This is a genomic window from Mucilaginibacter sp. UYNi724 (genome assembly GCF_054057495.1).
The window spans coordinates 171781-229451 of sequence record NZ_JBSRZI010000005.1 but is presented as its reverse complement, the minus strand read 5'-3'; the positions used below and the strand labels follow the sequence as shown (position 1 = coordinate 229451).

Sequence of the window (57671 nt, the reverse complement as noted above, 5' to 3'; positions counted from 1 at the left end):
GCCAAAAGATCTTTGTTGATTGTCGCTGCTTCCGTTGTAGGCATACCATGGGGGAAACCCGGATAAGTGATCAGCGTACCATCTTTTACAAGCTTTGCTGCTTTTACGCCGGTAAGTTGGTAAGGTACTATCTGGTCGTCTTCGCCGTGCAAAACAAGTACGGGTACATCAACACTTTTCAGGTCTTCGGTAAAATCCGTTTCCGAAAATGCCTTGATACAATCGTAATGCGCTTTAATGCCACCCATCATTCCCTGGCGCCACCAATTGTCCCTTACCCCTTGCGATACCTTAGCACCAGCACGGTTATAACCATAAAACGGCACAGTAAAATCCTGGAAGTATTGCGGCCTGTTATAAGCCGTACCCTGGCGGATCTCATCAAATATAGCCATCGGGATGCCATCCGGGTTACCCTCGGTTTGTGCCATAATTGGGGTAACAGCGCTGATCAAAACAGCCTTTGCTACACGCCCTTTACCGTATTTGGCAACGTAACGGATAACCTCGCCCCCACCTGTAGAATGCCCAATGTGTATGGCGTCTTTCAGATCAAGTGCTGCCGTAAGTTCAGCAACATCGGCCGCGTAGGTGTCCATATCATGGCCTATTGCTGTTTGGCTTGAACGGCCGTGCCCGCGGCGGTCATGCGCTATAACCCGGTAACCCTGCTCCAGGAAAAACATCATTTGCCCGTCCCAATCATCGCCGGTTAATGGCCAGCCATGGTGGAAAACTATCGGTTGCCCGGTACCCCAGTCTTTATAATAAATTTCGGTCCCGTCTTTTACTTTGATTGTACTCATTGTGGTTTTTTTTAAAGGTGATTGTTGTGATAAATTTTTGTTCGATATATTCCTAACCGGGATATCGTACTTCCCAATATTGCTTAGTGTATATTGAACACCTAAATATACTATACATAGCACAATGTGCATAGTATCATTGGCCACAAATGCCAAAATCATATCATTATTTGCAAAAAACGCTTAATGTATAGGTTAGCGGAGGTGCAAGAAAGCAATGGCCTTTCTATTTATAAAGCAATATCTTTGCAGCTGTAACACAATATTTATGAAACACGAAGAAGTGGTTGCCGCGTTAAAAGTTATTGCCGAAAAAGGCCTGGCTATTAACATAACCAAACCCGACTTGCAAGAACTGAAAAAATTCAACCTGATAGATATTGGCAAAGGCGAAGAAGCTAAACGTTCGCCTGCCTGTACCCTAACTAAAAAAGGCCGTGTAATGCTGAAAGCTAACCTGCCTAAACCTGAGAAACCCGATGATGCGGAAGCAGACGACGAGGAAACTACCGATTAACCCACTCAACTGTTGCGCTACTTTTTCCATATAGGTTACCATGGCACCAACTACAGCGGCTGGCAGATCCATCCGGATGGGATAGGCGTGCAGCAAGTTTTAGAAAAAAGCCTGAGCCAGGTTTTTAAGAAGCCCCTTCAGATAATAGGTTGTGGCCGTACCGACGCGCAGGTGCATGCCAGCCAATTCTTTTTCCACCTGGATATAGCGGATACCTGGGATTTTGACCTGGCGTTCAGGCTTAATAATTTGTTGCCCGATGATATCGCGGTGTTTGATATCATTCCTGTGGATGCAAAGCAACACGCCCGTTTTGATGCCGTACAACGGAGCTATGATTACTTTATCCATACCTACAAAGACCCTTTTCTTAGTGGTTTCAGTTCTATGTATCCCATCAAAAACTGGGACGTGGACAGTATGAACCGAGCGGCAAAATTGTTATTACAATATACAGATTACCGCGCTTTTTGTAAAATGCCCGGCCGCAACCAACATACTATTTGCAACATTGGCGCGGCTGAGGTTTTTACAGACACCTCGGGCGACAGGCTCCGTGTCCACATCTCTGCTAATCGTTTCTTGGGCAAAATGGTGCGGATAATTACCGGCAAATTGATTGATGTCGGCAGCGGTAAACTTAGTGTTGATGAGTTTGAAGCGCATCTGATAGACCCACAGCTCCCCCAGTTAATTAAACCAGCCTACCCACAGGGTTTGTACCTTAGTAAGGTTACCTACCCTTATCTGGATTTACCGTTACGCGGCAATTTTATACAGATGCTTGCAGGCGATACGACCTTGAAAACGGTCTGATTGTAACGAACGCAATAGTCGATTTTCTTTCTATATTGCAATCATATCAACCCGCATGGCCCCAAATCATAAAGGCAACATAATCAATACCGTATGGATAAATATATCGTTATTTTAACGGCATTTTTTTTAATAAGTATCAACAATACTACATATAGCCAAGCAAGTGCTGCAAACTTTACATCAATAACCTTGCAACCAACCATTGCTTATATAAAATATAACGGCGAAACCCGCCGTATGGCAAGGTTATTTTTCAAAAACGGCAAAAGCTACGCTGCTGCTGATGTAAGTGTAACTTTTAATGACCGTACCGAACACATTACTATACCAGCAAATAAAGACGGCTTAGATGTATTTGAACTTGCCCTGCCGGGCGATGCCATTAAAGTATCAACTCAGGCAAGCGTTACTGTAAAAACAGATAATCAAACATATAAAGCCCGCTGTATTGTAGAACCCGCACGCAGTAACTGGAATGTTTATGTGTTGCCACATTCGCACGTGGATATCGGCTACACCAACACGCAGGCCAAGGTGTTAAAACTGCACATGGAGAACATTGACGAAAGCATTGCCCTTGCTGAAAAAACACAAAACTACCCAGCCGAAGCACGCTTTAAATGGACTACTGAAGCGATCTGGGTGGTTGATAACTACCTTAAACTATCCTCACCAGAGAAAAAGGCGCGCTTTTGGAAAGCCGTAAAAAAAGGCTGGATAAACCTTGATGGTGCTTACGGCAACATCAATACCAGCTTAACCGATTCGAGGCAGTTGATGCAGATGTTCGCCGAATCGCAAAGGCTGGCACGCCAACAGGGGATCGAGATCCATACGATGTTCCAGGGGGACGTACCGGGGGCATCATGGGGGCTGGCCGCGCAGGCGGAGCAAACAGGGATCAAATACTTTTTATCGGGCCCAAATGCATCCGACAGGATAGGCAACCTGGCTAAGTGGCAAGATAAGCCGTTCTATTGGGTATCGCCATCGGGAAAAGAAAAATTGTTGTTTTGGCAGTGCCAGCCCTACTCCATTGGCTACGCTTTAAAAGGCACCAAGATCCCCAACTTTTTTACTATTGATGAGCCAAAGCCATTTTACACGGGTAAACCAACAGAGAATTTCCTGAACCCTTACATTTTCCAATACCTTGGCGACCTTGAGCAAAAGGGTTTTCCGTATGATATGAGCATCCTTACCTGGGCCATGAGCGATAACGCGCCGATAGACCCGGAGCTACCGGATGCTGTTAAAGCATGGAACGAACATTACGAATCGCCAAAGCTCATCATCACCTCAACAAAACAATTCTTCACCGATCTGGAGAAAAAATACAAAGACAAGCTACCGTCCTATCAGGGCGATTATACCGAATACTGGACGGATGGTGTATCGTCAGCCGCCAAAGAAACTGCAATCAACCGCAACGCGTCAGACATTTTAAAGCAAAGTGATGCTATCTGGGCTATCCGCAATAAAGCTGCCTACCCGGCAAGTGCCTTCAACGATACATGGAAAAACCTGTTGCTATTTAATGAACATACCTGGGGCGCTTACAACAGTACCGATGAACCCGATGATGCCAAGGTTAAAGGCGAGTGGGCGGTGAAACGGTCGTTCGCGTTAAGGGCTCAAAAAATGGCCGATTCGTTGATGGTACAAGCCTCCAAAGCGTCATCCGCTACAGCAAATACCATTGATGTTTACAATACCCAAATGTGGGCTCGTACAGATGTGGTTTATGTGCCTGCCGCACTCAGCAAAGCAGGCGACGCGGTTAAAGATGCAACAGGCAAGCGCATAGCATCGCAACGCTTAAGTACCGGCGAACTGGCTATTTTGGCCGAGGCTGTTCCGCAAATGGGCAAAAGCACCTACACAATTAGCGCGGGCAAAGCCTATAACAAAACAAAAGCTATCGCAACGCCGAATACCTTAAATAATGGGGTGTATAGCATAGTGCTTGATAAGGCTAACGGGAATATTCAAACGCTAATTAAAGGCACACATAATTATGTATCAGACACCGCATCGCTTAACCAATATATTTACCTGCCCGGAGATACCTTGAAGAACCTGCAAAGCAGCAGCAACGCACGCATCAGTATAAAAGAAAAAGGACCGTTGGTGGTTAGTTTGCTTGTAACATCTGATGCCCCAGGGACCAATGGTTTAAAAAGAGAAGTACGGTTAGTAAGTAGTTTAGATAAGATAGAATTAATAAATACCATCTATAAAAAAGCCATCCGCAGGAAAGAAAGCGTACACTTCGCTTTTCCTTTTAATGTTCCAAACGCGCAGGTACGCTACAGCATCCCTTGGGGAAGTATTGCAGCCGAAGCCGACCAACTGCCCAACTCCAACCATAATTGGTACACCCAACAACGGTGGGTAGATGTTTCAAACGCCGACTATGGCGTTACCTGGAGCAGCCCGGACGCGCCACTGTTTGAGATTGGTAAAATCACAACAGATAACTTGCTTGGCGGATTGCATTTTGCGCCGCAATGGCTGTCTTTCACCCCGCAATCATCTGGCATTTATTCATGGGTGATGAACAACCTTTGGCATACCAACTTCAAAGCCGACCAGGACGGCACAGCTACATTCCGTTACTTTATACAGGCGCATGAGCAAGGCTACAATAGTTTAAAGGCAAACCAGGCAGGGCTTGATAATCATCAACCATTAATAGTGGCGGCCGCATCATCTAACGAACAAGGCCTTTCTTTTAAAATTACAGGTGATAATATCTATACCGAAATTTTAAACCCGGCAGATGATGCTAACGGTACAATTGTGATGATCGTGAATGGCGGAGATTCCGAAAGCACTGTGAAATTTACTCCGCAACAACCCATAGGCATTAAACTTTGGGACAGCAATTTGGCCGAAGACAAAAAGTCGGTATTAGATAATAGCTTTACCATCCCCGCTAAGGGAATAAAAACCATAAGGGTAGAGAGCAAGTAGTATAAAAGCGAAAAGCCACTTTACGCGGCTTTTCGCTTTTATTGGTTTATTTAACCTTTCGGATACGGTTATTATCAAAGTCGGCTACGTATATATTGCCGTTACTGTCTGATGTAAGCCCCTGCGGGTGGTTGAATAAGGCAGTGCTGCCATCACCATCGGTTGTGCCGGTAGCGGTTTTACCGGCCATTATGGTTAACACCTTATCCTTGCTAATTTTAATGATGCGGCCGTTGCCATCTGCAACATACATATTATCGTTGGCAATTGTAATGGCTTGCGGTTTGCCAAGTTTTAAGGCAGCGGTATCTATGCCACCGGCAAAGGTGGTAACCACATAATCTTTAGTAATCTTGCGGATCACGTTGTTCACTGGTTCGGTAACATACATCATACCTGCGGCATCAAAAGCAATGCTACTTGGTTTATTTAGGATAGCAGTGCTACCTGTACCATTTACATAACCTGCGCCCCGGCTGCCAACAACTGTGGTAACAACCCCTGCCGGCGTGATCATCCTGATGAGGTTGTTGCCGCTATCGGCAACATATAAGTTACCGGTTGCATCAAAGGCAAGGCCTGCCGGGGCATTAAAAAGTGCCGCTGTACCCGTGCCATTGCTGTAACCGGCATAGCCACTACCTGCAAATGTGCTAACAACACCTGCGGGGGTAATTTTACGGATGGTATTATTGCCCATATCGGCAACAAAAACATTTCCAGCAGCATCAACAACCAAGCCGGCCGGTGCATAAAACTGCGCGCTTTCCGCAGGGCCATCGGCGTAACCTAAAGTGCCGTTACCAGCTAAAGTGGTAACGCCTGCCGCGTTCACCTTACGGATAACGGAGTTATATGAATCTGATACATACATATTACCCGCGGGATCTAAGGCTACAGCTGTGGGCCTGTTAAATAACGCCGCCGTACCTGTACCGTTTTGGTAGCCTTCGGCAGATCCTGCAATGGTGCTTACTGTGCCATAAGCAGAAGACTGATCGGTAGCGGCCGTTTTAAATTGCACAACATCGCCATAGCCTGTTCCTGCAGTATTAACGGCGTACGTCCTTACATAATAAGTGGTGTTTAAAGCAAGGCCCTTTATTTTGGCACTAAAAGAAAATACATTTACAGTTACCGCTATTTTACTATCAGAAACAGTTGGTGTAGGGTTGGTACTGCTGTAACAGATCCCATAGTCGGACACTGCAGCGCTGTTGGTAATTACCCCGCCCGTGTATGCGATGGTTGATGTTGGGTCGATAATAACGTTGTTGGTAAGCAAAACAGGCAGGTCGCCTGTAACGGATGTGCCTTTACCGCAGGCGGCAAGTGTGGCAATAAAAACAAAAAGCAATAGCTTAAGCAGCGTAAAATTTTTCATAAAAAATTAGGGAAAAGTTAATTTGTGTGATGTGATAATACAGGGCTAATGTCCCCATAAATTGGGGTAGCAGTTGTTAAAGATTGTTAACGCATGTGTTAAAGTTTGTTAAGGAAAAAGCCCTTTAAAGCATCTATACGCGTAAAACAAGCGTTTTGAAACAGACAAAAACACGAGGTATCGATAAACACTGGGAATGTGTCGATTAAACTAACCGCCTGGTAAAAAAACGCAAAAAAAAGCCGGTCGCTAATTAGCGACCGGCTTAGATATTTAGAAGGGGGATGGTATTAGTTTGCTGTAAAAGTAAAGCTGTGGATCACTATCTCTACGCTTTGTCCGTTTGATGGGGCAAGGCCGTTGTAGCACCAAAGGTTTAACAATACCGGCATGCTTTTATTACTGATAGACGTGCCCGGGCTGTTAAAGGTTTTGGTAAGGAACAGGTTTGTATCGCCGCTTTGGAAACCATAAAGGCTTTTAAACACCACGCTGGTAGCTGTTCTTTTAAAACGGTGAGTAGTGTAGGTACCACCCGGTGTAGAAAACTCTTGCGAGTAACTTGCCGGTGCAGGTGCATCGCCCACTTTAGGGAAGATGGTGTAGTTTAGGTTTGGCCAGGCCGCGTTGCCCCATCTTGCAAATTCGATGTCTATTTCGTCGCGGCCATCGATGCCCGAGTAATCGAACAAGCCTAAAACGATATTCTTATCAAGATTGGCTATTGGGCCGTCAATTTGCCACTGGTACGTACCGTAGCCAAAACTTGCGGTGCTCGAGATTTCGGCACACTCCCAATGGTTGTTAGATGCATTTTTAGAAACGCGTAAGTGAAGCCAGCCATTTGCATCAACCCATACGTTGTTGCCTGTCCAATAATTGGGGCCGGGGCCTGCTGTACCTGCGGGTGCCTTCACGTTCCAGGTGTAGCCGCTCCAGGAAATGGTTGCCTGGTCACGCTTGGTGTCGGTTACCGATGTAGTGTTTTCAGGGGCTTTAGCGCTTTGCGGGGCTACCGTTGCCGTTTTTTCTTTAGTACATGCGGCCGCAAATAGCGCTACAAATACAATGCAATAGATTTTTTTCATGGTTATGAATGATTTAAAGGGTGAAAAATTCAAATACAAAAAAATCAGAATAGATAAACCAATATCGCTTACCCCGGCACATTGCGTTATTTATAAGTTTAATACATCGCCTTTAGGGCAAATAATATTTATTACAATTAACTTATATTTAATACATTTTCTAAACAAGTGCATTTAAGCAATCATTTTTACCAATAGTTTTTAAAATATTTTTTAATGTTTAAATACTTATTCTCCCTATTTAATAAGTGTATTGTGTACACCAAAACATAAGATCATAGGCAAAGTCTTACAAATAGCTGACCCAATAAATTTTGCCCGTTGCCGCTTAAAGTTATTTTTGTACTATTAACTGAAATTAATTCTTGCTGATAAACACCTATGGCTGAAATTTCCCTGGTACGCCGACTTGGCCTTTCACACGCTACCGCCATAAACATGACCGATATGGTTGGCATAGGGCCATTTATTACCCTGCCTATGGTGATTAGTACCATGAACGGCCCTTGGTTTCTATATGCCTGGCTGGCGGGTGCATTGCTCTCGTTTATAGATGCTATGGTATGGAGCGAACTTGGCGCGGCCTTCCCCATGGCGGGTGGTTCATACAATTTCCTGAAAGAAACCTACGGCAAAAATGGCCCCGGGAAACTCATGAGTTTCCTGTTCGTTTGGCAAACCATGATACAGGCGCCATTGGTTATTGCTTCTGCAGCTATTGGGTTTGCCAAATACTTTTCCTATTTATTCCCGCTGTCTGATATGGAAGCTAAAATGATGAGCGGCGGGGTCGTGATATGTATCGTGGCGTTGCTATACCGAAAAATAGAATCGATAGGGAAAATTAGTGTGGTACTTTGGGTGGGCGTATTACTTACCATGATCTGGATAATAGCCGGCGGGCTGGCGCATGGCAATTTTTTATCACCTATTAAACATATTAATGATGGCTTCAGCTTCAATTATGTATTTGTTGCAGCCATAGGTTCGGCCAGTGTAAAAAGCGTTTACAGCTATTTAGGATACTATAATGTGTGCCATTTGGGTGGCGAAATCGTAAACCCTTCTAAAAACATACCAAAGAGTATGTTTATTTCTATAGCCGGCATTGCTGTATTATATATGCTAATGAATGTTAGTGTTGTTAGCGTAATACCCTGGAACCAGGCTAAAGACAGCCAATTTGTGGTGAGCGAATTTATGGAGAAATTATCGGGCCATACAGCGGCACAAATTGTTACCTGTTTGATACTGCTCGTAGCTTTTTCATCGGTGTTCTCGGCTACTTTGGGTTACAGCCGCATCCCCTATGCCGCCGCTGCGGATGGCGCCTTCTTTAAGATCTTTGCCCGGTTGCACCCCACCGGAAATTTCCCTTATGTATCTCTGCTATTTTTAGGTGGTATCGCGTTTGTATTCAGTTTGCTTTTCAAACTAACGGATGTTATCAGCGCTATTTTAGCCATGCGGATACTGATTCAGTTTATCTCGCAGGCATTAGGGCTTTATTTGCTGCGCAGGAAAAAAAGCGAAACCAACTTCCCCTACAAAATGCCGCTGTTCCCCTTACCTATTTTCCTGGCGATAGCCATATGGATAGGAATACTTGTATCAACCGGTTTCCACATGGTGCTGGGTGGCTTTAGCGCAATTGCATTAGGCACGGTTGTGTATTTCATAAAAGCCAATATGAATAAGGAATGGCCGTTTAAGCCGGCTAATTATAAGGCGTAAAATTCCATCGCATTCTTGCCCCAAAACAGTTCTTGTTCATTTATGGTTAACCGGTTGACATAGCTTTCTACAATACTCAAAACGCCCTCATATCCGCCTGCCAAGTTACATACCGGCCAGTCGGAGCCAAACATTACGCGGGCAGGGCCAAATGCATTGAATACTATATCGAAATAAGGTGTAAAATCTTCCGGTTTCCAATTTACCCAGTCGGCTTCTGTTACCATGCCGGATACTTTGCAGGATACATTGGGTTGGGCTGCTATTGCTTCTATGTCCTCTTTCCAGCCGTATATCCCGCCATCTTTAATATATGGTTTAGCCAGGTGGTCAATCACAAACCGCTGATCAGGGAAGGCAGCTACCAGAGTTTTAGCGTATGGTAGGTGATTCGGTTTTATGAGGATATCATACGTGAAATTGTAATTACTTAACAAACTAATGCCATGCATAAAATCTTTGCACAGCATAAATTGCTCATCAGGTTCGGCTTGTAGTATGTGGCGAAAACCTTTCATCAGTTTAAAGCTACTATAGTATGCCAAGCGTTCTTCAATGTTGGCGGCTTTAAGTTCTATCCAGCCAACAATACCTTTTATAAAGCTATGCTTATCTGCAAGTCCTAACAAAAATCCATTTTCCGCTTCCGATTGGTCTGCCTGTATAGCCACGCATCCGGCAATACCGATCTCTCTTAATAACGGTTCAACATCCCCAGGCAGCAGGTCGCATTGAATTACCTTAAGGTCGTCGGTTATCCAGGCATCTTTTACGGGATGGTAATGCCAAAAGTGCTGATGTGCGTCGATCTTTAACATAGGCTACGTTGGTTGTACGGCCATACAATATCGAAATAATAAGGCAAAAAAAATCCCCCAATATAGCCTCACCTAAATCCGCTCCAAAGGGGAGGACTTGTTTTTATTTCCTTTATTTGGTGATCAGGTTATACAACTCATCCAGTTTCGGCGTAAGCACGATCTCTATGCGCCTGTTTTTAGACAGCGCTTCGGGTGTATTGGCCGTATCTATCGGCTGGAACTCGCCCTTGCCAGTCGCGGTTACACGCTTAGGGTCGATGTTTTCCGTTTCGGTAAGGTAACGGGTTACCGATGTGGCGCGCAATACGCTTAGGTCCCAGTTATCTTTTACCTGCCCAAGGTTCTTGATCTTCTTACTATCAGTATGGCCTTCAACGGCAATGTTTATGTCTGCTTCTTTATTTAATACGGCAGCTAATTGTTTAAGCGCTTGCTTGCCCTTATCGTCAATAACAATACTACCCGATGGGAACAGCAATTTATCAGTTAACGATACATACACCTTACCGTTGCGGATATCAACCGTTAAACCATTTTGCTGAAAGCCGAGCAGGGCTTTTTGCAACTTATCTTTAAGGGCGGTGGTAGCTTCATCACGCTTGCGCAAAATCTCTTCCACTTCTTTTAAGCGTGCTTCGCGTTTCTGCAAGTCGGTAGATAGCTGGTTTACTTTTGATGAGCTTGCATTATAGCTTTTATCCAGCGCGGTATATTTGTCATTAAGGCCGCTGTAGTTGCCTTTAATTGTAGCCAATTCCTGATGAATGCGCGAGGTATCGGCAATTAGTTTTGATACCTGTTCTTCTAATGTAGTGGTACGCGTGGCTAAAGAGTCGCGCTCGGCCAACAGGGCTTTATGTTTTTTTGGCGACATTACCACGCATGATTGCAGTGCGGAAACAAGCAGAACGGCTAAGATCAGGTGTTTAAATCTCATGTTTATATAGGGTTTAAGTGTATTAAGCAATTGCATTTTTTAGAAACACAGTCAACGGATATAGCTTGCTGCATATATCCACAATATCCTGCGCGGCGCTGGCTGCCATTACTTCTTTATCTTTAAGCGGATGTGCAACTATAAAACTTTTCAACTTTAAAAGGTCAATATTTTCGTTATCGGCATCGTAACCTTTAGGGGTTGTTTTGAGCTGGTCTTGCGCGCGAAAATCGCCGAATAGTTTTACAAACTCCTTGTCGTCAATAATCTTTTTAAGATCGGCGGCGTTATAATCAATCTCCTGGCGGATGGCTTTCAGGTGTTCGGCTTCGGGCATCCAGTAACCACCCGCTATGAATGATTTACCGGGCTGGATCTGCAGGTAATATTCTACCCCACCCAGTTTAGAGCCCAAGGTTGGCAAACTGATACCGAAGTTGTTTTTGTAAGGCGTTTTATTTTTGCTAAAACGTATATCGCGGTAAATGCGCATTACACATTTCTTAGGGTCAAGATCGGCACTAACAGTTGGGTCTACCTGGTGCAGTTTTTCAATTACGCTGGCAGCAAACTCAATAAGGTTTTCGCGGGACTTGTCGTAGCGCTCTTTATTAGCCTGGAACCACTCCCTATTATTATTATCAACAAGCTCTTTTAAAAAAACAAGCGTTTGGGATTGTATCATCCAAAAAATCTCTTTTATTATGATCGGCTATGGTTCGCTATAACTATGAACCATTATCTATGAATTAAAACCTAATTGAGATTAAGCTTTTGCCTTGGCACGTTTAGGTCAACATCTTTACGGCGGTATTTTTTGTACCAAATGTAACCCACTATTGCAACGGCAAGGTATGGCGCACCAAGCAAGTACATTATGCCATTGTTTAAACCATTGGTTTTATTGTCGCCACTTTTAGCATTGGTTTCCACATTGGCGCTACACATGGCACATTGCGCCTTAACCGGCACAACGTTTATCACCAATAAACCCAAAACCAATGCAAGATATAAAAACTTCAATTTTTTCATTTTAGCATGTATTAAAAATGGTAGTACGGCTTGATCATCAAATATACAACAACGCCCGATATTGTAACGAATAACCATATAGGAAACGCCCATCTTACCAGTTTCTTATGTTTTGCAACCTGCATTTGTAAGCCACGGTAAAAACTTAACAATATCAATGGTAAAACACCAGCCGCAAGGATAATGTGTGGCACTAATAGCGAAAGATAAATTGTTCGCAAACTACCTGCAGTTGCGCGCTCATCGGCAGATAATATGCCATCGCTGTTAGTATCGCCGTACATCGTATCGTGCTGCATAAGGTAGTGGAACAGGATGTACGATACCAGGAATAACGATGAGAGGCAAAACGTAAGTATATTCAATCGTTTATGAACGGTAATATTACCCTGTTTAATGAAGTATAACGACGTTAAAAGCAAAACACTGCATGTACCATTCAATATCGCGTTAAGCAATGGCAAATAGGGCGTAAAGGCAGGTGGTGTTGCCGGCCCGGGTATTAAATGGCGGTTAAGCACAATTACCACGGCTATAACAAATATGGTTACACCGGCAACAAATCGGAATATGAATTTATCGGTCATCTTGTTTGAGAGTCAAGAATCAAGACGCAAGAGTCAGGATCCTGTTTATTGTGTATTGCGAGGCAAGGCTTTTACCCTGTCTCTTTATTCTTATATCTTGTTTCTAATAAAGTGCTTTATCAACCTTGCGCAGTTCTTCGGCTATCAGCACTTTAATCTCATCGTTCAGCTTGGTAAGATCCGCGGCTGATGTGCCGGAGTAATATCCCCTGATGCGTTTTTCCGCATCTATCAGTATCAGCTTATCGCTATAAATAAAATCGTCTTTACCGGCCTGTACCGAGTTCACTAAAAAGCCGTTACGGGCAAGGTTGTAGGTGGTGCTGGTATCGCCGGAAAGGAATAACCATTTCCTTGTTTCCTCGAACTTAGCCGAGTACTTCTTTAAAGCCTGCGGCGTATCGCGTCTTGGATCAACTGTCAACGATGTAAAATACACCATCGGATTTTTGCGGTAGGCATATACCAACTCGCTGATATTCTTATTTACCTCGTTGCAAACTGTTGGGCAATTGGTGTAAAAAAAGCTTGCCAGAAAGATCTTCTTATCGAAGTTTTTAAACGATACCGCTTTGCCGTTCTGGTCTACAAGCTTAAAATCGCTTAGCTTATGATAGATGGTATCGGGGATAAAATCGCCGTGAAACTTATGGCCGGTTTTAGCTACTTGCTTGGGGCCAAAAAAAGAAAGAGGTTTATACCTGTTCTTCCCCTTGGCGGTAAGTAAATAATATAAAAATCCCGGTAAAGCTAATATCATTACCAGGACAATTATTTTTTTCGGGAAGGAAGCTTTACGCATTATTTTCGCAAATCTACCCAGTAGTGGCTTTCATTTGTGAGCACCAATATTAAACCGATGATGAATAGTATCGGTACAATGACACACAGCGCCAAACCTATCTTTTCGAACTTTAAGTGCATAAAATATGCTACTATGTAAAACGCTTTAAACAGGGTTAATACAATGTATATAGGGTTAGCATAATGCAAAGGAATGTAGTTTGCAGGCACTAACCAAAGTGCAATAATAAATTCAACTACAGTTATCCCTAATAATACCAGGAAGATCTGTACTATCTTCTTTTTGGTCATTCCTTCACCGTGGCCGTGATCATCGTGGTGAATTTCAGTTGTTTCTGATGACATATATTTATCAGTTAAATTTTTAAACTAAGTAAAAGAAAGTAAATACGAATACCCATACCAGATCTACAAAGTGCCAGTAAAGGCCAACTTTTTCGATCATTAAATAGCTACCTCGTTTTTGGTAGGTACCGGCCAACACATTTATAGTAATAATGATATTAATGATAACGCCGCTAAATACGTGGAAACCGTGGAAACCGGTAATGGTGAAAAATAAGTTTGCAAACTGCTGCGCGTAGGTGCCATATGTAGCCTCGTTTCCGCCCTTAAACAGGTGCTTCAATTCTTCCATATCCGGGATATGTCCCCACCAAAAACCTTCGTGGTGTAAGTGGCTCCATTCTAACGCCTGGCAACCCAAAAATGTAAAACCACCAATAATGGTTGCAAACATCCACCACATAACTTCCTTTTTAGCTAAACGGTGGCCTGCTTCTACAGCCAATACCATTGTAACCGAACTAAGGATCAGGATAAATGTCATTAAACCCACAAATACAAGTGGTTTACCGCTATCATACAAACCAGGTACTGATTGGAAAACCAGGTCTGGTGCCGGCCAGCTGCTCGAGCTGAAACGCAACGTGCCGTAGGCTATTAATAACGATGAAAAGGTAAACGCATCCGAAAGGAGGAAAAACCACATCATCATTTTACCATACTCAACATTAAACGGCGATCTGCCACCAGACCACGGCGTTGTCTTTACTTCATCAATAGGTGATACTTGTGCACTCATGAGTTTTTGTTATTGGTTCAAAAGTAAAAAAACATACAGATAAATCCATATAATATCGACAAAATGCCAAAAAATAGAGGACATCTGCACACTGTATAAATTTTTAACCTGCTCTATACTGCGGGTACTACGCCAAAGCGTATTAGCCAACAGCAATAAGCCGGCAAAAATGTGTAGTAAATGCATCCCGGTGAATACATATATAAAAGATTGCGATGCATTTGGGTTACTAAAGTAAACGCCATTTTTTATCAGGTACGACCATGACGATAACTGGATAATAAAAAAGGCCACACCTAAAACAATGGTAAAAGCTAAATAAAATTGCTGTTTACCCCGCTCAAGCGTTTTAGCGGCTTGCGACGCTAAGAACATTGTGATGCTGCTTAATATAATTACGCCGGTACTGTACATAAAAGCATCGGGTAACTTAATGTTGATACCATGCGCTTTACTGCCACCCACGTATACGATAAAACCGCTGGTTAACGCCGCAAAAAACATAAACGAAGTGAATATGAAGATCCACATGTTGAATTTTTTGGGTGCCAGGTTATATCTGTCTTCTTTCTGTATCTGGGCCATCATTTTCCTATAAAATCAAATAAAAACACTAATTGCACTACCGGCAAATAGTAAAAAGAGCCAAACATTAATTTCCTGGCGCTGCTAATTTCCAGCGTACGCATTAAATTAAAAGCCTGGTATATAAATATCAGGCTCATTACCAATGACACTACGGCAAGAACAATGCCGCCATTATGGTTAAAATATGGTAACAAGCTTACCGGCAATAATATAACAGTAGCTGCAAAAGTAATTACGGCACTTATTAAGTTACGTTTGCCGGTTGGTAATAAACGAAAACCGGCCAGCTTGTAGTCATCATCCAACACCCAGGCAATAGCCCAAAAATGAGGGAACTGCCAAACAAACTGTATGGAGAATAAAATCAAAGCTATCTCGTCTATCCTGCCGTGTGGCTGGCCTGCAACATAACCAATTAAAGCAGGTAACGCACCTGGTATAGCGCCAACAAAAACCGCTATGGGCGATTTACGCTTTAACGGCGTGTACGCAAATGCATATAATATAATAGAGAATACGGATAACAAACCTGTAAGGACATTTAAACTACCCAACAAATAAGTGCCGGCCATCCCCATTCCTAATCCTAAAACCAACCCCTGGCCGTTTGTCATCCTACCTGCGGGCATGGGGCGGTCCATGGTGCGCTTCATCAATTTATCCAAGTCAACCTCTATTACTTCGTTAAAGCAATTAGCTGCAGATGTAACTAAAAAACCACCTATAACCAGTTTGGCCCAATTAATCCACATAGTTGTACTATAGAGCGACCCCCACGTGTTACCGCCGTTGGCCTTAACTGCTATAATAAATGAAATAGACGCTGAAAACACTACCAACAATGTTAGTCGCAATTTAATCAGCTTTGAAAAATCACTCCATTTCATTTCCCTGCCCCCTGCACGTTTACCGAACTAAATAAATTCAACAATAAATAAAATTGGGCACCAAATACTAAACTCGCCAATATAATATGTGCTGCCTGTGCAAACGGCGGTAAAGCCCAGTACGATAATAATATCCCGGTAACTATTTGCAGCATTATCATCAAAAAAGTAAAACTCATTAATTGCTGCTGTACCGAATGCTTGTTAAAGCCCTTGCGGATCAGCGCGTATAAAACAAGGTTTAATATCAAAACTATTACGGCTACATCACGGTGCTGGGCAAAAATATCGCCGGCACGCTGTACCCAACTATCGCGGTAACTACCTTCTAAATGGCTTGCTACTGCATCTATCTTCTCGCGTACCTCGGTGCCAAATGTTATCTGCAAAATACTTAGCGCTAATACTAATAAAGTAACTATAGCTACAAATGGCTTACGTTCTACTTTATACCTGCCCTGCACTTTTGCCATGTGGTACGTTGTTATGCTGATGGCTAAAATTGCCAGTGCTATAAGCATATGCACGGTAACTATCCACGCAACCAAATTGGTTGATACTACTATAGATCCTAACCATGCCTGAAAACCTACCAGGAACACATTAAATATGCTTAGGAAAACAATGAGCTTTTTGGTTTTCCAATATCTAAAGGAGTACACAACACAAAGCAGTAAAAACAAACCCGATGCGGCCCCAATTAAACGGTTAATATATTCTGTCCACGTGCGGGCGGTATTAAATTCCTCGGGCACCAAAATAGATTTGTCGTTGCGGATGCGCACTGCCAACTGGCTGTATCCAAAAATATCCAGCATTTTGGCAAACTTTTGGTTTTTGGCCAGGCGTTTATCCGAATACGTTTTTTTATAGTTGATCGGTAGTTCAGATATGCTGGTTGGTGGTATATACCTTCCAAAACACTTAGGCCAATCGGGACAACCCATACCAGAACCCGTGCTACGCACTACCCCACCTGCCAGTATCACTAAAAATAGGAGGATGATGGTTATGAGATTGAACTTTAGAAACTTATTCCCGGGTGCCTTTATGCTCATCTAAATATTTCTAACAAATTAGGGTACCTTTCAATTTGAAGATTTGAAAATTGAGCAATTTGAAATCAACATTTTCAAATCTTCAATCTCTAATTATCAAATTAGGAAAAGGTACCCTAAAAGATCAGATCAGTATATTATTATTTTACTTCTTCGTTGCTTTTTTGAGTACTTGTCCACTTGGTGTGCTCCTCTAAACCTATCGGGTTATCCTCAAAGTCGTGCGGAAGGTTAGAACTCATTGTTTCAGAAAGCGGGGTTGTTTGTGGTATAAAGTCATGCTCAGCACCCGGCTTGCTGTAGTCATACGGCCAACGGTAAACGGTTGGGATCTCGCCCGGCCAGTTACCATGTAAATGCTCAATAGGTGTGGTCCACTCCAGGGTATTTGCTTCCCAAGGGTTTTGTGTTGCTTTCTTACCCCAAAAAATAGAGTGTACAAAGTTAAACAAGAAGGCTAACTGCGCTACTGCCGACATGATTGCCGCCCAGGTGATAAATGTGTTTACAGATAGCCATTGTTTCATTGATTCAAACTCAGTGAACGCGTAGTAACGGCGTGGTACACCATCCAAGCCCATAAAGTGCATTGGGAAGAATACAAGGTAAGCGCCGATAAAGGTTAACCAAAAGTGAAGGTAACCTAAACGCTCGTTCATCATACGGCCAAACATTTTAGGAAACCAGTGATAAACACCTGCAAGCATACCAAATATAGCTGCCGAACCCATTACCAAGTGAAAGTGGGCTACTACGAAGTATGTATCATGTAAGTTGATATCCAGTGCCGCGTTACCTAAGAAGATACCTGTTAAACCACCAGAGATAAAGAATGACACCATACCGATAGCGAACAACATTGCCGATGTAAAACGGATGTTACCGCGCCATAGCGTGGCAAGCCAGTTGAATGTTTTTACTGCCGATGGTACCGCGATGATCAATGTAGTGATCATGAACACACCGCCCAGGAACGGGTTCATACCCGTAACAAACATGTGGTGACCCCATACTATAAACGATAATACGGTAATACCTATTAGGGAGTAAACCATCGCATGGTAACCAAAGATAGGTTTACGAGAGTTTACAGACATAACCTCTGATGAGATACCCATCGCAGGCATAATTACAATATACACCTCAGGGTGGCCCAGGAACCAGAACAAATGCTGGAACAAGATAGGGCTACCACCTTCGAAAGGTTGTACCTGCGAACTGTTCAATACAATTTCTGATAAGTAGAAACTGGTACCAAAGCTACGGTCAAATATCAATAATACAACACCCGCTACTAATACCGGGAATGATAACACACCCAAAACAGCAGTCAGGAATAATGCCCATACGGATAATGGCATTTTCCAAAGGTCCATACCTTTTGTACGCATGTTAAGAATAGTACTCACGTAGTTTATACCCGCCATTAACTGCGATGCAATGAACAAGGTCATACTGATCAGCCACAGCGTCATACCCAAACCTGAACCCGGCATGGCCTTAGGTAGTGCCGATAATGGTGGATATATTGTCCAGCCACCGCTTGCAGGGCCTTTTTGTATAAAGAATGAGGATAACATGATAACACTGGCCATAAAGAAAAACCAGTATGATAACATGTTCATGAATGGAGATGCCATATCACGTACACCTAATTGCAATGGAATAAGTAAGTTGGCGAAAGTACCGCTCAAGCCTGCTGTTAATACAAAGAATACCATGATGGTACCATGTATGGTTACTAATGCCAGGTAAAAGTTAGAATCTAAACGTCCACCCGGTGCAAAACGGCCTAATAATGTTTCCATCAAAGGGAAGGCTCTATCAGGGTAAGCTAACTGGATCCTGAACAGGACGGAAAGGATCATGGCGATGAAAGCCATAGTAATACCTGTAATCAGGAATTGCTTGGCAATCATTTTATGATCCATACTAAATACATAGGTATTTAGGAAAGTTGCTTTATGGTGTCCGTGATCCTCTTCGTGATGTGCTACTCCGTGATCGTGAACTGCTAATGTTGACATACTCGCTAATCTTTTTGTATTAATTGTTTAACGCTAACCTGTTTGATTGTACTTGTTTTTTCTCTGCAGCAAATTTAAGGTCTTTCTTAATCGCGTCTGTCAGATACGGTTTCTGTTGGCTTAACCATACCTGGTACTCAGCCTCTGTAACCACACGTACAACTTTTTTCATGTTATAATGGGCACCACCACAAATCTTGTTACAAAGTATCTCGTATTCAAAATTAGGGTTATCTAATTTAATACGCATTTCTTGTGTAGTAATGGTTGGTTTAAATTTAAAGAAGGTTGGTAAACCCGGTACCGCGTTCAATTGTACACGGAAGTGAGGCATGTAAACGCTATGGATAACATCCTGCGCGTGTATGTTTAACCTTACAGATTTACGTACGGGCAAGTACATGGTATCTGCCTGCAAATCATCGTAAGAGAATTTATCTTTAAAGTTGATCCCCAATTTATTTGTACCGCTAACCAATTTATAGTCAGTTTTACCTAAACGGGCATCTTTACCCGGGTAACGTAACTCCCATGCAAACTGGTGGCCGGTAATATCAACATTGATAGAAGCCGGTTCGCCTTTAGCATCAACATTATCGGTGATTTTTTGCCACGTGAAGAAACCGAAGATAACCAGGATAGTTAACACAATAGCTGGTGCTATTGTCCAAACTTTTTCAATGGTATTGTTATGCGGCAGGAAATGACCGCGGCGGTTTGCATTGTAACGGTATCTGAACAGGAAGGTGAACAGCAAGATTTGGGTAACTACAAATACGATCATGGTTAACACAGTGGTAGTCCAGAACATCTCGTCTATCTTAACACCATGCTCTGAAGCTGCACCCGGTAAAATCATGGCGCCATGTACGGTAAATTCCCAATAGGCACCGTAAGCGCCTGCAATAAGGAACACAAGGCAGCAAATGCCCATTACATTGTTCCAGTTGATAGGTTTTTTATTTTGGATCTGCTGGGTTAGATCGAACACACGAAGTATCTTTCCAATTATCCCGATAATAAAACAAACGATAAGGAAAATCAGGATGTAGTAACCTGCAGTTGCTAAACCGTTGTCTTTAACTGCATCTGTTGCAGGTGAAGCGGTAGCGCCGGCTGATTCTGTACCCTGGGCAAAAAGCATGCTCGTGCCCAAAAGCATTAACACAGCTAAAAGCGAAAGTATTTTTTTAGAATTGAATAAATTTTTGAATCCCATTTTATTGGTTATTTGAATTGCTGTATCCGGTTGCAAATTTAACAATTATTATATGTGATGATGCAGGCTCTCTTGCAGGAACGGATGTTTTTTAGGTATAAGTGATTCAAACTTGCTTAACGCGGTTAATACCGAGAACGTAAACAACCCTACGAAACCTAAAAATATACCAATTTCCTCAACACCAAAACCTGGTTTTTCAACCGTACCCGGCATAATCATGATGTAGTAATCTAACCAGTGGCCGCAAACTAATAGCAAACATGTCCACATCATACGGCTCATTACGCGTTTAGCATCACGAGACATCAACAGTAACAATGGTGCTAAAAAGTTCATAACGATATTAAGCCAGAACCAGAATTTATATTCGGGCTCCCACCTTTTGTAGAAATACACAGACTCCTCCGGAATATTTGCATACCAGGTAAGGAAGAACTGTGCAAACCATACATACGTCCAAAAGATAGAGAAACCGAAAATCAGTTTACCTATACTGTGCATATGATCTACATGTAACCACTGCATGTAACCTTTCTTTTGCAGGTAGATCATGATCAGTGCCATAATAGCTAACCCGCTTACGTGCATTGCTGCTAAGTTGTACCAGCCAAACATGGTAGAGAACCAGTGTGCTTCTAATGACATGATAACACCGAATGCAAAGATCGGGAAGGTGAAACCAAAGATCACTAAGAACGTACAAGCCAGTTTAAAGCTTTTATCGTAGTTGCTCATGCCGCCTTCGGTATCTTCGTAAACAGATGCTTTTGTTAAAGCCCAGCCATAGTAGCTGTAAGCGCCTAACAATACAATAAGCATCCCGTAGAAGAACTTGATAGTTAAAAATGGCGCTTTACCCGCAATGATGGCATCGTAATTTGCGCTGCCGGGAATGGTCAAACCATGTGTAGCCCAGTGAGCATACAGGTATGGTACCATTTCTTTCCTACCGTGTTCGATAACTTCATGGTCGTTTAACAGGCCAAAAGTTATAATTACTATTAAAATAAGGCTTGCAAAAGGTAAAACCCTGGCAAATGCCTGTGGGATCCTGATTAGGGAAGCCGACCAGCCCGCTTGCGCAGCATACTGGTATGAACAAAAGAACACACCTGCAATACAAACACAAACAAAGTAGTACGACATTAGCAACAGGTTGCTATAAGTGTGTTGTACGTCGCCCGCTACAAAGCCAAATGCAACTGCTAATATGCCAATTACAATCCCCACTAAACTTACTGTTTTAAGGGTGCCGGTAAATTGAAAACGTTCTTCTATACTATTGTGAGTCTTCATTAAAAATTGATCTTATAAAGTTTGTAAATGGTGTACATATAGTACAATCTTCCAGCGTTCTTCGGGCGCAACCTGTGATGCATATGAACCCATCGCATTAACACCATAAGTGATAGTGTGATATATTTTACCGTCGGTAAGATCTTTCATTGCACCACCACGAGACGACTGGCCTTTTGAGTAAGATGGCGGCGGCGGGTAACCGTGCTGCACAACTAAACCATCACCCTGCCCGGTGATACCGTGGCATGGCGAACAAAAGGTGGTAAAAAGCGCTTTACCTTCTGCCAAATGCTGCGGGGTATTCGCGATAAGGTTTGCAACCTCAAGGCTTGCCTTATCATAACCATCGCGTGTGTTTGGATAATCAAAACGTTTAAAGCCTAAAGGTATAGTACCTGCGGGCGGTAACTGCGCTGTTTTGCCATCCTTAAAGTTTGGATTCGCCTGGTCCGGGTCAAATGCCTTATGCTCGTACATATTGGGGGCGTACTCCCAACCGGTACTACGCTTATCCTTGCACGATGTAATAACGATCGATGCAGCAATAACGATAGCCGTTGTGCCCAATATTCTAAGTTTATTCATAGCTAACATATTTTCTTTCGTTATGCTTTACTTCTACTGCTCCTGCTTGTTTTAATAAATTTGTTATATCCTCGTGCGGCACGTTTCCTTTAGCATCAACAGCTATTACAAAACGGTCATCCGTTGCACGCAGGTCCATAACACGTGGCGCGCGGCCCGGGAACAGGTGTGTTGCGGCAAAAAATGTAAGCGTCATACCAAATGCGGTAAACAGGATGGTCCACTCAAATGTAAACGGTACAAAGTTTGGTATTGCAAAACTTGGTTTACCACCTACGTTCATAGGCCAATCGTGCACAAGCATATAATAGATCATGCTGAAAATTACTGTAGCGCCAAGGCAGCCAAAGCAAAATGCCGCGTAACCTAATCTTGAATCTTTAACGCCCATTTTATCCTCTATACCGTGGATAGGCATTGGCGTATAAATATCGTAGATAGGGATGCTTGCCTTTTGTAAATTATCAATGCCCTGCATCATATCATCCGGGTCATCGAATAGGCCTAATATCATTTTAGTCTTGCTCATCTTTATACTTTTTCGTAATCAGCCATGTCTACACTATCGAACTTTGTTAACGACTCCTTGTAATACTTAACCTCAGCAGGCTCAAGGTGGCCTTCTTCGATCAGTTTTTTCTTAGCCTGCTCGCTCGATGTTTTAAGCAATAGTTTTACCTCGGCAATTGCTACAGAAGGTAACACCCTTATAAACAACAGGAACATGGTAAAGAATAACCCGATAGAACCGATGAATACGCTAACGTCAACCCAGGTTGGGTAAAACATAGCCCAGCTTGACGGGATATAATCGCGGTGTAGCGAGGTTACGATAATTACGAAACGCTCGAACCACATACCTATATTCACGATGATCGACAGGAACCAGGAGAATTTAATATTTGTACGTAAGTATTTTGACCAGAACAGCTGCGGAGAAATTACGTTACAGCTCATCATGCTCCAGTAAGCCCACCAGTATGGCCCGGTTGCCCTGTTAATGAAAGCATATTGCTCATACTCGACACCAGAATACCATGCGATGAAGAACTCGGTAATGTAAGCCACACCCACGATAGAACCTGTTAATAAGATGATCTTATTCATCGATTCGATGTGGAACATGGTAATATAGTTTTCTAAACCTAACACTTTACGGGTTACCAGCAAAAGTGTTTGCACCATAGCGAAACCAGAGAAGATAGCACCCGCAACGAAGTATGGAGGGAAAATGGTGGTGTGCCATCCCGGCTCTAACGACGTAGCAAAGTCAAACGATACAATGGTGTGAACCGATAGTACCAGTGGTGTAGAGATACCTGCAAGTATCAATGATACTGTTTCGAAACGCTGCCAGGTTTTTAATGAGCCCGTCCAACCGAATGATAGTATTGAATAGATGCGTTTACGTAAGCCTGTCGCACGGTCACGGATCGAAGCGATATCAGGCAATAAACCTGTGTACCAGAACAATAATGAAACCGAGAAGTAAGTTGAGATCGCGAACACGTCCATCATCAGCGCAGAGTTCCAGTTTACCCAAAGTGAGCCATACTGGTTTGGAAGCGGTAATGTGAAATATGCTAACCAGGGCCGGCCCATGTGTGCTACAATGTATGTAGCGGCACAAATTACCGCGAAGATGGTCATCGCTTCGGCAGAACGGTTAATGGAGTTACGCCAGTTTTGACGGAAGATCAATAGCACCGCAGAGATTAGTGTACCCGCGTGGCCAATACCTACCCACCATACGAAACCGGTGATATCCCAGGCCCATCCTACAGTTTTGTTAAGTCCCCATGCGCCTAAACCAAACCAAAAGGTGTAGCTGATAGACACTACCCATAACAGTGCGCCTAATGACGATACGGTAAAACCGATCCACCATGCTTTGTTGGGTTTATTCTCTACAGGGAACAAAATGTCATTAGTGATCTTGGCAAAGGTCATGTCTTTGCCCGTCATTAACGGTTCCCTGATTATTGATTCATGTTGATGAGCCATATGTTGTTATATATCTCGATGTAAAAATTAAGCCAATGATTCAGTTCCGGTGTTCCTAACTTTCACTTGGTAGCCAATACCCGGTTTTACGTTAAGTTCTTCAAGTACGTAGTACGTACGCTCGCTCTTCAAAGCTTTTGAAACTTCAGAGTTAGGATCGTTCCTGTTACCAAACACGATAGCGTTTGCAGAACAAGTTTGCTGACAAGCAACTTTAACTTCGCCATCCCTAAGCGGGCGTTTTTCTATTTTAGCCTGTAATTTGCCTGCCTGGATACGTTGTACACACATCGAACATTTTTCCATAACCCCACGGAAACGTGTAGTAACATCAGGGTTAAGTACTAATTGGGTATGCTCGTTGTTTAAGTAGTTATCAAAACGAGAATCGTTCCAATAGTTGAACCAGTTAAAGCGGCGCACTTTGTACGGACAGTTATTTGCACAGTAACGTGTACCAACACAACGGTTGTATGCCATCATGTTTAACCCTTCAGATGAGTGCGTAGTAGCTAAAACCGGACAAACTGTTTCACATGGTGCGTGGTCACAGTGCTGGCAAAGCATTGGCTGGTGCACAACGGTAACGTTGCTAAAGTCGGCCAGTTTGTCTATCTCTTTCTCTTGTGTTACTTTACCTGAACGGCCATCAACCTTAGCATCGCCATTTTGCTCGAAGCTGTAGTAACGGTCAATACGGATCCAGTGCATTTCGCGGCGGCGGCCTACTTCATCTTTACCAACAACAGGTATGTTGTTTTCTGCGCTACATGCTACAACGCAAGCGCCACAACCTGTACATGCATTTAAGTCGATAGCCATAACCCAGTCATAAACAGGGCGCGCGTGGATACGATCTTCATTTGTGTTTTCCCAAAGGTCAAACATCTTTTCTTCTTCACCCTCTTTACCGCTGCCTGCACGGGCATCTTTCTTATACTCGGTAAAGGTTGCTTCGCGGATAACGTTACGGCCCTCAAAAGAGTGGTGCGTTTGTGTTTGCGAAAGCGGGAATATATCGCCTGTAGCTTTAACCGTTGCCGATGCGTTTGTTTGGAACGTACCGTTAAGGAAGCTAAGGAATGGATAAGCGTTTTTACCTACGTTGTTACCAACAAGGCCTGCTGCTGTGCGGCCGTAACCAACAGCAACAGATACAGTACCCGGCGCCTGGCCCGGTTGTGATAATACCGGCAATGTTACCGTGTAACCGTTAGCGGTGATCTCAACAACTTCAAACTCATCAAGGCCCATCGTTTTAATATCTGATGGAGACATCGCTGCAAAATTATCCCAGGTAACTTTAGAAACCGGGTCAGGTAATTCTTGCAACCAAGGGTTGTTTGCTTTTTTACCATCGCGCATTGCCGTGTTTTGGTAAACCTGTAATTCTACTTTACCGCCTTGGGCAAGTTTAGCACTTTGGCCTAACACGGTTTGTGCAACCGCGTTAAGGTCATAATTAAAGGTGTATGAGCCGGCTGCAACCGGTGCTGCCAATACTAAACCTGTTTGTAATAAGGTTTCCCAACCTGCCTGGCCGGATAAACCGCCTTTAGCTAATAAGTTAGTGTTCCAGTTATTTCTTACAAATGTGTAATAATCTTTAGTTGCGCTATCGGCCCATACCAAAAGGCTTTGCTCGGCCTGGCGGGTATTGTTAACCGGGTTAATGGTTGGCTGCATTACAGTGTAGTAACCTTCTACCGAACTATCATCACCCCACGACTCTAAGTAGTGGTGGTTTGGTGCAATAATGGTACAAAGCGCTGCGGTTTCGTCTGTATGATCAGAGAATGAAACTTTAAGGCTAACATTTTTCAACGCGTCAACAACTGCTGCCGCACTGTGGTAATCGTAAGCAGGGTTAGCATCAAGGAATAATGCCGCGCCTACTGCACCTGCTTTTGCCTGTGTAATAAAATCAACAATGGCACCATCGTTACCGGCGTACTGGCGGGATGGATTGTCTAGATCGATAGTAGTGCCGTAGCTGCCTAATAAAGAGTTGATGGCATTTACCAATACCTGTGTCGCAACATCGTTAGAACCAGCTACAACTAAGGCTTTACCTTTTGCTGCTTTAAGTTCTGCCGCTACTAATAATATGGCTTTATCTGCGTTAGCTGTAGTTAATTTTTTTGAACCTGGTAAGGTTGTGCCTGATATTGCATTATACAGGTTTACCAAAGCAACACCTTCTTCAGATGGTTTGATGGCGATACGCACATCGGCATTGGTACCCGTAAGGCTCATACCACTCTCGAACTGGATGTGACGTGACATCTTTTTCTCTTCGAGAGATTTGTTGTTACGATTAAATACGTATTGACGGGTAAACTCCTCACCGGAGATCCATGTTCCAAGGAAATCTGCCGCGAAGCTTACAATGATGTCAGCCTTATCGAAATTGTAATGAGGTAATACCGCTTTACCAAAGCTGTTTTGGTTCGCTTTTATAATACCTGTATAAGATACTGCATCGTACTGTACGTGTTTTGCAGTAGGGTATTTTGCGATGAACTCGGCAATAACCGCTTGTGTAGACGGGCTGTGTACAGTTGATGATACGATGCTAATGGTTTTACCACTTGCCGCAACTGCCGCAAGTTTGTTTTTTACAAAAGCGTCAATTTCAGACCAGCTGCTGTCGTTACCGTTTAGTTGAGGGTCTTTAACGCGGCTGGTGTCGTAAAGCTCAAGCACTGATGCCTGTGCCTGCGCACTTAAACCACCTTTTGATAAAAGATCGTTAGGGTTACCTTCAACCTTAATAGGGCGGCCTTCGCGGGTTTTAACCAATATCGCACTACCATCATATGTTGACGAGTAGTAATTGGCTACACCCGGGGTTATCTCCTCCGGTTTAATTAAGTAAGGGATCGATTTGTGTACAGGTACGTTTTGGCAAGCCGCTAAAGTAACCGCACCCACACCAAAGCCTAACGCCTTTAAAAAGTCGCGGCGGGGGGTTTTGCCCATAAGGCCACCTCCGCTTAAAACCTCTTCGATAGGAATTGGCTCGGCAAATTCGTGTTTATTTTTCTCAACAAATTCTGGCGTTTTGTTCAGTTCTTCTAAACCTTTCCAGTATTTTTTATTGCTATCCATTTATAGTTATATAAACTGTAATGTACTGTTCTTGATAATTATTAGTAGTGGCATTTAGCACACTCGATACCGCCTAACACTGCTGCAGTAACCTTTTCGCCCTTTTTAATTTTATCATGGGCAGCAAGTATGCTATCATAGTAAGCATTGCCTTTACCGTTAACCTCGGTACGTTTGTGACACTGGATACACCATTTCATGGTAAGCGGAGAGTATTGATATACTTCCTTCATTTCCTGAACCTGGCCGTGGCAGGTTTGGCATTTAATTGCGCCAACTTTAACGTGTTGCGAGTGGTTAAAGTAAGCCAAGTCAGGCAGGTTGTGGATACGTACCCACTGCATTGGTTTAGCTTTAGTGCTATCGTATTTAGCGGTGTTAGGGTCGTAACCCAAAGCATCGTAAATTTTGTGTATCTCCGGCGATTCTGTTTTAACCGATTTGTGACAGTTCATACAAACGTTCAATGATGGTATCGAAGCGTTTTTAGATTTGAATGCACCGGTGTGGCAGTACTGGCACTCTATCTTCATGGCACCTGCGTGCAACTCGTGCGAGTATTTGATAGGCTGTACCGGTTGGTACCCCTGGTGTACGTTAGTGTTCCACATGGTTACCCAGCTAAAGCTGCCTAAGCCAACAACACCGCAAAGCACTATAAAGAATACAAGTTTTTTGTTTTTAAGAAGCTTTTTAACCGTAGCTAATTTATCTACCGATGCTTTTTCTCCTTCTTCAACAACTTCTTCTTCGAAGATTCCTTTTTTGTTAAGCAACAAACGCTCGAGCGTTGCAATTACTTTGTTTAATACAAGGATAACGATGAAAGCGATAACAATAACGCCTAACAAGCTCCAGACAACTAAAGCGCTCGGGCCTTTATCTTCGGTTGCCGCTGCGCCGCCTGCCGGTGCTTTTGCTTTATCATCCTGGATCTTTTTCCAATCGGCACGGATGTAGGTAATAACATTACCAACATCAGCATCGCTTAACTCAGCAAAAACTGTCATGCCCGCCTGGTTAAACTCGTTAAATATCTTAACGGCCTTAGGGTTTTTTGCAGCAATTAATGCCTGGTTGTTTTGGATCCATTTGGTTAAATAAGCATCATCGGTTTCTGATGTAAGCTGCGGACCTAAGGCCGGGCCGGTCATACGCGTATCTATTTTGTGGCACGCTGTACATTTGGCCTTAAATATAGCTTCACCTTTCGCTGCGTCTGCTTGCGCGTGGGCTGTTAAGCCTACAACAACCAAACCGGCAACGAGTAAAACCGACCTTGAAAACTGTTTAAAAATCAATGAGATATTTCTCATAAAAGGTATTTATGCTAAATAATTTTTATATATAAGTGTTAAACTGACGTAGAGGTGTTTGATTTACCCACTTTTTCAGGCACAAAAGTATAATTTATTGCTGTATCGCTGACAATATAATGACACCAAAATCTAATTTATAATCGTTCTAAATTATAGATAAAACGCCTTTAAATAACCATTAAGGCTGTTTTTACAAATTGTGGACAGTAGCTGACGAAAAGGATTATTAAAAAGATACTTTGAAAACCTATTTATTGTTTTATAATCCAAGTAATTATTGACGAGTAAATCATTACCGCAGTAAAACTATATTAAATTTTGAATTCTAATAACAACATCAACCATTAGTTGCTAATGTTACATCTGCGAAAACAGACAAGGCCTTTTGGGTATCCAAGGGGGCCTTGTTAATTATCAGCAAAAAATTATTGTTTTAAAATCCATGCAAATATCAACGGAACAACAATTGTAGCGTCGCTTTCTACAATAAATTTAGGGGTGTTAATGTCCAGTTTACCCCAGGTAATTTTTTCGTTTGGTACCGCGCCTGAGTACGAGCCATATGATGTTGTAGAATCGCTCACCTGACAAAAATAGCTCCAAAAAGGGATGTCGGTCATCTCCATATCCTGATAAAGCATCGGCACTACACAAATAGGGAAATCGCCGGCAATACCACCACCTATCTGGAAAAAGCCTACGCCTTTACCACCAGAGTTTTTAGGGTACCAATCGGCAAGCCATGCCATATATTCGATCCCGCTTTTCATGGTGGTCGCTTTCACTTCACCTTTTATAACGTACGATGCAAAGATGTTGCCCATGGTGCTATCTTCCCAACCCGGCACAACAATAGGCAGGTTTCTTTCGGCAGCCGCAAGCATCCACGAATTTTTAGGATCAATCTCATAGTATTGTTCCAACTCTCCGCTCAGCAATATTTTGTACATAAACTCATGCGGAAAATAGCGTTCGCCGGCGGTATCTGCATCTTTCCAGATCTTGTAAATATGTTTCTGTAACCGGCGAAACGCTTCTTCTTCGGGGATACAGGTATCGGTAACCCGGTTGTAGTGGTTCTCTAACAAATCCCACTCATCCTGCGGGCTAAGGTCACGGTAGTTTGGCACGCGTTTGTAGTGCGAGTGCGCTACCAGGTTCATGATATCCTCTTCCAGGTTAGCACCAGTACATGATATAATATCAATTTTACCCTCGCGGATCATCTCGGCAAGGGAAATGCCCAGTTCTGCAGTGCTCATGGCACCCGCAATGGTCACCATCATTTTGCCGCCTTCGGTTAAATGCGTTTCATAACCTTTTGCTGCATCCATTAATGCCGCTGCATTAAAATGCAGGTAGTTTTTCTCTATAAATTGAGATATAGGGCCTCTTGCTATGCTCATATTATTTCCTGTTATTATTTTGCAAAAGTAGGTATTTTGCGCACATCAGAATTTTAAATTACACATTCTACAAAACAAGTGCTTTAAAATTACCTTTGCGGCACTACAGCCCATGAAAAAACTTATCCTCATTTTTATACTTTCCGTAGCTATAATACCCGCTTTCGCGCAGGTAAAGATCCTGCCAAAATTCATCCGCAGAATGTATTTTGAGAAAGATACCAGCAAACGCGGCAGCTTTGTGTTACTGCCGGTCATCAGTTCGGCACCCGAAACAGGATTGGAAGGAGGTGGCTCGGCCCTATACTCTTTTTATACCGATACCCTCAGCAAGAATACCCGGGTATCTAATATTTTTGCCTACGCCACATTGACCACCAAGGGCCAAAGCCGCGTAAACCTAAGCAGCAGCTACTGGGCTCCTAACAACAATTACCATTTTACCGGGGCAATTGGGTACATCAATTTCCCGTTCGATTTTTACGGAATAGGCAATAATACTGATAAAGCCGACGCCGACCGCCTTGGCCAGAAACGCGTCCGCGTTACCTTTACCGGCGAGAAAAAGATAGGCGATTATATTTATGTGGGATTAGTGGCCGGTGGTTACGACTACCGCTTTCACGACCAGCAGCCCGGCGGCATTTTCGCTACAGACCCTACCATCGAAGGCAAAAACGGTGGCACCATCCTTTACATTGGGCCAAGCTTTATATGGGATAGCCGCAACAATAACACCTACACCACCAGCGGCGGTACATTTACCAGCTATTTTAATATCATGGACGGCGTAGGTAGCAACAGCGGTTATAGCGGCGGTTTCCTAAATATAGAGGTTACGCATTTCTTCGCCTTAAGTAAAAAGTTTGTTTTAGGGGTTGATGTACAAAGCCAGAACATGACAGGCAGCCAATCGCCATTTTACCTGCTGCCTGCTTTAGGCAGCGATGAAATGATGCGTGGCTATTACAACGGCCGTTTCCGCGACCGTAACCTGTTGGCAGGCCAAACCGAACTGCGTTACCGAATGTCCGAGCGTTTCGGCATTGTAGGCTTTATAGGCGGCGGAGAAGTATTTAACAAAGATTTTAACCTGAACCAGCTAAAGCCGAATTACGGTGGCGGCCTGCGCTATTTCTTCGACGTTCAAAAAGGCCTTAGCATCCGCGTAGATTACGGTGTTGGCGAAAAACGCCCCGGCGAAAGCAGGCAAAGCGGGGTTTATGTGGGGTTGGGAGAGGCATTTTAGAAAATTTATTGTTTTGCAACAATAGAAACACGCTGCTCTTTAATAAACCCTGGCAAAAAATTATTCTCTAAATCCTTCAACAATTCTTTTGCTCCTATGGCATTAATCCCAACTCCACCTTTATAATCTCTTGCTTTACCAGTAAAGCTTTCAAGACTTACTAATTTGATTGAGGTTTTTTCTCCGTCAGAAATTGGATCGCAAACAAAACTAAAGGATTCCTCGGTACTATCTTTTTGTAATCGGAGCTGCATATCTCTATAATTAGAAACTGCAATATTACTACTATCTCGTATTGAAGCTTTAAATTTTATATCAGGATGTTGATTAGAGTAATTATTAAACGAAATTTCAAGTCTTTCTAAATTACACGCACACTCATATTCCTTAATTGGCGGGAATGTGCAACTAATGCAAGCGATCATATATACTAATCGGCAAACAATTCCTATTACCGCTAACCCTCCTACTGCAGCTAAGCCGATTAATATTTTCTTCATACCCTACACCTTTATCTTAAAATCTTCCTTCGCCTGGCCGGTTTTAAAAAACACCAGGCCTATCCAAAATAGGTCTACCGTAGCGGTTACCTGGGGGTTGGCCTTTATCTCGGCCCAGGCTTGTTTCATGCCGTCGCTCCAGTAAATATCGTCAAAAATCAGCATGGTATCTTCGTGCACCTTCGGCAGGCACCAATCAAAATACCGTAGGGTGGCGTCGCGCTGGTGATTGCCATCTATGTACACAAAGTCGAGCTTATCCAGTCCGGCAATAACATCCGGTAGGGTATCGTCAAAGTTGCCGGTTATTACCTTAATCTCTTTCGCCCCTGCCCTGCTAAATACCTCTTTGGCAACACCCGCGGTTTGGGGGCAGCCTTCTAAGGTGTACACTTTTGCATTTGGCGCGGCGGCCTGCAGATAAAGCGTGGTAATACCCAGGCAAGTGCCCAGTTCAACAATGCTTTTAGGTTTTGTTGACGCGGCCAGTCGGTAAAGCAATTTAGCAAGCTTAGGCGGCTTAAGCGCGTTTAGGGTGATAGCGCTTATCTTTTTTTGCTTGTTGTTGTTAACGTGCGATCCTGCACCTAAATCGGTAACGGTAATGGAGCGGTTATCTGTAAGCAGGTTATCGCGCTCCTGCTCTATTTTTTGATAAACAGGTTTATCCGCTTTATCATATATAACCTGGTCTACCAGTCGGTAAACAAATGGCGAGTGCAAACCATGACGATTTTTTGACGTAAGCCTGTGCAACAGAAAATCTTTTGCGAACGTTAAATTGAACATAGCTGTAAAACTATTAAAAGGTTTAGTATTTTAGCTAAGAGATATATGATAAATCCAACAGAAGTAAATTCACTTATCCGTTTGCTGGACGACCCGGACGCTGAAATATTCGGCCACGTTCACGAAAAACTGCTATCTTATGGTATCGAGGCTATCAATTACCTCGAAAGTGCTTTTGAGCAAGCCTTTGACCCTATACAGCAGGAACGTATTGCCAACCTGGTACACGAGATCCAGTTCGGCACCTTAAAAAATGACCTGAAGCTTTGGCACCAGAGCGGCGCGTTCGACCTGCTACAAGGCATCCTGATCGTTAACCGCTATCAGTACCCTGATCTTGATGAGCAAAAGGTGATAAACCAGATTGAATCCATTAAGCGCGACATCTGGATCCAGATGACAAACGAGGCCAGCCCGGTAGAGCAGATTAAGCTGATGAACCATGTTTTTTACAGCATCCACGGCTTTAGCGGCAACACCACCAACCACCGCGACCCGCAAAACAGCTACATAAGCCAGGTGCTGGATATTAAAAAAGGTAACCAGATCTCGTTAGCCATCATCTATTCCATCATAGCCCAAAAGCTGGATATCCCGGTGTATGGTGTAAACCTGCCGCAGCATTTTATACTGGCCTATCTTGACGAAAGCCGCGAAAGCGAGTTTGAAGGCGGCATCCTATTCTATATCAACGCGTTTAATAAAGGTTTCATTTTTGGCCGCAGGGATGTGGATATGTTCCTGAAACAGCTGAACCTTCAGTTCGATAAGCAATTTTACGAACCCTGCTCCAACTCTGATATTATTAAACGCGTTATCCGCAACCTCATCAGTGCCTACGAGCACCTGGGCTCAGCAGAAAAGGTAGACGAGTTAAATGAGTTGTTGGAGATAATGGGTGGATAACTTTTTAGCGAAGTTTACGAGTTGCCTCACCCCCTGCCCCCTCTCTGCTGCGCAAAGAGGGGGTGATTTTTTTGAGAATATGTTTTAGAACCCTATCTGCTGCGCAAAGAAGGACGCGCACGAAGTGTCGCGGGCTGAGTAATATTGCAGATATTTTTCTATATTTAATCAAAGACTTACCCGCTTAACAATTACTTTTGTAACCCTAAAACATGGACGACAGTTTGACAACGTATTTTGAAATCCGAACTTTCGGCGATAGCCTTAAAATTGAAGTATTGGAATATATAACATATAACTCTGATCTTGATTGGGATAATAATTGGCTTAGGACAGAAATAAGTGTCGGATGTGGAGATTTTTCAGGTACATATATCGCCGAATTAATGACTTTAGAATTTAAAGAATTAAGAAATCAATTCGATTACTTGTATCATAATTTAACTGCCTCTACATTATTTAAAGACCGCGAAAATCAGTTATCTTTTGAAATTAAAGGAAATGGTAATGGAAACTTTGAATTAGAAGGCATAGCTTATGGTAGCTCTTCGGAATATTGTGCAAAATTATATTTCACACTCCATTTTGATCAATCTTATATCCCCGGGTTTATTAAAATGTTAGATACAATTCTTCAACAATACCCAGTTATAGGTAATTTTAGGGCGTAGCTTTTTTAAAACATGATCACCAAACCCACCGTAGACCGCATAATGGAAGCCACAGATATTGTGGAGGTGATTGGCGAATTTGTACAATTGAAAAAGCGCGGGGCTAATTACGTAGGCCTATCTCCCTTTGCTAACGAGCGCACGCCGTCTTTCACGGTATCGCCGGCCAAGGGCATCTTTAAAGATTTCTCGTCGGGCAAGGGTGGCAGCGCTGTAACCTTTTTAATGGAGCTGGAGAAATTCACCTACCCCGAAGCATTGAAATGGCTTGCCAAAAAATACGGCATTGAGGTAGAGGAAACGGTAGAATCGGCCGAGAACCTGGAGGAACAAAACCACCGCGAAAGTTTGATGATCGTATCGGGCTTTGCGGCCAAGTTTTTCCACGAGAGCCTGCTGGAAACTGATGAAGGCAAAAGCATTGGCTACAGCTATTTTAAAGAACGCGGCTTTAGCAACGATACCATCAAAAAGTTTGAGTTGGGTTACTCGCCCGATCAATGGGAAGCCTTTACCGGCGAAGCCCTTAAACAAGGCTATAAAGAAGAATTTATAGTTGAGAGCGGCTTATCTGTGAAGCGGGATAATGGTTCGCTTTATGACCGTTACCGTGGCCGGGTAATGTTCCCTATCCATAGTTTTACGGGCAGGGTTATCGCCTTTGGTGGCCGTACTTTAAAAAACGACAAGAACGTACCTAAGTATGTAAACTCGCCCGAGTCGGAGATCTACCATAAATCGAGCATCCTTTACGGGTTGTATTTTGCCAAGAAAGCCATTCGTGAAGAAGATAATTGTTATTTGGTGGAGGGTTATGCCGATGTAATCTCGGTGCACCAGGCGGGGATCGAAAACGTGGTGGCATCGTCGGGCACATCATTAACCGTAGAACAGATAAGGTTGATCGGTCGCCTTACTAAAAACATCACCATACTTTACGATGGCGATGCGGCGGGTATTAAGGCATCCCTGCGCGGGCTGGACATGATATTGGAGGAAGGCCTAAACGTTAAGGTAGTGCTGTTTCCGGATGGGCATGACCCGGATTCGTACGTACAGAAGTTTGGTACCAATGCGTTTAAAACGCACGTTGATAAAAACAAGAAAGATTTCATTTTATATAAGACCGAGATCCTGCTGAAGGATGTTGGTAACGACCCGATAAAAAAGGCCGAGGTCATCCGCGAGATCGTAGAAAGCATCGCCAAGATCCCCGATTCTATCAAGGCTTCGGTGTTCCTGAAAGAGTGCAGTAACAGGCTGGAAATTGATGAGCGTGCGCTGCTTTCCGAGCTAAATAAAATGCGCCAGGCCAAAGCAAGAAAGGATAGCCAGCAACAGCAGAATCAAAACCACAAACAAGAACCATCGCCTGAGGACCTGTTGTTTTTTGACGAGCCGCAGGAGCAAGTTGCCAAAGAATCAGACACGCAGGAACGCGAGATAGTGCGCCTGCTGTTACATTATGGCAACAAGATGATCGATTGGGATGGCATTGCCAATACCTACATCGGCCCGTTTATGATAGCGGAGTTGAGCGACGTAGAGTTTGAACAGCCCGAAACCAAAAAATTCATGGAGATCTACCGCCAGGAGGTGGAAAATGGCGTATTGCCAGAAGAACAGCATTTTATCCATTACCATGATAAAGGTATTGTTGATTTGGTGGTAACGATGCTTGCCACAAAATATGTATTGAGCGAGAACTGGTACGAAATGCATAAAATTTTGGTGCCCGATGAGCAAGCTAATATGAAGGCCACCATCCTGGGTGCTATCTTCCACCTAAAAAAACAAAAGGTGGGCAAGATCTTACTTAACCTGCGTAACGAACTAAAGACCACCACAGGTGAGGCCGACCAGGAAATTTTGCTGAACCAGTACATGCACATGAAAAAGGTGGAGAAAACGATATCCGATTACTTAGGCTCGGTGATAATAAAATGAGACGACGGTATCAATATCTTTTGTTGACAATTGCTATTGAGTTAGTGTTAATCGTTGTGTCTTTCGTATTGCCGGTACTTTTATTGTATTGGACATCGGTAGATTTTACATCTCAATATTCAGGTTTACAGATTTTGGGCATACCGTTGATAATTATACTTTTACCGGTAATTAGTGTTTTTATGTTCAAAGAGCGATTTATTTCAAAAGTAGATTTAAGATGGGGGATATTGGTTGGCAGTTCGAGCGTATTTATGTTATTCATTTTCCTAATAATATATATGGCAATGAACTTTAACCTTCCTAATCAAAATTAATGGCATCCCACAACGATCTCGGCCAAAAAGGCGAAGCAATGGCTAAGGCACATATGGAAGCCAATGGCTACGAGATAATGGATGAGAATTGGGTTTTCGGCAAAGCCGAGATAGACCTGATTGCCTATAAAGCCGGGATTATTATATTTACCGAAGTTAAAACGCGCACCGGCAATGCTTTTGGCGAACCCGAAGATTTTGTTGACGCCCGTAAACAGCGTTTACTGGTAGAAGCTGCCGACGAGTACATATATTTGATGGATCACCAGGGAGAAGTGAGGTTTGATATAATATCTATCCTGTTTGACCGTAATAGTAACCACACATTAAAACATATTGAAGATGCCTTTTGGCCTTCTGCCATTTAAGATGAATAAACGCATAGCACTTTTCGCCATTATAGCCCTACTGGCCTACAGCTGTAAGGATAACCCAAAACAAGTTGACTTTACCATCAGCCCCGATGCGGGCAGCAACTACAAAGCAGGTGAACAAATTGCCCTGAAAATTGGCTATCCTGCTGATATTAAAATAGATTCAGTTGTTTATTTGCTCGACAGTACACGCGTTGGCACGGCTAAAGATTCATCGGCAGTAAATGTTAAAACCGATAGCCTTGCACTTGGCGCAAGGGTAATAACCGCAAAAGTTTACCAGGCCGGGCAAAGCCAGGACCTGACAACCAACATCAACCTGTTGGCTGCCAAAGCGCCGGAGCAATTAGGCTTTATTGTAGAGAAGGTTTTCCCACATGATACTGCATCTTTTACAGAGGGATTAGAGTACCAGGACGGCGTTATGTATGAAAGCGATGGCGGGCGCGTGGCAGAAGGAAATGGTCAGTCGAGCCTGCGTAAGGTTGATCTAACTACCGGCAAGATACTTAAAGTAGTAAATATCGATCCTAAGATCTTTGCCGAAGGGATAGCCGTTATTGGTGACAAAATTGTCCAGCTTACCTACACCGAAAAAATAGGCTTTGTGTACGACAAAAAAACGCTAACCCTACTTAGCAAGTTTGATAATAACGTAGGCGTTGAAGGCTGGGGTATGACGCATGACGCTAATAAAATTTATATGGACGATAGCACCAACCGTATATGGTTCCTGGATAAAAACACCTATCAGCAAAAGGGATTTGTTGACGTTTATGATGATAAAGGTGCAGTTAATGAAATTAACGAGCTTGAATATATTGATGGAAAAATCTACGCGAATGTTTGGAATACTGATAACATCTTAGTGATAGACCCTAAAACAGGTGCTGTACTACAAAAAATTGATATGACCGACCTGTATTTGAACCGTAACCTCCATGCCGATGTCTTAAACGGCATTGCTTACGATAAAGCCGCAGGGCGCATTTTCGTAACCGGTAAAAAATGGAATAAATTATTCCAGGTAAAGTTTGTGAAGAAGTAATCAAGAAAGCCGCGATGTTCGCTGCTTTCCTGATAGTTATTAGATCATTGCAATAGCGATACAACCATCTACGAGGACAAGCGATACGCTTTAAGGAAAATAATGGTGACATTGTTTTGTCAGGTGCAACAAATATTCAAATGTTTAATTATCAGCGAATTATAAATATTAACCCCTGTTCACGGCCGTGAACGTGAACACTAACTCGCCTTATTATACTTATTCTTGTACTCCACCGGCGATAGGCCGGTTATCTTTTTAAACACGGTTCGGAAAGCCTTGGTATCCGAGTAGCCCACATCATACATTACTTCATTAACATTCATCCGGCTGCTTTCCAGGTGCTTTTTGGCGGCTTCTATCTTAACACGTTGAATGTACTCCAGCGGGCTGTTGTTGGTCGCTTTTTTAAAGCGGCGCTCAAAATGGCGTTTGCCAATGGCGTACTTCATTGCCAGTTCTTCTACCGAGATCTTTTCGGTTATGTTGGCTTCTATAAACTCCTGTGCTTTCTTGATCGACTCGTCCTCGTGGGCTTTTTGCCCGTTAAACATAATAAACGGCGACTGGCTCTTCCTGTCTATCTCTAATGCAAACATCTTGGCTGCCATTATAGACATATCGCGCCCGGCGTATTTCTCAACCAAATATAAAAGCAGGTTCCAGTAGGATGTTGCGCCACCACTACTGTACAGGCCGTTTTGCTCGGTAACTATACGGTCGTCAACCAAAGTTACCTTCGGGAACATCTTCCTAAACTCTTCTGCAAAGCGCCAATGGCTCGATGCCTCTTTACCATCGAGCAGGCCCGTTGCTGCCAACAGGAACGCGCCTACGCAAAGGCTGGCAACTTCGGCACCTTTATACTGTTGGTCAATTATCCATGGGATAAACTCCTCGTTACTTTTTATAGCAGTAGCCATATCCCCGCCAAAAGCAGGGATGATGATTAAGTCGGTTTTCTTAACCTCGCCTATCACCGCATCTGTATGTACCGAAAACAAACCGCCATGCAAGCGCACCTCTTTTTCTAACCCAACCAACTGCACATTAAACATTGGTGGCTTGCCGGCTGCAGCCAAAAAGTCGTTAACGCCGGTAAACATGATGCGCGGGTCTGCAATGCTGGCTAATACGGCCTCGTTGGTTATCAGGATAGATACATGTCTCATTTTGGCGATGAATTGGTTTATCAGAAGTAAATGTAGTGAAGTAGAAAGTCGTAAACAACCCCTGATTAGTCCTTTTTGCACCTTACCTTATAAAACCATCTACGGTACATTTGTATCATCAAGACAAAACAACAAATGAGAAAGCTAAAATTACAGATGCAGGTGAGCCTTGATGGCTTTGTGGCAGGCCCAAATAACGAAATGGACTGGATGACCTGGAACTGGGATGATAAACTAAAAGAATATGTACAGGAAATAACCGAACCGATAGACACCATTATACTTGGCCGTGTACTGGCCGAAGGTTTTATCCCGGTTTGGAAAGAACGCTCCGCCGACCCATCTGCAGATAGATTTACCCACAAAATGGTTAACGACCCTAAGGTAGTTTTCACCAAAACCCTGGTCGAAAGCCCATGGGAGAACACAACCCTTGCCACCGGCGACCTAACCGAAGAGATAAATAAACTAAAGGCACAAACCGGCGGGGATATTGTGGCTTATGGCGGTGCAACATTTGGAGCGGCACTCATAAAACACAACCTGATAGACGAGTATCACATTTTTGTTAACCCTGTTGCCATTGGCAAAGGCAAAACCATTTACGGCGCGTTAGAAGCTAATCTGCCGCTTAATTTAGTTAAAGCCACCCCGTTTGAATGCGGTATTACTGTACTTTGCTACACCCCCGCGTAAACCATGCGCAGGTTAGTGGTATCGATGAATATAACCCTTAACGGTTTTATGGCAGGCTCGCATGGCGAGTTAGACTGGCATGAGCCATATTGGGATGACGAAATGGCGAAGATCATAACCAGGCAACTTGGCAATGCTGATACTTTGTTGATTGGCCGCAACACATATCAGTGCATGGCACCTTACTGGCAGGCACAGCAATCAAATATTTCTGCCCCGCGTGAGATTGTAGATTTTGCAGATATGATGAATAGGTATGAAAAGGTGATATTCTCTAAAACGCTTAAAATCGTAAACTGGCAAAATGCCCGATTGGCCAACCGCCCTATTGGTAAAGAAATCAGGGAGTTAAAAACGCTGCCGGGGAAGGATATAGTAGTATATGGTAGTGGCAAACTTGTTACACAGCTTATTAAGCTAAACCTCGTAGATGAATACCTGATATGGATCTATCCCCTGCTTTTAAACAATGGCCGGCCATTGTTTAAAAGCAGGTTAACTATGCACCCTTATAAAACTAAGGTGTTTGGTAGTGGAGTGGTTTTGATGTGTTATAACGTAAGGCAAGCTTAATAGAAGAAATTACTTATATTAGCATACCTAAACCACCATTATGTTCAACGATTCCTTTTCTTTCGATGGCCGCATTTCCCGCACCGAATATGGCCTAAGTATATTGGTTTTTATCGGTGGCATCTTTTTTATTAGTTCACAATTGAGGCATCACAACAGTTCAAATTCTTATTTGCTTATGTTTATTCCTCTAATTTGGTTCCGTTGGGCACAGGGCGCCAAACGTTGTCATGATCTGGACAACAGCGGCTGGTGGCAACTTGTTCCTTTTTATACGTTTTGGCTTCTCTTAGAAGAAGGCAAACCATGGCCAAACGAATATGGCAAAAACCCTAAATATGCACACCTACCCGATGAGGCATTTCATCCCAAAAACCCGTACGACCAAAACGATCAGCGGCCGCAATAACCAAAAAATGCCACGCTGAGTTATACCGAAGAACCTAATTTACGATATGTATATCGGCGATTAGATGCTTCACTAAGTTCAGCATGACAAATTAAATAGAGCTACTTACTGCAAACTTAAAACTGCAGACCGATTACCTCCAGGCTTTGTACTGATTGATCAAACCGTTGGTTGATGAATCGTGTGTGTTAACTTCTGCATCATCTTTTAACTCAGGTAAAATCTTTCCGGCCAGTTGCTTGCCCAGTTCAACACCCCATTGGTCGAAACTGTAAATATTCCAGATGATGCCTTGTACAAATATTTTATGCTCGTACATGGCGATCAGACTGCCCAACGTATGCGGTGTTATTTTTTTAACAAGGATAGAGTTGGTTGGGCGGTTGCCTTCAAAAACTTTAAACGGTGCAATTTTTTTGATCTCTTCTTCGTTTTTTCCGGCCTTCTTCAATTCGTCAATTACCACTTCTTCGGTTTTACCGTTCATTAGAGCCTCGGTTTGAGCGAAGAAATTCGAGAGCAGCATATTGTGGTGCTCGCCAAGCGGATTGTGAGATTGCGCAGGTGCTATAAAATCACACGGGATCAATTTTGTCCCCTGGTGTATCAGTTGGTAAAACGCGTGCTGCCCGTTTGTACCCGGCTCTCCCCAAATAACGGGGCCAGTTTGATAGTCTACGTGCTTGCCGTTACGGTCTACATGTTTACCGTTGCTTTCCATATCCCCTTGCTGGAAGTAAGCAGCAAAGCGGTGCATGTATTGGTCGTAAGGTAAAATGGCCTGGGTTTCAGCCTCAAAAAAGTTATTATGCCAAATACCTATCAATGCCAAAATAGCAGGCAGGTTTTGCTCAAGCGGGGCATCTTTGAAATGATTATCCATTGCATGCGCGCCATCAAGCAATTCGGCAAAATTATCAAAGCCAATGCTTAATGAGATAGATAAACCTATCGCGCTCCAAAGCGAGTAACGGCCGCCAACCCAATCCCAAAACTCGAACATGTTTTTGGTATCGATACCAAATTTCGCAACGCCTTCGCTATTGGTAGATAATGCTGCAAAGTGTTTGGCTACATCTTCGTCCTTACCGCCGTTTTTAATGAACCAATCGCGGGCGCTGTGGGCGTTACCCATGGTTTCTTGCGTGGTAAATGTTTTAGAAGCGATCAGGAACAGCGTAGTTTCCGGGTCAACCTCTTTTAAAGTTTCAACTATATGTGTACCATCTACATTTGATACAAAGTGCATGGTAAGGTGGTTCTTGTATGCCTTTAACGCTTCTGTAACCATTACCGGGCCTAAGTCCGAGCCGCCGATGCCGATGTTTACAACATCGGTAATAGCCTTACCTGTATAACCGGTCCACGCGCCGCTGATGATGGCCTCGCTAAACTCTTTCATGTGATCTAATACGCCGTTAACATCGGGCATTACATCTCTACCATCAACTAAAATTGGGGTGTTGCTGCGGTTACGCAAAGCGATATGCAAAACCGGGCGTCCTTCGGTAACATTTATAGCTTCACCAGAATACATAGCTTCAATTGCCTTGTTTACACCACACTCGCGTGCTAATTGGGTAAGTAACGCAAGTGTTTCATCATCAATACGGTTCTTGGAGTAATCCACCAAAATATCCTCAAACCGAAGCGAGAATTTTTCAAATCGCTGATTATCAGTTTCAAATAATTCCTTCAAACTTTTTGATACGATATCAATGTAGTGATCTGTTAAGTATTTATACGATTGGGTACTCGTAAAATCAATATTTGGCAGCATAGTTGTGATGTTTTTTGTAAAAGTAACAAGTTAAAACTGAGCCTGATATTAAAAGTGAAAAAAGGACAGTTAAGTGTTATTTTAACACACCGGGGATAGTGTTTGTTTTACACTAACAAATTGTCATTTCAATAACAAATGTTTGATAATTTTTAGAAAGTGAAAATAAATATTTAATATATTTGTGGTGTTGGTAAATAAACCAATTATTTTTCATCATTTTCTTAATCTGCCTTTTAAACAAATATTGCCATGTTTGAAAAACTTTTTTTGCTCGTAAAAAACAATGCCGATACGGCTGTTATGAACAACCCGGTAGTGCCTGCAGAACACCGCGAGGCGGTAATTAATGAGGCGTCAAGCTCTATCATTGAGGTATTGAAAAACCAGATGGATACGGGCAAATTAAAGGACCTGGTAAAATACTTCCAGTTTTCGGCGATATATGATAACCCGCTTATCCATAGCGTGGCTAATAGGTTTGCTAATAAGCTGAACAATTTTTATAACATAGGCATGGCCGAGGCTATGAAAATTGCCGACGAATTAATCCCACCGGTAATGCACCAGTTAATGGAACAATCGAAAGGCGAACAGAATAAAGAGTTTGCGCTTAGCACCATCCTGTCTAAAGTAAACGGTAACGTTGCCGATATGGGTGTGTTGTTAAACCAGATGCGCATCGCGTAAGAAAAAATATTTTTACTACGGGGCCTGCAATTAATTGTAGGCCTTTTTTATTTGGCCTAACCGCAATTTTATATATTTGCCATTATGACAAAAGAGAATATGCAGGATTTAAGGGATAGAGCATCTTCCCTGAGGAGGCATCTTTGACATCGATACCAAACTCGATGCCATGCAAAAGGAACAGGATATAACCATAGGCCCAAACTTTTGGGATCATCCTAAAGATGCCGAGAAAGTTCTGGCATCCATCAAAGCAAAAAAAGTATGGACCGACGCTTTCCAGAAAGTGGTTTCGGTAATAGACGATACAAACGTGTTGTTTGAATTTATGCAGAGTGGCGATGCTACCGAAGCAGAAATGAACGAGCAATACGAGCAGGCTGTGTCCGTGGTCGAAGAACTTGAATTTAAGAACATGCTTAGCGCCGAGGAAGACCAGTTTAATGCCGTACTTCAAATTACAGCGGGCGCCGGGGGCACTGAAAGCTGCGACTGGGCCGCCATGCTGATGCGCATGTACATTATGTGGGCCGAAAAGAACGGGCACAAAGTGTCTGAGCAGGATTACCAGGAAGGTGACGTGGCCGGTGTAAAAACGGTTACGCTGCAAATAGAAGGTGAATTTGCTTATGGTTACCTGAAAGGCGAAAATGGCGTCCACCGTTTGGTGCGCATTTCACCATTCGATTCTAACGCTAAGCGCCATACCTCATTTGCTTCAGTATATGTTTATCCGTTGGTAGATGACACCATAGATATTGAGGTGAAAGACGCCGATATCGAGTTTGAGACTTTCCGCGCGGGTGGTGCGGGTGGCCAAAACGTAAATAAGGTAGAAACTGCCGTACGTTTATACCACAAGCCATCGGGCATTATCATTAAAAATCAGGAGTCACGCTCTCAATTACAAAATAAAGAAAATGCTATCCGCCTGCTTAAATCGCAGCTATATGAAGCCGAGATGCGCAAGCGTGCCGAGGCATCAAGCGCGGTTGAGGGGAACAAGAAAAAGATAGAATGGGGTTCGCAGATCCGTAACTATGTATTGCACCCATACAAACTGGTTAAAGACCTCCGTACAGATCATGAAACCTCTAACGCCGCTGCCGTGTTAGATGGCGACCTAAACGAGTTTTTAAAATCGTACCTGATGGAATTTGGCGGGCCGAAGAATTAAAGTCCGGCTTTTTGATAAAATACAAAAAATGATGCTGCACACCACAGCGTCGTTTTTTGTTGCCATAAATTGTACCTTGCCCTTACCAATGCTACTTTTTATGATGAAGCGTATTTTAACCGTGTTAATATTGACTGCTACTACAACCCTTGCCTTTAGCCAGGAACAAAAACCGATGCTGCTATATCCAAAGGGCGTACCTAACAGTAAGGCAGCACCCGCTACTTATGCTGAAAAAAATGATAAATTATGGCTTTTTAAAGTAACAAATCCTACTATTACGCCCTACCTGCCTGCCAAAGGCACGGCAAATGGTACAGCCGTAATAATATGCCCCGGCGGTGCCTATGCAGGCCTCGCCTCTGGACATGAAGGAATAGATATAGCCAGAGAATTTAATAAGATTGGCGTAACTGCATTTGTATTAAAATACCGTTTACCCAGCGATAGCATCATGGTTGATAAAACCATAGGCCCGTTACAAGATGCCCAACGTGCCATACAAATAGTTAGGCAGGATGCTGCCAAATGGGGCATTAACCCAAACAGGATAGGAATTATAGGCTTTTCGGCAGGCGGGCATCTGGCGTCGACCGAGGGGACGCACTTTGATAAAGTGGTTATTGATAACCCAAACAACATCAGCGTTCGCCCGGATTTTATGATGCTGATATACCCCGTGATATCTTTTGGTGAGAAGGCCCACGTTGGTTCTCGCGAGAATTTGATAGGCAAAAATGCAACACAGCAACAGGCCGATCTATACTCTAACGATAAGCAAGTTACAGCCAGCACCCCGCCAACATTCATAGTACATGCCGAAGATGATGACGTTGTGCCCGTAGAGAATGCCTTACTGATGTACGAAGCTTTGCTTAAAAACAAGGTAAAAGCCGAGATGCACCTGTTTCCATCCGGTGGTCATGGTTTTGGCCTGGTAAATTCAAAAAGCAAAGGGCTGTGGTTCAATTGGGCCAAGACCTGGATGGGCGATAATGGTTGGTTAACTAAGTAATTAATCAGTTCCCTTTGGGATGAGTACAGCGTTTTTGGATTTCAAAAAAGAAACTGCTATTCCAATCAAAACTATCGCACCCCCGATTATCTCTTTAAGGTGCAGAGTTTCCCCCAAAAGGCCTATGGCTAAAAACCCGGCGATAACTGTTTGCCCTAACAAAGCTATGGCTACACGCGTAGATTCGAGATAACGTAACGAGTGATTGATGGTAAGCCATCCTATCAATTGGCAAAGAGCGCCCATCCCCAGGAAACAACCCCAGGTTGCAGTATCAAATCCGGTTAACGCGTCGCCGCGGGTAAGTGCAACTGCCAGTAGAAACACCGCTGCCCCCAGCATGTTGTAAAACATAAAAGTAAAGGTGTCTATGTGTTTGATGACGCCCTTGGTTATCATGAGATAAGCGGCATAAAGTATGCTTGCAGCCACGGCGTATAATATCCCCGGACTAAATTCCAGGTGTATCACATTCTCGTAGCCGACCAATATCACCATCCCAATTATCGCTACAAAAGTGCCCACCCAAAACAGCTTGCCCGCTTTATGTTTAAATAGCAGATAACTCATCAACCCTACCCAAACCGGGGCAAGATTAGCCAACAAGGTTGATATGGTAGCGCTGATCTTTAACAGCGAAATATTCCACATGGCAATATCTGCCCCAAAAACAACACCGCCAATAATGGTGATAACAAGCGCCCTGCGAGTTGTTTTTAATTTGCCTTTTAAAACGCAATAAGGAAGCAGGAACAGCCATGCGATAAAAATCCTGTAAAAGCCCGATGTAATGGCTGGTGAGGCCGCCAGCTTTACAAATATTGGCGAAAAAGAGATACATACAATGCCAATAACCAGGCTAAGTTTCGGTTTCAAATTAAATTTTATTGAGCTGCAAACTTAGGTTGTCTGAATCAGAATTTACAGAATTATTTAATTAACATAATGCTATCCATTCGATTCTGAAAATACATTAATTCCGCTTCATACAAAAAATTCACACACATTGTATCACACGCAACTTTTTTAACGTAAAGTATAAACTAACACATTAAAAAGATTGATCATGAAAAAGTTTACTTTTATCGCCCTGGGATTCTTCGCCCTACTCCTTTCATCTTGTTTGAAAAACGACGACAATTGCTGCCGCACTTCTTACCAACAATATTTTGTTGCCGAAAAAAATGGCTTATCTGTTTATGCAGAACCTTACAGCGCAAAAGTTGGTACCGATTCCATTTCTGTTTTGGGCCTTGGCAGGGATGCAGGCATCAAAATGCACATTAAATACACCGGCAAAGGCACGTATGCTTTAACCGGTAACCAGGCCCGCTATTATCAATTAATTGGCAAGGACACCGTAAGCCGTTACAAAGCAGGTGTTGCTGGCGGTAGTTCATTAATAGTTACCGATGTTGATTCGACCCAACATGTAATTGCGGGTACATTTACTTTGAAATTTAAACGCAAGTTTCCGGTTACCTCAAGCATTTATGCGGATAGTGTTAAATTTACCAAAGGCAACTTCCTGATCTATCTGCCACGTAACTAAGTTATATCCATTTAAGTACGGTTTTACTGCTTACAGGTTTAGCAAATAATTGTATTTTTGCCGCATATACTATTTTATATGAGCTCTCGTACAAAAATTAAAGCACTGCTTGAAAGCGGTAAAACCGATATTGATGTAACTGTTAAAGGATGGGTGCGTACCTTCCGTAACAATCAGTTTATTGCTTTAAATGATGGCTCTACCAATAGCAACCTGCAAATTGTTGTTGATTTTGAAAACACCGACCCTGCCACATTAAAGCGTATTACCACCGGCGCTGCGCTTAGCGTTAGCGGCAGGCTGGTAGCATCGTTAGGTAAAGGGCAAAGCGTTGACGTTAAGGCAACAAGCATCGAAATATTAGGCGACAGCGACCCGGAGAAATACCCGCTTCAACCAAAAAAACATAGTCTTGAATTTTTACGGGAAATTGCGCACCTACGTTTTCGTACCAGTACATTTGGTGCTATTTTTAGGGTGCGTAACACGCTATCATACGCTATACATACCTTTTTCCAAGAGCGTGGTTTTGTTTACCTGCACACACCCGTTATTACGCAGTCTGACGCTGAAGGCGCCGGCGAGGCCTTCCATGTTACCAACTTTGATCTGGCCAACGTACCACGTACCGATACGGGCGAGGTAGATTACAAGCAAGATTTCTTTGGTAAATCTACCAACCTTACCGTGTCCGGTCAGTTGGAGGGCGAACTTGGTGCAATGGCACTGAGTGATATTTATACCTTTGGCCCTACCTTCCGTGCCGAAAACTCAAATACTACCCGCCACCTGGCCGAGTTTTGGATGATAGAACCCGAAATGGCTTTCTATGATCTTAAAGACAATGCAGACCTGGCCGAGGAACTGTTAAAATATGTTATCCGCTACGCGCTTGATAAAAACAAGGAAGACATCGAATTTTTAACCCAGCGCCTGCAGGACGAGGAGAAACAAAAACCACAAAACGAACGCTCTGACCTTACTTTGTTAGAGAAACTTCAGTTTTGTTTAGATAACGATTTTGAGCGCTTGACCTACACCCAGGCTATCGAAATCCTGAAAGAATCTACTCCAAACAAAAAGAAGAAATTCCAATACCCAATAGAAGGCTGGGGCACCGACCTACAATCGGAACACGAGCGTTACCTGGTTGAGAAACACTTTAAAAAACCGGTGATCCTGACGGATTATCCTAAAGAGATAAAATCGTTTTACATGCGGCAAAACGACGATGGCAAAACTGTTGCCGCTATGGATATCCTGTTCCCGGGTATAGGAGAAATTGTAGGTGGTTCGCAGCGCGAGGAACGTCTTGACAGGTTGGAGCAACGAATGGACGAGATAGGTATCCCTAAAGACGAACTTTGGTGGTACCTTGATACCCGCCGTTACGGTGGTTGCCCGCACGCAGGCTTTGGTTTAGGCTTCGAACGATTGGTGCTATTTGTTACCGGCATGGGCAACATCCGCGATGTGATCCCATTCCCAAGGTTTCCTAAGAACGCTGAATTTTAGACTGCTTTTAAAAGATCTTTATGATTACGCCGGTTATTTTTATGATTGGCGTTTTTGTTTCTTTCAGGACTATGTGCGATGCCGAACTTTACTTCATGGCTTAACTTGTAGATATGTCGAAAATAGTATTAACTACATTTATCAATGCTCCACTCGAAAAATGCTTTGACATTTCGCGGGACATTGATGTACATGTTGCATCAACAGCACATACCGGCGAGCGGGCAATTGCTGGCCGTACGAGTGGGTTAATTGGCTTTGGCGAAACCGTTACATGGCGGGCTAAGCATTTTGGTATCTGGCAAAACCTTACATCAAAGGTCACAGACTTTAACGCCCCGGTTTTCTTTGCGGATGAAATGGTAAGCGGTGCTTTTAAAAGTTTCAGACATGAACATTACTTTAGTCACGATGGCACAAGAACCATTATGCAGGATGTGTTTATTTTTGAATCACCGTTAGGAATATTAGGGAAACTGGCAAACTGGTTATTCCTTAAAAGGTATGTGACCGCATTACTGGTGAAACGTAACCTTGTTATAAAAGAAATAGCCGAGAAAAGTTAGCCGTCATGCCGAACTTGTTTCAGCATCCCACACGCAAGGGTTACTGTATAACTGTCCTGAGAGATCCCGAAACAAGTTCGGAATGAAGGTTAATTAATGAGGATCATTCCTTCTTATAATCCTTATGCACAATTAAAAAGCTGGCGCGTTCCTCCTTGTGGAATGGGATATCCCAGTTGCCTTGATAGCTGATTTTGATGGGTAATAGCTCGTCGTTAAATTTATTTAGTTCGATATTCATTTGCACATTAAAATCAAACAGCATATTGCTGTATTTCATATCGATATAGCGGCCGAGTATCTCAAAATTGTTTACATCGAAAATTGTGGTCATCTCCTGTATCATCACATCATCCGGGCTTGTACTGGGCTTGCGTTTTACTTTAAACCGATAAACAGGGATGCTATCCAGGTATTTACCGCGTGCGAACTCATAACTGTAAAACTGGCGTAACTCCGGCCCGAAGATCTCTGTTTTGCCGCTGATGAAAGGGATGCCCGGCACTTTTCTGCCCGGTGTAAATATCAGGGTTTTCAATTTGGCTTTGTATCCTTCATTTTTACCTTTGTTTTCTGCAGATGTACCTTCGCCCTTCACAAAATCCGAGTTGTAGGCGTTCATAAAAATATAGTCGAACATCTCTACGGTGTACAACTGGTACTTACCGTTTTTCTTTACAACATTGCCGCTGTCGTGCTTCGTAGTGTACTCAATTTTATGTTTGCCGCCATTGTTACTATGCAGTAACCGCCGGTAGATCTTGCCATCAACCTTATTCTTCTTATCGTAGGTGTAAATGCGGTTCTCGGCAGTAAAGGCATAACTTTTCATGTTTTGGAAAGCCTTGTAAAAACTGGTATCGTTCATTACCGCATCAATAAAATCCTGCGCGTTTAACCTATGCGACCGGATATTGGCAACTGCGGTATCGATGGTGATGGTAAGGATGGTATCAGGATTAAAACGAGGGATCTGCTGCGCTTTGGAGACAAAGGCAGAAAGTAAAAAGCAGAATGCTATAAGTAACTTTTTGTTCATGGTAATTAAGCGCGGCTATTATTTATGAACCATTAACTTTTAAATTAATTCCCTAACTGTTTTACGGCAAGGTAAGCCATAAGGCCAACGCTTTGTTCCAGTGCACTTTCTTCTACGTCAAACGTTGGGGTATGTACTGATGATGTAATTCCGCGGCTTTCGTTACGTGTACCCAGGCGATAAAAGCAAGAATCTGCCACCTGTGAGTAATAAGCAAAATCCTCTGCCGCCATCCAAATATCCAGATCAAGCACGTTCTCTTTACCCAAATAATCCTCGGCATTTGCCCGGGTTGCCGCTGTCAGCTTTTCCTCGTTGATCAGGAACGGGTAGCCCCTCATAATATTGAACTCGCAGGTACCACCCATGCTTTCGGCAATACCTTCAGCCATTTTTTTGATCTTGATATGAGCCTCAGAACGCCATTTTTCGTCCATCGTACGGAAAGTTCCTTCCAAATAAACTTCATTTGGAATTACATTGGTAGCACCGTTGGCGATCACTTTTCCAAAGGATAAAACCGATGGGCTTTTAGGATCGGCAGAGCGGCTTATGATGGTCTGCAACGCGGCGATGATGTGCGCCGTGATCACAACCGGGTCTACATTCTGCTGCGGTTGCGCACCATGCCCGCCCTTGCCCCTCACGGTAACATAAAGTTCATCGGTTGACGCCATATACTTGCCTGCGCGGAAACCTACTTTACCGGCGTCTATCAGCGGCATCACATGCTGGCCTATCACGGCCTGTGGTTTAGGGTTCTCTAATACGCCTTCCTGTATCATCAGGCTGGCTCCACCCGGCAACTTTTCTTCTGCAGGTTGAAAGATCAGTTTTACCGTACCGCCAAACTCGCTTTTAAGATCGGTTAAGATCTTAGCGACACCAAGTAATGACGAAGTATGCACATCATGCCCACATGCGTGCATCACACCCGGGTTTTGCGATTTGTACGGCACATCATTTGCCTCCAGTATCGGCAGCGCGTCCATATCGGCACGTAGGGCCACTACCTGATCGGACGGTTTATCGCCTTTTACAAGGGCTACTAAACCTGTATCGGCCATTTTACTGTATTCCAACCCAAGCTCTTCCAGCTTATTTGCCACAAACACCGATGTTTCTACCTCGTGGAAAGAAAGTTCGGGATGCGAGTGCAAATGCCTACGGTTAGCCACTACATCATTAAAAATATCTTTTGCTATTTGCTGTATTTTTTCCTTAATCATTAGTGATAACCGTTTTGGGTGGATTGATTTTTTCTGAGATGATAAACATTGCCGGGAACCAGGGCTTCAATTGCTCCTTCAACCGCTCGGCCTCGATACGCGAACGAAAATCGCCGGCACGTACTTTAAAGTTTGGCTCTTTGTACACAATATAGGTGCGCATTTCCGGGAATTCCATATTGAACTTTGCCTGGGCGTTGAATGCCGCACCACGGTTGCTGCCGCTATATATCTGTACACGGTAACCATATGATGAGTAACCCGCCGAGCCCCCGCCGCGTCCTTTATTAAGCGTAGCGCGTTTGGCTAATAGCGTATCAAACAATGGCGGTGCCACTACTTGTACTTTGCCGCGGGTTTGCGCCGATGCCCCGAATGAGCACATTATCAGCATAAAAAAAAAGCAATATTTGATGAGGCTTACCGGAGCTTTATAATCAAACATTGCTTTTTTCATTTTAGATTTCCTTTTAACCGTCATTGCGAGGCACGAAGCAATCTTTTTGCTATACAGAGCAGCTCTGTAGATCGGGGATTGCTTCGTATCTCGCAATGGACGCGTGGATTATTTTTAGCCCTTTCATTCAGGAGAGGGTTGGGTGAGATTCTTAATTCATCCCCTGGCCGTGGCAGCTTTTGTATTTTTTGCCGCTACCACATGGGCATGGGTCATTCCTGCCTATTTTTTGCTCAACCTTTACCGGGGTTGGTTTTTGTATCTCGCGGGTATCGTCCATCGGCATGCCGTTAGCTTCGCTTACCAGTTCCGGTTTTGAAGTACGCATATTTTTCAGGTCGAGTTTGGGCTGAGGTTTTGCCTCGCGCACCTCCTCAGGCTCTTGCTGAACCGGGATACCTCCTCTAAACAAGAAGCTAACCAGCTCTTTATTTACGTTTGATAACATCTGGCGGAACAATTCAAAAGCCTCGAACTTGTAAACCAATAACGGGTCTTTTTGTTCGTAAACCGCGTTTTGTACCGATTGCTTCAACTCATCCATTTCGCGCAAGTGTTCTTTCCAGGCATCATCGATAAGGTAAAGCGTAACGTTTTTCTCAAACGATTTAAACACCTCTAAACCTTTGTTCTCCACCGCTTTTTTAAGCGGTACAGATACCTGTAAACCGTGGATCCCATCAGAGAAAGGTACCACGATATTTTCCACATATTGGCCGCGGGTATCGTAAACATCTTTTATAACCGGGTAAGCCTGTTGGGCAATAGCCTCTGCTTTACGTTTGTAAAAGTCGGTTACTTCAATAAATGTGCTTTCTACCAGGTTAGCAAGAGATGTAGCGCTAAACTCTTCAGAATTTACCTGAGTATCTACCGAGAACAAACGGATTACTTCCATCTGGAATCCTTCGTAATTGTTTCCCTCCTTGTATTCGGTAACCACATCTTCAATTACATCGAAAATGGTGTTGCTCAAATCTACATCAAGGCGTTCGCCAAATAATGCGTTTTTACGTTTAGCATAAATAACGGTGCGCTGAGAGTTCATCACATCATCATACTCCAGCAAACGCTTACGGATCCCAAAATTGTTCTCTTCTACTTTCTTTTGAGCACGCTCAATAGATTTTGAGATCATAGAGTGCTGGATAACCTCACCCTCTTCGATACCCATACGCACCATAAGGTTAGAGATACGCTCTGATCCGAATAAACGCATCAGGTTATCTTCTAACGATACAAAGAACTGGGAAGAACCCGGGTCGCCCTGGCGGCCTGCACGGCCACGCAACTGCCTGTCTACACGGCGGCTTTCGTGGCGTTCGGTACCTACAATGGCTAAACCACCAGCCTCTTTTACATTCGGGCCTAACTTTATATCCGTACCACGGCCTGCCATGTTGGTAGCAATGGTAACGGTACTTGTCTGACCAGCTTCGGCAACAATATCCGCCTCCTTCTGGTGCATCTTAGCATTCAGTACGTTGTGTTTGATGCCTCGTAGCTTAAGCATACGGCTCAATAACTCCGAGATCTCTACCGATGTTGTACCCACCAGTACCGGGCGACCGGCCTGTGTAAGTTTTACAATTTCATCTGCAACGGCATTATATTTTTCGCGGATGGTACGGTAAACCAGGTCCTGCATATCTGCACGGCTGGTTGGCGTATTTGTTGGTATCTCTACCACATCCAGTTTATAGATCTGCCAAAATTCACCCGCTTCGGTAACAGCAGTACCCGTCATACCACAAAGTTTATGGTACATTCTAAAGTAGTTTTGCAGCGTTACGGTAGCAAAGGTTTGTGTAGCATCCTCTACCTTAACATTTTCTTTAGCTTCGATAGCCTGGTGTAAACCATCAGAGTAACGGCGGCCATCCAATACACGGCCGGTTTGCTCATCAACAATTTTCACTTTACCATCATCAAGGATATACTCGGTATCTTTTTCAAATAAGGTATAAGCTTTAAGCAATTGGTTAACCGAGTGGATCCGTTCTGATTTTATAGAGAAATCGCGCATCAGCTCGTCTTTCTTCGCTATCTTCTCTTCTGCCGGGGCATCAGATTTTTCGATGTTTGCGATCTCGGTACCAACATCAGGCATCACAAAGAAGTGAGGATCTTCGCCCGATGCAGTGATCAGCTCGATACCTTTTTCAGAAAGCTCTACCGAATTACTTTTCTCATCAATAATGAAGAACAACTCAGAATCTACTCTTGGCATTTCTTTGCCCTGGTCCTGCATATAGTGGTTCTCCGTTTTTTGCAGAACAGTACGGTTTCCGCCCTCGCTCAGAAATTTTATTAATGCTTTGCTTTTTGGTAATGCACGGTGTGCGCGCAATAACGCTAAACCGCCATCTTCAATACCGGTATTACCATCGTTAATGGCTTTCTTGGCTTCGTTCAATACGGTGTTAACGTAAGTTTTTTGCGCGTTAACCAAACGTTCTATACGTGGTTTCAACTCATAAAACTCATGCTCGTCACCACGAGGGATAGGGCCTGAGATTATTAGCGGTGTACGCGCGTCATCGATCAATACCGAATCGACCTCATCTACCATGGCATAGTGCAGTTTGCGCTGTACCAATTCTTCAGGGCTGCGTGTCATATTGTCACGCAGGTAGTCAAACCCAAATTCGTTGTTGGTACCAAAGGTGATATCAGCTAAGTAGGCTTTGCGGCGCTCTTCAGAGTTTGGCTCGTGTTTATCAATGCAATCAACCGCCAAACCGTGGAACTCGTACAACGGACCCATCCACTCGCTATCGCGTCGTGCCAGGTAATCATTTACGGTTACTATGTGTACGCCCTGTCCGGCAAGTGCGTTAAGGTAAGCAGGCAGCGTGGCTACCAAAGTTTTACCCTCACCTGTTGCCATCTCAGATATTTTACCCTGGTGTAATACAATACCACCAATCAGTTGCACATCATAATGTACCATGTTCCATGTAACCTCGTTGCCCGCAGCAAGCCAGGTGTTATGATGGACAGCTTTATCACCTTTTATGAGTACGTTGCTCTTTTTGGCAGCCAGTTCGCGATCAAACGTTGTGGCAGTAACCTCAATCGTTTTGTTTTCGGCAAACCTGCGCGAGGTTTCTTTTACCACGGCAAAAGCCTCGGGTAAAATATTCGCTAAAATATCTTCAAGTTCTTTATTGCGGTCTTTCTCCAGCTTATCTAACTGAGTGTACAAGGCAACTTTTTCGCTTACCTCCATTTCCAGTTCGGTTTCGGTACGGGTTTTAATGGCCTGTATTTCGCCGTCGATACCTGCAAGGCCGGCAGCAATGGTTTCTTTAAATTCTATGGTTTTGGCCCTAAGCTCATCGTTACTTAACTGGTCAAGCTTGGCATAAGCAGCCTTCACTTTCTCAACTATTGGCAAAATCCCTTTAACGTCTCGTTCTGATTTGCTTCCAAAAAGCTTACTGAAAAAATCTAACATATTATTTTTATATAATGCACCAAACTCAATAATTGCGCCAGTGCAATTTTAAAGTCATTTTGACATGCAAAGATAGGATTAATGTGCAAATATGCAGATGTGCGGATAGGCAAATGATGTTAAATTCGTCAATCTGACCGCTATATGATTTAATTATTCATCTTCAAACAATCTGCACATCTGCATATTCGCACATCTGCACATCAAACATTATATTTGCCCGCATGAACATCCTGATCCTTGGTTCGGGCGGAAGGGAAAGCGCCTTCGCCTGGAAAATCTCACAAAGCCCAAAATGCGATAAACTATTTATTGCACCGGGCAATGCCGGCACCGGCCAGTATGGCACCAACGTAAACCTAAAGGTTATCGATTTTGAAGGCATTAAAGCCTTTGTTTTGACTAACGATGTTAAAATGGTTTTGGTTGGCCCCGAAGAGCCGCTTGTAAAAGGCATCCATGATTTTTTCCTAACAGATGAGCTACTAAAGAACATCCCGGTTATTGGCCCGCAGCAGGAAGGCGCCCAACTGGAAGGTAGCAAGGATTATTCAAAGGCGTTTATGCAGCGCCACAATGTGCCTACAGCAGCATCGCGTACGTTTACGCGCGATACTTTGCAGGAAGGTTTCGATTACCTCGCCACCACAGGCTTGCCTGTAGTTTTAAAAGCCGACGGCCTGGCAGCAGGTAAAGGTGTTTTAATTTGCCTTACCCTTGAGGAAGCCCGCCAGGAACTTTTAGAAATGCTTACCGAAGCCAAGTTTGGCGATGCCAGCTCTAAGGTGGTTATCGAACAATTTTTACAGGGAATAGAGCTTTCGGTTTTTGTGATGACCGACGGCACCAATTATAAAATATTACCCGAGGCCAAGGACTACAAACGGATTGGCGAAGGTGATACGGGTTTAAATACAGGTGGCATGGGCTCAGTTTCGCCGGTGCATTTTGCTGATGAGGCTTTTATGCAAAAGGTAGAGCAAAGGGTTATTATCCCAACTGTTGAGGGATTGAAAAAAGAAGGCATCCCATACAAAGGGTTTATCTTCATCGGCTTGATGAATACCCACGGCGAGCCCTGGGTTATCGAGTACAACTGCCGCATGGGTGACCCCGAAACAGAGAGCGTTATGCCACGTATCGAGTCGGATTTTGTGGACTTATTGATTGGCGTTGCCGAAGGTAACCTGAACGAAAAAGAAATGATCATCTCCCAAAAAACAGCTGCAACCGTGGTATGTGTTGCGGGCGGTTACCCGGGCGAATATCTAAAAGATAAAACCATCAGCGGGATAGAGAACGTTCGCGGGTCATATGTTTTCCATGCGGGTACCAACCTGGATGGCGACGATATTAAAGCAACAGGCGGCCGTGTATTAGCGGTTACCAGCCTGCAGGATAATATGTTTGATGCCCTGCAACAAGCCACTGCCGACGCGGCGCGCATCTATTATGATGGGGTATATTTCAGGAAAGATATTGGGTTTGATCTATTATAGTTAGATAGTCCGAAAGTCGGTAAAGACAGAAAGTCCGAAAGAAGAAGCTTAGCAGCTAAATCTTTCGGACTTTCTATTTTAAACTATTTATCGTCTTCGGACTTCCGGAAATCGGACTCAGAATTAGATTTTCCCGAACAACTCGGCAAGTTTAGCTTCCAGGTCATCACCCCTAAGGTTTTTACCGATGATCTTGCCGCTTGGATCAATTAAAAAGTTTTGCGGGATAGCGCGAACGGCATACTCTCCGGCAGGTCGGCTTTTCCAGCCTGCAAGGTCAGAGATCTGTGTCCACATTAAGCCATCTTTTTGGATAGCGCCAACCCATGCGCCTTTAGCACCCTTACCATCAAGTGAGACGCCCAGGATGGTGAAGTTTTTGGTTTTGTATGCGTTGTAAGCCTTTACTACGTTAGGATTTTCCTGGCGGCAAGGGCCACACCATGATGCCCAAAAATCCACCAATACATATTTACCGCGGAACGATGACAAGCTAACTACTTTGCCCGAAGTATCCGTCTCCGCAATTTCAGGTGCGGTTGCGCCTAAGGCTACCGCTTTCATCTTTGGCAATAATTCGCCAAATGCCTTACCAGATTCAGCTGCTTTAATATTAGGTGAAAGCGAGGTGTATAACGGCTCTATCTCCACATAATCTGAACTGTAGGCAAGCGATTGCAATGCATTCATGCTTACGTAAGAATCCGGATGGTCTTTTATGAATTTTTGATTTATAGCCTTTTCCTGCTTGTCAATCGCTTTTTCTGCAGCTTTAGCTTGTTTTATAAAAGCGTCAGATTTCTGATCTGCTTCCGGCGTAGCTTTTTCTTTGGCTTCCATGGCTTTGTAACCATCGCTAACCGGTTTTAAAGCTGTTTGGTATTGCTCGTTCTCGATGTTCGATTTTGTACCGGTAACCGTTGCTTTAGTAAGATCATCGGTGGTG

Annotated in this window: 53 protein-coding genes (2 of these 53 only partly in view); 20 read left to right on the top strand and 33 right to left on the bottom strand. The window is 43.4% G+C overall.

The features are described 5' to 3' along the window. Positions 1–806 carry the 5' portion of an alpha/beta fold hydrolase gene (locus tag ACVW0P_RS09980; protein ID WP_457131955.1) on the bottom strand. It extends 16 nt beyond the left edge of the window, so 806 of the gene's 822 nt are visible here — the first part of the coding sequence; the start codon lies at positions 804–806; the stop codon falls past the left edge of the window. A 268-nt stretch (positions 807–1074) separates the two neighbouring features. Here ACVW0P_RS09980 and ACVW0P_RS09975 point away from each other — a divergent pair, with 268 nt between their 5' ends. From ACVW0P_RS09975 to ACVW0P_RS09965, 3 genes are all read left to right on the top strand, one after another. After that, the gene (locus tag ACVW0P_RS09975; RefSeq protein ID WP_457131954.1) at positions 1075–1323 is read left to right on the top strand and encodes a hypothetical protein; all 249 of its coding nucleotides are present in this window, start codon (positions 1075–1077) and stop codon (positions 1321–1323) included. Positions 1324–1335: 12 nt separating this feature from the next. Further along, a complete protein-coding gene (truA, locus tag ACVW0P_RS09970) occupies positions 1336–2139 on the top strand; it encodes a tRNA pseudouridine(38-40) synthase TruA (protein WP_457131953.1) in 804 nt (267 codons plus the stop codon). 93 nt (positions 2140–2232) lie between these two features. Further along, positions 2233–5118 (top strand): glycoside hydrolase family 38 N-terminal domain-containing protein, encoded by a 2886-nt coding sequence (locus ACVW0P_RS09965; RefSeq protein ID WP_457131952.1) that lies wholly within the window; start codon positions 2233–2235, stop codon positions 5116–5118. Positions 5119–5164: 46 nt separating this feature from the next. Here ACVW0P_RS09965 and ACVW0P_RS09960 read toward each other — a convergent pair whose 3' ends face one another. Next, positions 5165–6502: an NHL repeat-containing protein gene (locus tag ACVW0P_RS09960; protein WP_457131951.1), complete on the bottom strand. Its 1338-nt coding sequence runs from the start codon at positions 6500–6502 to the stop codon at positions 5165–5167. 290 nt (positions 6503–6792) lie between these two features. After that, on the bottom strand, positions 6793–7590 hold the full coding sequence (locus tag ACVW0P_RS09955; protein ID WP_457131950.1) for a glycoside hydrolase family 16 protein: 798 nt from the start codon (positions 7588–7590) through the stop codon (positions 6793–6795). Between the two features lie 381 nt (positions 7591–7971). Here ACVW0P_RS09955 and ACVW0P_RS09950 point away from each other — a divergent pair, with 381 nt between their 5' ends. Continuing rightward, complete coding sequence (locus tag ACVW0P_RS09950; protein ID WP_457131949.1) at positions 7972–9324, top strand: APC family permease; 1353 nt, start codon at positions 7972–7974, stop codon at positions 9322–9324. Here the strand turns inward: ACVW0P_RS09950 and ACVW0P_RS09945 are convergent. From ACVW0P_RS09945 to ACVW0P_RS09850, 20 genes are all read right to left on the bottom strand, one after another. Next, positions 9312–10142 carry an amidohydrolase family protein gene (locus ACVW0P_RS09945; protein WP_457131948.1) on the bottom strand — a complete coding sequence of 277 codons (831 nt, stop codon included), beginning with the start codon at positions 10140–10142 and terminating at the stop codon, positions 9312–9314. The two genes, ACVW0P_RS09950 and ACVW0P_RS09945, sit on opposite strands and share 13 nt — an antisense overlap. Before the next feature lie 112 nt (positions 10143–10254). Further along, a complete protein-coding gene (locus ACVW0P_RS09940) occupies positions 10255–11082 on the bottom strand; it encodes an OmpA family protein (RefSeq protein ID WP_457131947.1) in 828 nt (275 codons plus the stop codon). Between the two features lie 22 nt (positions 11083–11104). After that, a complete protein-coding gene (locus tag ACVW0P_RS09935) occupies positions 11105–11767 on the bottom strand; it encodes a DUF2461 domain-containing protein (RefSeq protein WP_457131946.1) in 663 nt (220 codons plus the stop codon). A 71-nt stretch (positions 11768–11838) separates the two neighbouring features. Continuing rightward, the gene (locus tag ACVW0P_RS09930) at positions 11839–12114 is read right to left on the bottom strand and encodes a hypothetical protein (RefSeq protein ID WP_354426594.1); all 276 of its coding nucleotides are present in this window, start codon (positions 12112–12114) and stop codon (positions 11839–11841) included. An 11-nt stretch (positions 12115–12125) separates the two neighbouring features. Continuing rightward, positions 12126–12701, bottom strand: a complete 576-nt coding sequence (locus tag ACVW0P_RS09925; protein WP_457131945.1) for a DUF420 domain-containing protein — start codon at positions 12699–12701, stop codon at positions 12126–12128. A gap of 103 nt (positions 12702–12804) precedes the next feature. After that, positions 12805–13461, bottom strand: a complete 657-nt coding sequence (locus ACVW0P_RS09920; RefSeq protein ID WP_457131944.1) for an SCO family protein — start codon at positions 13459–13461, stop codon at positions 12805–12807. Positions 13462–13502: 41 nt separating this feature from the next. After that, positions 13503–13850: a cytochrome C oxidase subunit IV family protein gene (locus tag ACVW0P_RS09915; RefSeq protein WP_457131943.1), complete on the bottom strand. Its 348-nt coding sequence runs from the start codon at positions 13848–13850 to the stop codon at positions 13503–13505. A 19-nt stretch (positions 13851–13869) separates the two neighbouring features. Further along, the gene (locus tag ACVW0P_RS09910; RefSeq protein WP_457131942.1) at positions 13870–14589 is read right to left on the bottom strand and encodes a cytochrome c oxidase subunit 3; all 720 of its coding nucleotides are present in this window, start codon (positions 14587–14589) and stop codon (positions 13870–13872) included. 9 nt (positions 14590–14598) lie between these two features. Then, positions 14599–15177 carry a cytochrome c oxidase subunit 3 gene (locus ACVW0P_RS09905; RefSeq protein WP_354426599.1) on the bottom strand — a complete coding sequence of 193 codons (579 nt, stop codon included), beginning with the start codon at positions 15175–15177 and terminating at the stop codon, positions 14599–14601. Then, entirely contained in the window at positions 15174–16064 is an 891-nt protein-coding gene (gene cyoE, locus ACVW0P_RS09900) for a heme o synthase (protein ID WP_457131941.1), read from the bottom strand. The genes ACVW0P_RS09905 and cyoE overlap by 4 nt, the downstream gene beginning before the upstream one ends. After that, the gene (locus ACVW0P_RS09895) at positions 16061–17122 is read right to left on the bottom strand and encodes a COX15/CtaA family protein (RefSeq protein WP_457131940.1); all 1062 of its coding nucleotides are present in this window, start codon (positions 17120–17122) and stop codon (positions 16061–16063) included. Before ACVW0P_RS09895 ends, cyoE begins: the two co-directional genes overlap by 4 nt. A gap of 140 nt (positions 17123–17262) precedes the next feature. Beyond that, positions 17263–19149, bottom strand: coding sequence for a cytochrome c oxidase subunit I (locus ACVW0P_RS09890; protein WP_457131939.1), 1887 nt, complete (start codon positions 19147–19149; stop codon positions 17263–17265). A 19-nt stretch (positions 19150–19168) separates the two neighbouring features. Next, positions 19169–20368 carry a cytochrome c oxidase subunit II gene (locus ACVW0P_RS09885; RefSeq protein ID WP_457131938.1) on the bottom strand — a complete coding sequence of 400 codons (1200 nt, stop codon included), beginning with the start codon at positions 20366–20368 and terminating at the stop codon, positions 19169–19171. A 48-nt stretch (positions 20369–20416) separates the two neighbouring features. Next, positions 20417–21667: a quinol:cytochrome C oxidoreductase gene (locus tag ACVW0P_RS09880; protein ID WP_457131937.1), complete on the bottom strand. Its 1251-nt coding sequence runs from the start codon at positions 21665–21667 to the stop codon at positions 20417–20419. 12 nt (positions 21668–21679) lie between these two features. Then, positions 21680–22255: a c-type cytochrome gene (locus ACVW0P_RS09875; RefSeq protein ID WP_457131936.1), complete on the bottom strand. Its 576-nt coding sequence runs from the start codon at positions 22253–22255 to the stop codon at positions 21680–21682. Beyond that, the gene (locus ACVW0P_RS09870; RefSeq protein ID WP_354426605.1) at positions 22248–22784 is read right to left on the bottom strand and encodes a DUF3341 domain-containing protein; all 537 of its coding nucleotides are present in this window, start codon (positions 22782–22784) and stop codon (positions 22248–22250) included. The genes ACVW0P_RS09875 and ACVW0P_RS09870 overlap by 8 nt, the downstream gene beginning before the upstream one ends. A 2-nt stretch (positions 22785–22786) precedes the next feature. Next, positions 22787–24259, bottom strand: a complete 1473-nt coding sequence (nrfD, locus tag ACVW0P_RS09865; protein WP_354426606.1) for an NrfD/PsrC family molybdoenzyme membrane anchor subunit — start codon at positions 24257–24259, stop codon at positions 22787–22789. Positions 24260–24286: 27 nt separating this feature from the next. Continuing rightward, positions 24287–27370, bottom strand: a complete 3084-nt coding sequence (locus ACVW0P_RS09860; RefSeq protein ID WP_457131935.1) for a TAT-variant-translocated molybdopterin oxidoreductase — start codon at positions 27368–27370, stop codon at positions 24287–24289. A 41-nt stretch (positions 27371–27411) separates the two neighbouring features. Beyond that, a complete protein-coding gene (locus ACVW0P_RS09855) occupies positions 27412–28686 on the bottom strand; it encodes a cytochrome c3 family protein (RefSeq protein ID WP_457131934.1) in 1275 nt (424 codons plus the stop codon). 428 nt (positions 28687–29114) lie between these two features. Then, on the bottom strand, positions 29115–30095 hold the full coding sequence (locus tag ACVW0P_RS09850) for a deoxyhypusine synthase family protein (RefSeq protein ID WP_457131933.1): 981 nt from the start codon (positions 30093–30095) through the stop codon (positions 29115–29117). Positions 30096–30207: 112 nt separating this feature from the next. Here ACVW0P_RS09850 and ACVW0P_RS09845 point away from each other — a divergent pair, with 112 nt between their 5' ends. Then, positions 30208–31344 (top strand): polymerase, encoded by a 1137-nt coding sequence (locus tag ACVW0P_RS09845; RefSeq protein ID WP_457131932.1) that lies wholly within the window; start codon positions 30208–30210, stop codon positions 31342–31344. Positions 31345–31349: 5 nt separating this feature from the next. Here ACVW0P_RS09845 and ACVW0P_RS09840 read toward each other — a convergent pair whose 3' ends face one another. Together ACVW0P_RS09840 and ACVW0P_RS09835 are read right to left on the bottom strand one after the other, a co-directional pair. Beyond that, entirely contained in the window at positions 31350–31844 is a 495-nt protein-coding gene (locus ACVW0P_RS09840) for a hypothetical protein (RefSeq protein ID WP_457131931.1), read from the bottom strand. A gap of 3 nt (positions 31845–31847) precedes the next feature. Next, a complete protein-coding gene (locus ACVW0P_RS09835; protein ID WP_457131930.1) occupies positions 31848–32633 on the bottom strand; it encodes a class I SAM-dependent methyltransferase in 786 nt (261 codons plus the stop codon). 45 nt (positions 32634–32678) lie between these two features. On the opposite strand from ACVW0P_RS09835, the gene ACVW0P_RS09830 reads away from it, so the two are divergent. From ACVW0P_RS09830 to ACVW0P_RS09810, 5 genes are all read left to right on the top strand, one after another. Beyond that, positions 32679–33539: a transglutaminase-like domain-containing protein gene (locus ACVW0P_RS09830; RefSeq protein WP_457131929.1), complete on the top strand. Its 861-nt coding sequence runs from the start codon at positions 32679–32681 to the stop codon at positions 33537–33539. A 212-nt stretch (positions 33540–33751) separates the two neighbouring features. After that, on the top strand, positions 33752–34210 hold the full coding sequence (locus ACVW0P_RS09825; protein ID WP_354426613.1) for a WapI family immunity protein: 459 nt from the start codon (positions 33752–33754) through the stop codon (positions 34208–34210). 12 nt (positions 34211–34222) lie between these two features. Continuing rightward, entirely contained in the window at positions 34223–36157 is a 1935-nt protein-coding gene (gene dnaG, locus ACVW0P_RS09820) for a DNA primase (protein ID WP_457131928.1), read from the top strand. A gap of 316 nt (positions 36158–36473) precedes the next feature. Then, positions 36474–36842: a YraN family protein gene (locus ACVW0P_RS09815; protein ID WP_457131927.1), complete on the top strand. Its 369-nt coding sequence runs from the start codon at positions 36474–36476 to the stop codon at positions 36840–36842. Next, positions 36817–37896 carry a glutaminyl-peptide cyclotransferase gene (locus ACVW0P_RS09810; protein WP_457131926.1) on the top strand — a complete coding sequence of 360 codons (1080 nt, stop codon included), beginning with the start codon at positions 36817–36819 and terminating at the stop codon, positions 37894–37896. The genes ACVW0P_RS09815 and ACVW0P_RS09810 overlap by 26 nt, the downstream gene beginning before the upstream one ends. A 200-nt stretch (positions 37897–38096) precedes the next feature. Here the strand turns inward: ACVW0P_RS09810 and ACVW0P_RS09805 are convergent, their stop codons facing one another. Beyond that, positions 38097–39068 (bottom strand): GlxA family transcriptional regulator, encoded by a 972-nt coding sequence (locus ACVW0P_RS09805; protein WP_457131925.1) that lies wholly within the window; start codon positions 39066–39068, stop codon positions 38097–38099. Positions 39069–39203: 135 nt separating this feature from the next. Between ACVW0P_RS09805 and ACVW0P_RS09800 the strand changes: the two genes are divergently transcribed. The 3 genes from ACVW0P_RS09800 to ACVW0P_RS09790 are packed head-to-tail and all read left to right on the top strand — an operon-like array spanning position 39204 to position 40746. Then, on the top strand, positions 39204–39764 hold the full coding sequence (locus ACVW0P_RS09800; RefSeq protein ID WP_457131924.1) for a dihydrofolate reductase family protein: 561 nt from the start codon (positions 39204–39206) through the stop codon (positions 39762–39764). A gap of 3 nt (positions 39765–39767) precedes the next feature. Further along, positions 39768–40337, top strand: coding sequence for a dihydrofolate reductase family protein (locus ACVW0P_RS09795; RefSeq protein ID WP_457131923.1), 570 nt, complete (start codon positions 39768–39770; stop codon positions 40335–40337). A 40-nt stretch (positions 40338–40377) separates the two neighbouring features. Next, positions 40378–40746, top strand: coding sequence for a DUF805 domain-containing protein (locus ACVW0P_RS09790; RefSeq protein WP_457131922.1), 369 nt, complete (start codon positions 40378–40380; stop codon positions 40744–40746). Between the two features lie 133 nt (positions 40747–40879). Here the strand turns inward: ACVW0P_RS09790 and pgi are convergent, their stop codons facing one another. Next, positions 40880–42526, bottom strand: a complete 1647-nt coding sequence (pgi, locus tag ACVW0P_RS09785) for a glucose-6-phosphate isomerase (RefSeq protein WP_457131921.1) — start codon at positions 42524–42526, stop codon at positions 40880–40882. A 252-nt stretch (positions 42527–42778) separates the two neighbouring features. On the opposite strand from pgi, the gene ACVW0P_RS09780 reads away from it, so the two are divergent. The 3 genes from ACVW0P_RS09780 to ACVW0P_RS09770 all read left to right on the top strand — a co-directional run bounded on the left by ACVW0P_RS09780 (position 42779) and on the right by ACVW0P_RS09770 (position 45408). Next, positions 42779–43216, top strand: coding sequence for a hypothetical protein (locus ACVW0P_RS09780; RefSeq protein ID WP_457131920.1), 438 nt, complete (start codon positions 42779–42781; stop codon positions 43214–43216). 84 nt (positions 43217–43300) lie between these two features. Continuing rightward, positions 43301–44393, top strand: a protein-coding gene (prfB, locus tag ACVW0P_RS09775) for a peptide chain release factor 2 (protein ID WP_457131919.1) whose coding sequence is annotated in 2 segments (ribosomal slippage) — positions 43301–43360 and positions 43362–44393 — 1092 coding nt in all. Because the reading frame shifts where the segments join, the coding sequence is not laid out codon by codon here. Between the two features lie 100 nt (positions 44394–44493). Then, a complete protein-coding gene (locus tag ACVW0P_RS09770) occupies positions 44494–45408 on the top strand; it encodes an alpha/beta hydrolase (protein ID WP_457131918.1) in 915 nt (304 codons plus the stop codon). Here the strand turns inward: ACVW0P_RS09770 and ACVW0P_RS09765 are convergent, their stop codons facing one another. Beyond that, entirely contained in the window at positions 45409–46284 is an 876-nt protein-coding gene (locus tag ACVW0P_RS09765) for a DMT family transporter (protein WP_457131917.1), read from the bottom strand. A 190-nt stretch (positions 46285–46474) separates the two neighbouring features. On the opposite strand from ACVW0P_RS09765, the gene ACVW0P_RS09760 reads away from it, so the two are divergent. The 3 genes from ACVW0P_RS09760 to ACVW0P_RS09750 all read left to right on the top strand — a co-directional run bounded on the left by ACVW0P_RS09760 (position 46475) and on the right by ACVW0P_RS09750 (position 49041). Further along, positions 46475–46960, top strand: a complete 486-nt coding sequence (locus ACVW0P_RS09760; RefSeq protein ID WP_457131916.1) for a DUF6252 family protein — start codon at positions 46475–46477, stop codon at positions 46958–46960. A gap of 78 nt (positions 46961–47038) precedes the next feature. Beyond that, positions 47039–48475 carry an asparagine--tRNA ligase gene (gene asnS / locus ACVW0P_RS09755; RefSeq protein ID WP_457131915.1) on the top strand — a complete coding sequence of 479 codons (1437 nt, stop codon included), beginning with the start codon at positions 47039–47041 and terminating at the stop codon, positions 48473–48475. A 113-nt stretch (positions 48476–48588) separates the two neighbouring features. Then, complete coding sequence (locus tag ACVW0P_RS09750; RefSeq protein ID WP_457131914.1) at positions 48589–49041, top strand: SRPBCC family protein; 453 nt, start codon at positions 48589–48591, stop codon at positions 49039–49041. A 103-nt stretch (positions 49042–49144) separates the two neighbouring features. On the opposite strand, the gene ACVW0P_RS09745 is transcribed toward ACVW0P_RS09750, so the two are convergent. The 4 genes from ACVW0P_RS09745 to secA all read right to left on the bottom strand — a co-directional run bounded on the left by ACVW0P_RS09745 (position 49145) and on the right by secA (position 55226). Continuing rightward, complete coding sequence (locus ACVW0P_RS09745; protein WP_457131913.1) at positions 49145–50080, bottom strand: hypothetical protein; 936 nt, start codon at positions 50078–50080, stop codon at positions 49145–49147. A gap of 44 nt (positions 50081–50124) precedes the next feature. After that, a complete protein-coding gene (locus tag ACVW0P_RS09740) occupies positions 50125–51309 on the bottom strand; it encodes a M20 metallopeptidase family protein (RefSeq protein ID WP_457131912.1) in 1185 nt (394 codons plus the stop codon). Continuing rightward, the gene (locus ACVW0P_RS09735; RefSeq protein ID WP_457131911.1) at positions 51302–51766 is read right to left on the bottom strand and encodes an SPOR domain-containing protein; all 465 of its coding nucleotides are present in this window, start codon (positions 51764–51766) and stop codon (positions 51302–51304) included. Before ACVW0P_RS09735 ends, ACVW0P_RS09740 begins: the two co-directional genes overlap by 8 nt. A gap of 151 nt (positions 51767–51917) precedes the next feature. Continuing rightward, positions 51918–55226, bottom strand: a complete 3309-nt coding sequence (gene secA, locus ACVW0P_RS09730) for a preprotein translocase subunit SecA (protein ID WP_457131910.1) — start codon at positions 55224–55226, stop codon at positions 51918–51920. Positions 55227–55450: 224 nt separating this feature from the next. Between secA and purD the strand changes: the two genes are divergently transcribed. Beyond that, positions 55451–56725, top strand: coding sequence for a phosphoribosylamine--glycine ligase (gene purD / locus ACVW0P_RS09725; protein WP_457131909.1), 1275 nt, complete (start codon positions 55451–55453; stop codon positions 56723–56725). 123 nt (positions 56726–56848) lie between these two features. Here purD and ACVW0P_RS09720 read toward each other — a convergent pair whose 3' ends face one another. Beyond that, positions 56849–57671, bottom strand: the 3' portion of a protein-coding gene (locus tag ACVW0P_RS09720) for a redoxin domain-containing protein (protein ID WP_457131908.1). The gene runs 308 nt beyond the window's last position; the window shows 823 of its 1131 coding nt (coding positions 309–1131); its start codon lies off the right edge, out of view — the gene reads right to left on this strand; the stop codon is at positions 56849–56851.

Excerpts from the sequence above, each read along its gene's own strand:
- ACVW0P_RS09975 (WP_457131954.1), top strand. The coding sequence starts at position 1,075 with ATGAAACACGAAGAAGTGGTTGCCGCGTTAAAAGTTATTGCCGAAAAA.
- ACVW0P_RS09965 (WP_457131952.1), top strand. The coding sequence starts at position 2,233 with ATGGATAAATATATCGTTATTTTAACGGCATTTTTTTTAATAAGTATC.
- ACVW0P_RS09960 (WP_457131951.1), bottom strand. The coding sequence starts at position 6,502 with ATGAAAAATTTTACGCTGCTTAAGCTATTGCTTTTTGTTTTTATTGCC.
- ACVW0P_RS09955 (WP_457131950.1), bottom strand. The coding sequence starts at position 7,590 with ATGAAAAAAATCTATTGCATTGTATTTGTAGCGCTATTTGCGGCCGCA.
- ACVW0P_RS09950 (WP_457131949.1), top strand. The coding sequence starts at position 7,972 with ATGGCTGAAATTTCCCTGGTACGCCGACTTGGCCTTTCACACGCTACC.
- ACVW0P_RS09945 (WP_457131948.1), bottom strand. The coding sequence starts at position 10,142 with ATGTTAAAGATCGACGCACATCAGCACTTTTGGCATTACCATCCCGTA.
- ACVW0P_RS09940 (WP_457131947.1), bottom strand. The coding sequence starts at position 11,082 with ATGAGATTTAAACACCTGATCTTAGCCGTTCTGCTTGTTTCCGCACTG.
- ACVW0P_RS09935 (WP_457131946.1), bottom strand. The coding sequence starts at position 11,767 with ATGATACAATCCCAAACGCTTGTTTTTTTAAAAGAGCTTGTTGATAAT.
- ACVW0P_RS09930 (WP_354426594.1), bottom strand. The coding sequence starts at position 12,114 with ATGAAAAAATTGAAGTTTTTATATCTTGCATTGGTTTTGGGTTTATTG.
- ACVW0P_RS09925 (WP_457131945.1), bottom strand. The coding sequence starts at position 12,701 with ATGACCGATAAATTCATATTCCGATTTGTTGCCGGTGTAACCATATTT.
- ACVW0P_RS09920 (WP_457131944.1), bottom strand. The coding sequence starts at position 13,461 with ATGATATTAGCTTTACCGGGATTTTTATATTATTTACTTACCGCCAAG.
- ACVW0P_RS09915 (WP_457131943.1), bottom strand. The coding sequence starts at position 13,850 with ATGTCATCAGAAACAACTGAAATTCACCACGATGATCACGGCCACGGT.
- ACVW0P_RS09910 (WP_457131942.1), bottom strand. The coding sequence starts at position 14,589 with ATGAGTGCACAAGTATCACCTATTGATGAAGTAAAGACAACGCCGTGG.
- ACVW0P_RS09905 (WP_354426599.1), bottom strand. The coding sequence starts at position 15,177 with ATGATGGCCCAGATACAGAAAGAAGACAGATATAACCTGGCACCCAAA.
- cyoE (WP_457131941.1), bottom strand. The coding sequence starts at position 16,064 with ATGAAATGGAGTGATTTTTCAAAGCTGATTAAATTGCGACTAACATTG.
- ACVW0P_RS09895 (WP_457131940.1), bottom strand. The coding sequence starts at position 17,122 with ATGAGCATAAAGGCACCCGGGAATAAGTTTCTAAAGTTCAATCTCATA.
- ACVW0P_RS09890 (WP_457131939.1), bottom strand. The coding sequence starts at position 19,149 with ATGTCAACATTAGCAGTTCACGATCACGGAGTAGCACATCACGAAGAG.
- ACVW0P_RS09885 (WP_457131938.1), bottom strand. The coding sequence starts at position 20,368 with ATGGGATTCAAAAATTTATTCAATTCTAAAAAAATACTTTCGCTTTTA.
- ACVW0P_RS09880 (WP_457131937.1), bottom strand. The coding sequence starts at position 21,667 with ATGAAGACTCACAATAGTATAGAAGAACGTTTTCAATTTACCGGCACC.
- ACVW0P_RS09875 (WP_457131936.1), bottom strand. The coding sequence starts at position 22,255 with ATGAATAAACTTAGAATATTGGGCACAACGGCTATCGTTATTGCTGCA.
- ACVW0P_RS09870 (WP_354426605.1), bottom strand. The coding sequence starts at position 22,784 with ATGAGCAAGACTAAAATGATATTAGGCCTATTCGATGACCCGGATGAT.
- nrfD (WP_354426606.1), bottom strand. The coding sequence starts at position 24,259 with ATGGCTCATCAACATGAATCAATAATCAGGGAACCGTTAATGACGGGC.
- ACVW0P_RS09860 (WP_457131935.1), bottom strand. The coding sequence starts at position 27,370 with ATGGATAGCAATAAAAAATACTGGAAAGGTTTAGAAGAACTGAACAAA.
- ACVW0P_RS09855 (WP_457131934.1), bottom strand. The coding sequence starts at position 28,686 with ATGAGAAATATCTCATTGATTTTTAAACAGTTTTCAAGGTCGGTTTTA.
- ACVW0P_RS09850 (WP_457131933.1), bottom strand. The coding sequence starts at position 30,095 with ATGAGCATAGCAAGAGGCCCTATATCTCAATTTATAGAGAAAAACTAC.
- ACVW0P_RS09845 (WP_457131932.1), top strand. The coding sequence starts at position 30,208 with ATGAAAAAACTTATCCTCATTTTTATACTTTCCGTAGCTATAATACCC.
- ACVW0P_RS09840 (WP_457131931.1), bottom strand. The coding sequence starts at position 31,844 with ATGAAGAAAATATTAATCGGCTTAGCTGCAGTAGGAGGGTTAGCGGTA.
- ACVW0P_RS09835 (WP_457131930.1), bottom strand. The coding sequence starts at position 32,633 with ATGTTCAATTTAACGTTCGCAAAAGATTTTCTGTTGCACAGGCTTACG.
- ACVW0P_RS09830 (WP_457131929.1), top strand. The coding sequence starts at position 32,679 with ATGATAAATCCAACAGAAGTAAATTCACTTATCCGTTTGCTGGACGAC.
- ACVW0P_RS09825 (WP_354426613.1), top strand. The coding sequence starts at position 33,752 with ATGGACGACAGTTTGACAACGTATTTTGAAATCCGAACTTTCGGCGAT.
- dnaG (WP_457131928.1), top strand. The coding sequence starts at position 34,223 with ATGATCACCAAACCCACCGTAGACCGCATAATGGAAGCCACAGATATT.
- ACVW0P_RS09815 (WP_457131927.1), top strand. The coding sequence starts at position 36,474 with ATGGCATCCCACAACGATCTCGGCCAAAAAGGCGAAGCAATGGCTAAG.
- ACVW0P_RS09810 (WP_457131926.1), top strand. The coding sequence starts at position 36,817 with ATGCCTTTTGGCCTTCTGCCATTTAAGATGAATAAACGCATAGCACTT.
- ACVW0P_RS09805 (WP_457131925.1), bottom strand. The coding sequence starts at position 39,068 with ATGAGACATGTATCTATCCTGATAACCAACGAGGCCGTATTAGCCAGC.
- ACVW0P_RS09800 (WP_457131924.1), top strand. The coding sequence starts at position 39,204 with ATGAGAAAGCTAAAATTACAGATGCAGGTGAGCCTTGATGGCTTTGTG.
- ACVW0P_RS09795 (WP_457131923.1), top strand. The coding sequence starts at position 39,768 with ATGCGCAGGTTAGTGGTATCGATGAATATAACCCTTAACGGTTTTATG.
- ACVW0P_RS09790 (WP_457131922.1), top strand. The coding sequence starts at position 40,378 with ATGTTCAACGATTCCTTTTCTTTCGATGGCCGCATTTCCCGCACCGAA.
- pgi (WP_457131921.1), bottom strand. The coding sequence starts at position 42,526 with ATGCTGCCAAATATTGATTTTACGAGTACCCAATCGTATAAATACTTA.
- ACVW0P_RS09780 (WP_457131920.1), top strand. The coding sequence starts at position 42,779 with ATGTTTGAAAAACTTTTTTTGCTCGTAAAAAACAATGCCGATACGGCT.
- ACVW0P_RS09770 (WP_457131918.1), top strand. The coding sequence starts at position 44,494 with ATGATGAAGCGTATTTTAACCGTGTTAATATTGACTGCTACTACAACC.
- ACVW0P_RS09760 (WP_457131916.1), top strand. The coding sequence starts at position 46,475 with ATGAAAAAGTTTACTTTTATCGCCCTGGGATTCTTCGCCCTACTCCTT.
- asnS (WP_457131915.1), top strand. The coding sequence starts at position 47,039 with ATGAGCTCTCGTACAAAAATTAAAGCACTGCTTGAAAGCGGTAAAACC.
- ACVW0P_RS09750 (WP_457131914.1), top strand. The coding sequence starts at position 48,589 with ATGTCGAAAATAGTATTAACTACATTTATCAATGCTCCACTCGAAAAA.
- ACVW0P_RS09745 (WP_457131913.1), bottom strand. The coding sequence starts at position 50,080 with ATGAACAAAAAGTTACTTATAGCATTCTGCTTTTTACTTTCTGCCTTT.
- ACVW0P_RS09740 (WP_457131912.1), bottom strand. The coding sequence starts at position 51,309 with ATGATTAAGGAAAAAATACAGCAAATAGCAAAAGATATTTTTAATGAT.
- ACVW0P_RS09735 (WP_457131911.1), bottom strand. The coding sequence starts at position 51,766 with ATGAAAAAAGCAATGTTTGATTATAAAGCTCCGGTAAGCCTCATCAAA.
- secA (WP_457131910.1), bottom strand. The coding sequence starts at position 55,226 with ATGTTAGATTTTTTCAGTAAGCTTTTTGGAAGCAAATCAGAACGAGAC.
- purD (WP_457131909.1), top strand. The coding sequence starts at position 55,451 with ATGAACATCCTGATCCTTGGTTCGGGCGGAAGGGAAAGCGCCTTCGCC.